General features: G+C 61.1%; 58 protein-coding genes and 1 pseudogene (1 of these 59 running past the window's edge). 38 read left to right on the top strand and 21 right to left on the bottom strand.

Annotation, left to right across the window (positions count from 1 at the left end; genetic code table 11):
- From AC1D06_RS09085 to AC1D06_RS09105, 5 genes and pseudogenes are all read right to left on the bottom strand, one after another.
- The coding region (locus AC1D06_RS09085; RefSeq protein ID WP_477985971.1) for an electron transfer flavoprotein subunit beta/FixA family protein at nt 1–332 on the bottom strand (332 nt) is incomplete at its 3' end.
- 204 nt (nt 333–536) lie between these two features.
- Complete coding sequence (locus AC1D06_RS09090) at nt 537–1,304, bottom strand: rhomboid family intramembrane serine protease (protein ID WP_477985972.1); 768 nt, start codon at nt 1,302–1,304, stop codon at nt 537–539.
- A gap of 14 nt (nt 1,305–1,318) precedes the next feature.
- Complete coding sequence (locus AC1D06_RS09095; protein ID WP_477875932.1) at nt 1,319–1,897, bottom strand: cob(I)yrinic acid a,c-diamide adenosyltransferase; 579 nt, start codon at nt 1,895–1,897, stop codon at nt 1,319–1,321.
- Between the two features lie 71 nt (nt 1,898–1,968).
- Nucleotides 1,969–2,163: pseudogene (locus AC1D06_RS09100) on the bottom strand (twin transmembrane helix small protein); the annotation flags it as partial.
- 30 nt (nt 2,164–2,193) lie between these two features.
- On the bottom strand, nt 2,194–3,027 hold the full coding sequence (locus AC1D06_RS09105; RefSeq protein WP_477985973.1) for an SDR family oxidoreductase: 834 nt from the start codon (nt 3,025–3,027) through the stop codon (nt 2,194–2,196).
- A 77-nt stretch (nt 3,028–3,104) separates the two neighbouring features.
- On the opposite strand from AC1D06_RS09105, the gene AC1D06_RS09110 reads away from it, so the two are divergent.
- Nucleotides 3,105–4,046 (top strand): YihY/virulence factor BrkB family protein, encoded by a 942-nt coding sequence (locus tag AC1D06_RS09110; protein ID WP_477875934.1) that lies wholly within the window; start codon nt 3,105–3,107, stop codon nt 4,044–4,046.
- Here AC1D06_RS09110 and AC1D06_RS09115 read toward each other — a convergent pair.
- Genes AC1D06_RS09115 through AC1D06_RS09125 form a run of 3 tightly spaced genes read right to left on the bottom strand, consistent with a single transcriptional unit; the run spans nt 3,960 to nt 6,723 of the window.
- Nucleotides 3,960–5,033, bottom strand: a complete 1,074-nt coding sequence (locus AC1D06_RS09115; protein WP_477985974.1) for a glutamate--tRNA ligase family protein — start codon at nt 5,031–5,033, stop codon at nt 3,960–3,962. The two genes, AC1D06_RS09110 and AC1D06_RS09115, sit on opposite strands and share 87 nt — an antisense overlap.
- A 1-nt stretch (nt 5,034) precedes the next feature.
- Nucleotides 5,035–5,907 (bottom strand): aromatic amino acid exporter YddG, encoded by an 873-nt coding sequence (gene yddG / locus AC1D06_RS09120; protein ID WP_477986071.1) that lies wholly within the window; start codon nt 5,905–5,907, stop codon nt 5,035–5,037.
- 45 nt (nt 5,908–5,952) lie between these two features.
- Nucleotides 5,953–6,723 carry a DUF3108 domain-containing protein gene (locus AC1D06_RS09125; protein ID WP_477875936.1) on the bottom strand — a complete coding sequence of 257 codons (771 nt, stop codon included), beginning with the start codon at nt 6,721–6,723 and terminating at the stop codon, nt 5,953–5,955.
- Between the two features lie 227 nt (nt 6,724–6,950).
- Between AC1D06_RS09125 and rpmB the strand changes: the two genes are divergently transcribed.
- A complete protein-coding gene (gene rpmB, locus AC1D06_RS09130; RefSeq protein ID WP_477875937.1) occupies nt 6,951–7,235 on the top strand; it encodes a 50S ribosomal protein L28 in 285 nt (94 codons plus the stop codon).
- 161 nt (nt 7,236–7,396) lie between these two features.
- Entirely contained in the window at nt 7,397–8,032 is a 636-nt protein-coding gene (locus tag AC1D06_RS09135) for a VUT family protein (RefSeq protein ID WP_477875938.1), read from the top strand.
- Between the two features lie 204 nt (nt 8,033–8,236).
- Here AC1D06_RS09135 and AC1D06_RS09140 read toward each other — a convergent pair whose 3' ends face one another.
- The 4 genes from AC1D06_RS09140 to AC1D06_RS09155 form a co-directional block, all read right to left on the bottom strand.
- Nucleotides 8,237–9,052 (bottom strand): ABC transporter permease, encoded by an 816-nt coding sequence (locus tag AC1D06_RS09140; protein ID WP_477875939.1) that lies wholly within the window; start codon nt 9,050–9,052, stop codon nt 8,237–8,239.
- Nucleotides 9,049–9,783: an ABC transporter permease gene (locus tag AC1D06_RS09145; protein ID WP_477875940.1), complete on the bottom strand. Its 735-nt coding sequence runs from the start codon at nt 9,781–9,783 to the stop codon at nt 9,049–9,051. Before AC1D06_RS09145 ends, AC1D06_RS09140 begins: the two co-directional genes overlap by 4 nt.
- A gap of 63 nt (nt 9,784–9,846) precedes the next feature.
- Nucleotides 9,847–10,623: a transporter substrate-binding domain-containing protein gene (locus tag AC1D06_RS09150; RefSeq protein WP_477875941.1), complete on the bottom strand. Its 777-nt coding sequence runs from the start codon at nt 10,621–10,623 to the stop codon at nt 9,847–9,849.
- A gap of 89 nt (nt 10,624–10,712) precedes the next feature.
- Complete coding sequence (locus AC1D06_RS09155) at nt 10,713–11,486, bottom strand: ABC transporter ATP-binding protein (protein WP_477985975.1); 774 nt, start codon at nt 11,484–11,486, stop codon at nt 10,713–10,715.
- A gap of 228 nt (nt 11,487–11,714) precedes the next feature.
- On the opposite strand from AC1D06_RS09155, the gene AC1D06_RS09160 reads away from it, so the two are divergent.
- From AC1D06_RS09160 to AC1D06_RS09170, 3 genes are read left to right on the top strand one after another with little or no spacing between them, the layout of a single operon-like run.
- Nucleotides 11,715–12,590, top strand: coding sequence for a dimethylarginine dimethylaminohydrolase family protein (locus AC1D06_RS09160; protein ID WP_477985976.1), 876 nt, complete (start codon nt 11,715–11,717; stop codon nt 12,588–12,590).
- A complete protein-coding gene (locus AC1D06_RS09165) occupies nt 12,590–13,213 on the top strand; it encodes a TetR family transcriptional regulator C-terminal domain-containing protein (protein ID WP_477875944.1) in 624 nt (207 codons plus the stop codon). The genes AC1D06_RS09160 and AC1D06_RS09165 overlap by 1 nt, the downstream gene beginning before the upstream one ends.
- Nucleotides 13,214–13,230: 17 nt before the next feature.
- Nucleotides 13,231–14,421 carry a pyridoxal phosphate-dependent aminotransferase gene (locus tag AC1D06_RS09170; protein ID WP_477985977.1) on the top strand — a complete coding sequence of 397 codons (1,191 nt, stop codon included), beginning with the start codon at nt 13,231–13,233 and terminating at the stop codon, nt 14,419–14,421.
- 44 nt (nt 14,422–14,465) lie between these two features.
- On the opposite strand, the gene AC1D06_RS09175 is transcribed toward AC1D06_RS09170, so the two are convergent.
- The 3 genes from AC1D06_RS09175 to AC1D06_RS09185 all read right to left on the bottom strand — a co-directional run bounded on the left by AC1D06_RS09175 (nt 14,466) and on the right by AC1D06_RS09185 (nt 16,104).
- Nucleotides 14,466–14,786 carry a HigA family addiction module antitoxin gene (locus tag AC1D06_RS09175; protein WP_477985978.1) on the bottom strand — a complete coding sequence of 107 codons (321 nt, stop codon included), beginning with the start codon at nt 14,784–14,786 and terminating at the stop codon, nt 14,466–14,468.
- Between the two features lie 10 nt (nt 14,787–14,796).
- Nucleotides 14,797–15,081 (bottom strand): type II toxin-antitoxin system RelE/ParE family toxin, encoded by a 285-nt coding sequence (locus tag AC1D06_RS09180; protein WP_477875947.1) that lies wholly within the window; start codon nt 15,079–15,081, stop codon nt 14,797–14,799.
- Between the two features lie 69 nt (nt 15,082–15,150).
- Nucleotides 15,151–16,104, bottom strand: coding sequence for a LysR family transcriptional regulator (locus AC1D06_RS09185; RefSeq protein WP_477985979.1), 954 nt, complete (start codon nt 16,102–16,104; stop codon nt 15,151–15,153).
- A gap of 106 nt (nt 16,105–16,210) precedes the next feature.
- On the opposite strand from AC1D06_RS09185, the gene AC1D06_RS09190 reads away from it, so the two are divergent.
- From AC1D06_RS09190 to AC1D06_RS09210, 5 genes are all read left to right on the top strand, one after another.
- Nucleotides 16,211–17,053, top strand: a complete 843-nt coding sequence (locus AC1D06_RS09190; protein WP_477985980.1) for an oxidoreductase — start codon at nt 16,211–16,213, stop codon at nt 17,051–17,053.
- A gap of 168 nt (nt 17,054–17,221) precedes the next feature.
- A complete protein-coding gene (locus tag AC1D06_RS09195; protein ID WP_477985981.1) occupies nt 17,222–20,074 on the top strand; it encodes a [protein-PII] uridylyltransferase in 2,853 nt (950 codons plus the stop codon).
- The gene (gene murJ / locus AC1D06_RS09200; protein WP_477985982.1) at nt 20,071–21,666 is read left to right on the top strand and encodes a murein biosynthesis integral membrane protein MurJ; all 1,596 of its coding nucleotides are present in this window, start codon (nt 20,071–20,073) and stop codon (nt 21,664–21,666) included. Before AC1D06_RS09195 ends, murJ begins: the two co-directional genes overlap by 4 nt.
- Entirely contained in the window at nt 21,666–22,070 is a 405-nt protein-coding gene (locus AC1D06_RS09205; RefSeq protein WP_477875952.1) for a VOC family protein, read from the top strand. The genes murJ and AC1D06_RS09205 overlap by 1 nt, the downstream gene beginning before the upstream one ends.
- A 78-nt stretch (nt 22,071–22,148) precedes the next feature.
- Entirely contained in the window at nt 22,149–22,805 is a 657-nt protein-coding gene (locus AC1D06_RS09210; RefSeq protein ID WP_477985983.1) for a TetR/AcrR family transcriptional regulator, read from the top strand.
- On the opposite strand, the gene AC1D06_RS09215 is transcribed toward AC1D06_RS09210, so the two are convergent.
- Nucleotides 22,792–23,721, bottom strand: coding sequence for an AraC family transcriptional regulator (locus AC1D06_RS09215; RefSeq protein WP_477985984.1), 930 nt, complete (start codon nt 23,719–23,721; stop codon nt 22,792–22,794). The two genes, AC1D06_RS09210 and AC1D06_RS09215, sit on opposite strands and share 14 nt — an antisense overlap.
- 133 nt (nt 23,722–23,854) lie before the next feature.
- On the opposite strand from AC1D06_RS09215, the gene AC1D06_RS09220 reads away from it, so the two are divergent.
- From AC1D06_RS09220 to AC1D06_RS09275, 12 genes are all read left to right on the top strand, one after another.
- Complete coding sequence (locus tag AC1D06_RS09220; protein ID WP_477985985.1) at nt 23,855–24,745, top strand: SDR family oxidoreductase; 891 nt, start codon at nt 23,855–23,857, stop codon at nt 24,743–24,745.
- 180 nt (nt 24,746–24,925) lie between these two features.
- Nucleotides 24,926–25,990, top strand: a complete 1,065-nt coding sequence (trpS, locus tag AC1D06_RS09225; protein WP_477875956.1) for a tryptophan--tRNA ligase — start codon at nt 24,926–24,928, stop codon at nt 25,988–25,990.
- A gap of 72 nt (nt 25,991–26,062) precedes the next feature.
- The gene (locus AC1D06_RS09230; protein WP_477875957.1) at nt 26,063–26,554 is read left to right on the top strand and encodes a universal stress protein; all 492 of its coding nucleotides are present in this window, start codon (nt 26,063–26,065) and stop codon (nt 26,552–26,554) included.
- Between the two features lie 137 nt (nt 26,555–26,691).
- Nucleotides 26,692–27,255 carry a NifU family protein gene (locus AC1D06_RS09235; protein ID WP_477985986.1) on the top strand — a complete coding sequence of 188 codons (564 nt, stop codon included), beginning with the start codon at nt 26,692–26,694 and terminating at the stop codon, nt 27,253–27,255.
- A 13-nt stretch (nt 27,256–27,268) separates the two neighbouring features.
- Nucleotides 27,269–27,916: a tRNA (adenosine(37)-N6)-threonylcarbamoyltransferase complex dimerization subunit type 1 TsaB gene (gene tsaB / locus AC1D06_RS09240; protein WP_477985987.1), complete on the top strand. Its 648-nt coding sequence runs from the start codon at nt 27,269–27,271 to the stop codon at nt 27,914–27,916.
- A 78-nt stretch (nt 27,917–27,994) separates the two neighbouring features.
- Entirely contained in the window at nt 27,995–28,498 is a 504-nt protein-coding gene (locus tag AC1D06_RS09245) for a GNAT family N-acetyltransferase (protein WP_477875961.1), read from the top strand.
- A gap of 33 nt (nt 28,499–28,531) precedes the next feature.
- On the top strand, nt 28,532–28,960 hold the full coding sequence (locus AC1D06_RS09250; protein WP_477875962.1) for a Fur family transcriptional regulator: 429 nt from the start codon (nt 28,532–28,534) through the stop codon (nt 28,958–28,960).
- A complete protein-coding gene (gene olsA / locus AC1D06_RS09255; protein WP_477985988.1) occupies nt 28,957–29,766 on the top strand; it encodes a lyso-ornithine lipid O-acyltransferase in 810 nt (269 codons plus the stop codon). The genes AC1D06_RS09250 and olsA overlap by 4 nt, the downstream gene beginning before the upstream one ends.
- A 37-nt stretch (nt 29,767–29,803) precedes the next feature.
- Nucleotides 29,804–31,186 carry a tRNA (N6-isopentenyl adenosine(37)-C2)-methylthiotransferase MiaB gene (gene miaB / locus AC1D06_RS09260; RefSeq protein WP_477985989.1) on the top strand — a complete coding sequence of 461 codons (1,383 nt, stop codon included), beginning with the start codon at nt 29,804–29,806 and terminating at the stop codon, nt 31,184–31,186.
- A gap of 55 nt (nt 31,187–31,241) precedes the next feature.
- Complete coding sequence (locus tag AC1D06_RS09265) at nt 31,242–32,273, top strand: PhoH family protein (RefSeq protein ID WP_477875965.1); 1,032 nt, start codon at nt 31,242–31,244, stop codon at nt 32,271–32,273.
- The gene (gene ybeY / locus AC1D06_RS09270) at nt 32,273–32,794 is read left to right on the top strand and encodes an rRNA maturation RNase YbeY (RefSeq protein WP_477985990.1); all 522 of its coding nucleotides are present in this window, start codon (nt 32,273–32,275) and stop codon (nt 32,792–32,794) included. The genes AC1D06_RS09265 and ybeY overlap by 1 nt, the downstream gene beginning before the upstream one ends.
- Nucleotides 32,795–32,798: 4 nt before the next feature.
- Nucleotides 32,799–33,968, top strand: a complete 1,170-nt coding sequence (locus AC1D06_RS09275; RefSeq protein WP_477985991.1) for a hemolysin family protein — start codon at nt 32,799–32,801, stop codon at nt 33,966–33,968.
- Nucleotides 33,969–33,979: 11 nt separating this feature from the next.
- On the opposite strand, the gene AC1D06_RS09280 is transcribed toward AC1D06_RS09275, so the two are convergent.
- The gene (locus AC1D06_RS09280) at nt 33,980–34,387 is read right to left on the bottom strand and encodes a hypothetical protein (RefSeq protein ID WP_477875968.1); all 408 of its coding nucleotides are present in this window, start codon (nt 34,385–34,387) and stop codon (nt 33,980–33,982) included.
- Between the two features lie 253 nt (nt 34,388–34,640).
- Here AC1D06_RS09280 and AC1D06_RS09285 point away from each other — a divergent pair, with 253 nt between their 5' ends.
- The 8 genes from AC1D06_RS09285 to argE all read left to right on the top strand — a co-directional run bounded on the left by AC1D06_RS09285 (nt 34,641) and on the right by argE (nt 44,720).
- Nucleotides 34,641–35,006 (top strand): response regulator, encoded by a 366-nt coding sequence (locus AC1D06_RS09285; protein WP_477985992.1) that lies wholly within the window; start codon nt 34,641–34,643, stop codon nt 35,004–35,006.
- A 289-nt stretch (nt 35,007–35,295) separates the two neighbouring features.
- On the top strand, nt 35,296–37,080 hold the full coding sequence (locus AC1D06_RS09290) for a PhoX family protein (protein ID WP_477985993.1): 1,785 nt from the start codon (nt 35,296–35,298) through the stop codon (nt 37,078–37,080).
- A 14-nt stretch (nt 37,081–37,094) separates the two neighbouring features.
- The gene (locus AC1D06_RS09295; protein WP_477985994.1) at nt 37,095–38,765 is read left to right on the top strand and encodes a hypothetical protein; all 1,671 of its coding nucleotides are present in this window, start codon (nt 37,095–37,097) and stop codon (nt 38,763–38,765) included.
- Between the two features lie 216 nt (nt 38,766–38,981).
- Entirely contained in the window at nt 38,982–39,749 is a 768-nt protein-coding gene (locus tag AC1D06_RS09300; RefSeq protein WP_477986072.1) for an SDR family NAD(P)-dependent oxidoreductase, read from the top strand.
- 21 nt (nt 39,750–39,770) lie between these two features.
- Nucleotides 39,771–41,087: a histidinol dehydrogenase gene (gene hisD, locus AC1D06_RS09305; RefSeq protein WP_477985995.1), complete on the top strand. Its 1,317-nt coding sequence runs from the start codon at nt 39,771–39,773 to the stop codon at nt 41,085–41,087.
- A gap of 9 nt (nt 41,088–41,096) precedes the next feature.
- Entirely contained in the window at nt 41,097–42,113 is a 1,017-nt protein-coding gene (locus AC1D06_RS09310; protein ID WP_477985996.1) for a zinc-dependent alcohol dehydrogenase, read from the top strand.
- 38 nt (nt 42,114–42,151) lie between these two features.
- Nucleotides 42,152–43,390 carry a hypothetical protein gene (locus AC1D06_RS09315; RefSeq protein WP_477986073.1) on the top strand — a complete coding sequence of 413 codons (1,239 nt, stop codon included), beginning with the start codon at nt 42,152–42,154 and terminating at the stop codon, nt 43,388–43,390.
- 178 nt (nt 43,391–43,568) lie between these two features.
- The gene (gene argE / locus AC1D06_RS09320; RefSeq protein ID WP_477875972.1) at nt 43,569–44,720 is read left to right on the top strand and encodes an acetylornithine deacetylase; all 1,152 of its coding nucleotides are present in this window, start codon (nt 43,569–43,571) and stop codon (nt 44,718–44,720) included.
- Nucleotides 44,721–44,730: 10 nt separating this feature from the next.
- Here argE and AC1D06_RS09325 read toward each other — a convergent pair whose 3' ends face one another.
- Together AC1D06_RS09325 and AC1D06_RS09330 are read right to left on the bottom strand one after the other, a co-directional pair.
- The gene (locus tag AC1D06_RS09325) at nt 44,731–45,216 is read right to left on the bottom strand and encodes a YchJ family protein (protein ID WP_477875973.1); all 486 of its coding nucleotides are present in this window, start codon (nt 45,214–45,216) and stop codon (nt 44,731–44,733) included.
- Between the two features lie 81 nt (nt 45,217–45,297).
- Entirely contained in the window at nt 45,298–46,527 is a 1,230-nt protein-coding gene (locus tag AC1D06_RS09330) for a flavin-containing monooxygenase (protein WP_477875974.1), read from the bottom strand.
- Nucleotides 46,528–46,775: 248 nt separating this feature from the next.
- Between AC1D06_RS09330 and AC1D06_RS09335 the strand changes: the two genes are divergently transcribed.
- The 6 genes from AC1D06_RS09335 to AC1D06_RS09360 all read left to right on the top strand — a co-directional run bounded on the left by AC1D06_RS09335 (nt 46,776) and on the right by AC1D06_RS09360 (nt 53,781).
- Nucleotides 46,776–47,720, top strand: coding sequence for a LysR family transcriptional regulator (locus AC1D06_RS09335; RefSeq protein WP_477985997.1), 945 nt, complete (start codon nt 46,776–46,778; stop codon nt 47,718–47,720).
- 214 nt (nt 47,721–47,934) lie between these two features.
- A complete protein-coding gene (locus AC1D06_RS09340; RefSeq protein ID WP_477875976.1) occupies nt 47,935–48,918 on the top strand; it encodes an ABC transporter substrate-binding protein in 984 nt (327 codons plus the stop codon).
- A gap of 70 nt (nt 48,919–48,988) precedes the next feature.
- Complete coding sequence (locus tag AC1D06_RS09345; RefSeq protein WP_477985998.1) at nt 48,989–49,789, top strand: ABC transporter permease; 801 nt, start codon at nt 48,989–48,991, stop codon at nt 49,787–49,789.
- A gap of 9 nt (nt 49,790–49,798) precedes the next feature.
- On the top strand, nt 49,799–50,596 hold the full coding sequence (locus AC1D06_RS09350) for an ABC transporter ATP-binding protein (RefSeq protein ID WP_477875978.1): 798 nt from the start codon (nt 49,799–49,801) through the stop codon (nt 50,594–50,596).
- A 35-nt stretch (nt 50,597–50,631) separates the two neighbouring features.
- Entirely contained in the window at nt 50,632–52,251 is a 1,620-nt protein-coding gene (locus AC1D06_RS09355) for a GMC family oxidoreductase (RefSeq protein WP_477985999.1), read from the top strand.
- Nucleotides 52,252–52,254: 3 nt separating this feature from the next.
- Nucleotides 52,255–53,781: an amidase gene (locus tag AC1D06_RS09360; protein WP_477986000.1), complete on the top strand. Its 1,527-nt coding sequence runs from the start codon at nt 52,255–52,257 to the stop codon at nt 53,779–53,781.
- Between the two features lie 37 nt (nt 53,782–53,818).
- Here AC1D06_RS09360 and AC1D06_RS09365 read toward each other — a convergent pair whose 3' ends face one another.
- Complete coding sequence (locus AC1D06_RS09365) at nt 53,819–54,847, bottom strand: helix-turn-helix domain-containing protein (protein WP_477986001.1); 1,029 nt, start codon at nt 54,845–54,847, stop codon at nt 53,819–53,821.
- 154 nt (nt 54,848–55,001) lie between these two features.
- Between AC1D06_RS09365 and AC1D06_RS09370 the strand changes: the two genes are divergently transcribed.
- On the top strand, nt 55,002–56,057 hold the full coding sequence (locus AC1D06_RS09370) for an alpha/beta hydrolase family protein (RefSeq protein ID WP_477986002.1): 1,056 nt from the start codon (nt 55,002–55,004) through the stop codon (nt 56,055–56,057).
- 120 nt (nt 56,058–56,177) lie between these two features.
- On the opposite strand, the gene AC1D06_RS09375 is transcribed toward AC1D06_RS09370, so the two are convergent.
- Nucleotides 56,178–56,342, bottom strand: partial view of an OsmC family protein gene (locus tag AC1D06_RS09375; RefSeq protein WP_477986003.1) — the final stretch only. It continues 297 nt past the right edge of the window; the window shows 165 of its 462 coding nt (coding positions 298–462); its start codon lies off the right edge, out of view; its stop codon occupies nt 56,178–56,180.

The following is a 56,342-nucleotide window of genomic DNA, read 5'->3' on the forward strand; positions in this document are numbered from 1 at the left end:
GGCTGTTCCGCCTCGACCACGCCCTTGACCAGCTTGGCGACGGCGAGCGGCTCGACGATCTCCTGATCGGTTTCCACCAGGATCGCCCGATCGGCGCCCATGGCCAGCGCCGTGCGCAGCGTTTCCTCCGCCTTGGCCGGACCGACCGACACCACCACGACTTCGTCCGCCTTGCCGGCTTCCTTCAGGCGCAGTGCTTCCTCGACCGAAATCTCGTCGAACGGGTTCATCGACATCTTCACATTGGCAAGCTCGACGCCCGAACCATCCGCCTTCACCCGGATCTTCACGTTGTAGTCAACGACACGCTTCACGGTTACGAGAATTTTCATCGACGGTCCTTCCTGTTCCTCATTGGCGGCGAAAATGCGCCATTTCGGGCCCTTGCCGATTGTCTGTCGGCGGCACTTTCAAGCCAGATTTTCCCCATTTTTACGGCTTTCGGCTGGAAAACCGGCCTCCGCTCAATGTCGCAACGGGAATATAGAGCCGCTATCGGGGCGTCAATACGGGCACGAATCCTCAAATCGATTTTATCAGCGGCCCCAGCGTGACGGCTCTTGGGCTGCCTCGAGGGGACGTTCGTCGGGACGCAATCGGACGCCGCGCGGCGTCACCACCGTCCGGTCGAACAGTGGCACGTCGCGGCGTTTGAGCAGCGGCGTCAGGATCAGTCCGGCAATGATGCCGCCGACATGGGCAGCAAACGAGACATTGCCGACGCGATCGACGGCGAGCATGTAGATCTGCTGGCCAATCCAGAAGATCAGCGGAATGAAGGCCGGCAATGGCAAGGGGATGCGCCACAGGATCAGCACCCAGACCCGCACCTTCGGATGCAGAAAGAAATAGGAGGCGACGACACCGGAAATCGCACCGGACGCGCCAATCAGCGGGCCTTGCGAATGCGGCAGGAGCAGACCGTGGAACCAGGCGGCCGCCGCCGCGCAGGCCAGATAAAACACGAGGAAGCGGACATGCCCCATGGCGTCCTCGACATTGTCGCCGAACACCCAGAGGAAAATCATATTGATGGCGATATGCCAGAAATCGCCATGCAGGAAGGCATAGGTGATGAAGGTGAAATCTTCAGGAACGATGGCGACGGCCGGGTCGAGGCGGACATTGTCGTGAAAGAGCGCCGGTATATAGCCGAAGCTCCCAGGCGCCGTCGACGCGAAGTGGTCGGTCACCAGAACCCGGGTGAAGAGCCAGACCAGGATATTGATCGCGATCAAGCCGATCGTGACATATTGCAGGCGGATATGTTTCAGCGCATTGACGTCATAGAGCGGTATGAACATGCGCCGAAAATCTCCTATCTGTTCTTGCCCGGCACCCAGAGAATATCCGCCAATCCATTGTCATTGGCATGACGGGCGGCGACGAACAAGAAGTCCGACAGCCGGTTGGCATATTTCAGGGCCTCAGGGCTGACCACCTCGCCTTCGACATCGGCCAAAGCCACCATCAACCGCTCCGCCCGCCGTGTCACGGTGCGCGCCAGATGCAGATGCGCCGACAGCGCCGAGCCGCCCGGTAGGATGAAGGAGTTGAGCGGTTTGAGATGGACGTTCAGCCGGTCGATCTCCTGTTCGAGCCGATCGACCTGGCCGGAGATGATTCTGAGCGGCTCCCAGGCGACAGCTTCCCCGGTGTCCGGCGTCGCGAGATCGGCGCCGAGATCGAAGAGATCGTTCTGGATGCGGGTCAGCATGGCGCCGAGCTCGGCATGGGCGCCGATATGCAACTGAGCCAGCCCGATCGCGGCATTGGCCTCGTCAATGGCGCCGAAAGCCTCGACCCTCAGATCACTCTTCTTGCGGCGCGGGCCGGCCGCAAGCCCGGTCGTACCGTCATCGCCCGTGCGGGTATAGATCTTGTTGAGCTTGACCATGCCGTTCAGACCTGTGCGACGGATTGGACATGCGCCGTCGCCGGCATGTCGATTTCCGAAGTCTTCTGCGAGCGGCCGCCACCCGTCAGCCACAGCGTCGCCATGATCAGAGCGATCGCGATCGCCTGCAGCAGAATGCGCAGCTGCATCAGCTTGTTGGAGGTCATCGGACTGCCGCCCCTGAGCATGTTGAAGAGGCCGCGCACAAGAACGACCGCCACCAGGAACATGACGACGATGGCGGCAAAATACGTGAAGGTACCCATGATTCAATATCCGGTTTGATCCCGGCCTGCTCATCCCATCCTGGCGAGGATCTTGTAGAAAAGGCCCGCTGGCAGCAGCCGCTTGAGGAGAACGCCGCGCCGGGCCGGTTTGGTGATCACATAATGCGGCTTTGGCCGCGGTGACGTCAAGGCATGCCGGAGTGCGGCATAGACGGCTTCCGGTCCGAGCTTGCCTTTGGCCTGGCCGGATTCACCCTTGAGCCGGCGAATCTGCCGCTTGTATATGGCCCGGTGCACGGAGCCTTCGATGTCGATATGCTGTTCGGCGGCGGCCAGTGCATTGGCCATGAATTCCGAATGGATCGGACCGGGCTCGATCAGGCTGACATGAATGCCCGAACCATAGAGCTCCATCGCCATGGTCAGCGTCAGGCCTTCGAGCGCGAATTTCGAGGCATTATAGGCACCACGCCAGGGATAGGGGACGAGGCCGAGGATGGAGGAGCAATTGACGATCCGCCCGCGGCCCTGGCGGCGCATGATCGGGATCACCTGCCGGGTCAGTTCATGCCAGCCAAAGAAGTTGGTCTCGAATTGCAGCCGCAGCACGTCCGTGGTCAGGTCTTCGACGGCGCCAGGCTGACCATAGGCGCCGTTGTTGTAGAGCGCGTCGAGCCTGCTACCGGTGCGCTCCAGGACCGCTATGACCAGCGCGTTGATCGTCTCCGGCTTCGTGTAGTCCATGAGGAAGGCCTCGATGCCCTCCGATTCGAGGCTCAGCTTCTGCTCCTCGCGGCGCACTGTGGCAAAAACCCGCCAACCATCGGCCTTCAACACTCTTGCGGCATAAGCACCGATTCCTGACGAGGCGCCGGTGAYGATGATGCTTGGCTTTTCATTCATTTCGATAGGATTCCTCGACAAGGCAACGTTTGTTTCCCATATTCGCACCAGCCACGATACAAAAGCCTGGAGGTTGGATGCTGACATTCGTCCGCATGGTCTGGAAAGTCGCCTTCGATGCTTTCTGGCATTTTTCCGACGACGATGGCTGGGCGATGGCGAGTCATGTGGCGCTTTCGGCGCTTCTGGCTATCTTTCCGTTCCTGATCTTCGGCACGACGCTCGCGACCTTTCTCGGGGCGGACCAGTTTTCCTCGACCGCGGTGCACCTGATCTTCGACAATCTGCCGCAAATCATCGCCGAGCCGATCGCCAAGGAAGTGGTGCAGGTGCTGACGGTGCCGCGCGGCGGCCTGTTGACGGTCTCGGTTCTGGCGGCTTTCTATTTCTCGTCCAACGGCGTCGAGGCATTGAGAATCTCGCTCAATCGCGCCTATCGCGTCTATGATCCGCGCCGCTGGTATATCACCCGTCCGATCAGCCTTTGCTATGTGCTCGCCGCCGTGCTGGCGCTGGTGGCGCTGTCGACCTTCCTGGTCGCGGCACCGCTGGCGGTGCGCTTCGCGGGCAAGTGGATTCCCTGGGCCAAGGATTTCATGATCGTCGTCAACAGCTGGAGCCTCTGGGGCGCCGGGATCACGGTGCTGATCGTGCTGTTCGTCGCCCATCTCTGGCTGCCTTATAGCAGGCGCAGCTTCCTCGATGTGCTGCCCGGCGTCCTGCTCACCATTTTTGCCTGGCTCGCGGGTGGCTACCTCTTCGCCGATTATCTCAGCACATTCAACAACTATGCCGCGACCTATGCTGGGCTGGCATCGATCATGATCGCGCTGGCTTTTCTCTATATGGCGGCGGCGATTTTCATGCTCGGCGCGGAGATCAATGCAGCGCTGATGAAATACCGCGTCCGCCACCTGATCGGCCGGTACCTGTCACGCCGGCAGGTCATCGAGGCCGATCCGGCGCCGGATGTCGAACGGGCTGAGACCCGCCTGCCGGAGGACACGCAGGCCGGTTGAGCCGAGACTTTTGGAGAGCTTTTCGCCTGACGCGTCGAGCAGCAAGGCGTGGTGGTGGTAGATCGGGGCAGGCAGGCCGAAAAGGGTTTGCAGCAGGCGATGCACTGGCGTGGCGTGGTAGAGGTCACGGCCGCGAACGATGTGGGTTATGCCCTGTAGCGCGTCGTCGAGGACGACGGAGAGGTGATAGCTGGAGGGCGCGTCCCAGCGCCAGAGCACGACGTCGCCCCAGATGGAGGGGTCGGCGGGGATGGTTTCTGGGAGACCGGAGGAGGTTTCGGTCCAGGCGAGAGCTTGTGTTGCCGCGTCTACCCCCCTCTGGCCTGCCGGCCATCTCCCCCTCAAGGGGGGAGATTGACTCGTGGCTCGCTCTCCACCCTCCGCCGGCGTTGGGTCATTGAAAACCACTTGAGGAGAGAGAGGCCGGGGTGGTCGCCCCATCCAATCTCCCCCCTTGAGGGGGAGATGGCCGGCAGGCCAGAGGGGGGTAGCCGCAATCTCCGACAGCGCCCTCTCAATATCCAGCCGCCACATATGCCGCTCGCCCGCCGCAATCCGCCTCGCAGCCAATTCCGGATCGAGCCCTCGCTCCTCCGTCGGATAAATCGGCGTCCCATCCGGATCACGCGGCCAGACGCCACCTCCGGCCTCGAACACCGTCACTCTCGCCTTCACCTCTGCCCGCGACAGAAAGGCGGGATAGACCAGCCCTCGCCCATTCAACGTCTCCAGCGCCGCGCGATAGTCCGCCACATGTTCGGATTGCCGCCGTACCGGCTTCTCCCAAGTGAGGCCCAGCCAGCGCAGGTCCTCGTAAATGGCAGCCTCGTATTCCGGCCGGCAGCGGGCCGGGTCGATATCCTCGATCCTCAGCAGGAATCGGCCGCCAGACGCTTTTGCCATGTCGAAATTCAGCAGCGCCGACAGCGCATGGCCGAGATGCAGCTCTCCGTTCGGGCTCGGCGCGAAGCGGAAGACCGGGGCCATGTCAGGCCGGCTGCTTCTTGAAGAAATTGCCGGAGACGGCGAGGAGTGCGCCGAGCGAAACCAGCAGGCAGGCGATCAGGATCCGCCACGAGGGTTCGGCAAAGTGGGCAAGCACGAGCGCCAAGGTCGAGAGCACCGGTGCGGCATAGCTCGCCACGCCAAGAATCTGGATATTGCCTTTCTTGACGCCATAGTCCCAGGCATAGAAGGCCAGACCGACCGGAAACAGGCCAAGGCCGATCACGGCGAGCCATTCCGATGTCGCCTGCGGCCAGACCGTCGTTTCCAGCGCCATATGGCAAAGCGCCGACAGGATTGATGTCGCCAGGCAAAAACCGGTGACGGCATCGGTCGGCACGTCGCCAAAGCGACGGCTGACCAGCGAATAGGTCGACCAGATGAAAGCGCAAACAAGGGCGGCGAGATAACCGATCGTATACCGGTTATCGAAATTCAGGCCGTTGCGCGACACGATCAGGAAGGTGCCGGCGAAGCCGATCAGGGCGCCAAGGATATGCACGAGCCGTAGCCGCTCGCCCGGCAGCATGGCCGAGCCGAGCACGATCAGCAGGGGCCAGAGATAGGAAATCAGTCCCGCTTCGACCTCCGGTGCACTGCGCAAGGCGGTGAAATAAAAGAAGTGATAGCCGAACAGGCCGATCACGCCCGTTGCCCAGGCGGCAGGCGGCTGCTTCAGAAGTTTCAGCCGCTCAGGCCTGAGGATGAAGGTGAAAATGCCCGGCAGCGAGCCAATGGCGAAACAGATCGCCGCAAGCTGAAAGGGCGGCATCTTGCCCGACGCGGCGGTGAACAGGGCCAGAAGCGCCCACATCAGAATTGCCGAGAAACCCGATAGTGTCGCGCGCAGCATCAGCAAAACCTTCGAGATCATCTTCCGGCATTGGATGCGCCCGGGCGGCTAGCCGTCGAAACGCGTCGCCGTGACCGTCAGCGTGCCGTATCGCGTCGGGACCGAGAAGAATACTGGCGCATATACATTGAGAAGAGCCGACTTCGCAAACCAGATTTCCATGCTCGACAGCTTGCGGATATATTCGACGTCGCTGCGGCCCTTGCGATAGCCGGATTTCGGTTCGTAGCGGACCGAACAGACGATCGCGTCGCCGGCAAACCCCTTGATCTTGAACTGGTCCTCGCGCTTGCGCGACAGTTTCAGGCTGAGCCGCGATTCACCGTCATAGATCTTGATCTCGGACTGGCACGGATCCACCTTCAAAGGCACGACCAGACCGGCGATCGGGTCGGTGACCGCCTTCAGGTCGTCCGGGCTGACATCGATCCAATTCTTGCGCTTCCTCATCTCCGGCTCGGCGACCGAAGATGTGACATTGCCTTCGTCGAAATGGGTCTCGAAGCTGCGCGCCTTGCGGCCATATTTGTAGCGGAAGGAGAATTGCTGCGGATCGAACGTGCCATTCTTGACGATGCCGTAGGACGACATTTCCGCCTTGGCGTCGGAAATGATGCCGCCAATGCCGGTGGAGGCGATCTGAGCATCGATGGAATAGGTCTTGCCGCTCTTGCGCGCCTGGAAAAACGCATTGGCGAGCGGCAGGCCCGAAAGGGCGATCTCGTAATTGGTGTGGTTCAGCACTTCCTCAGCGCCGACAGCAGGGCCGAAAAGGCCGAGCAAGGCGGCAACAGAAAATGTGAGAAGACGCTTGAACATTCAGGAGCCCTGATGGTGACAGCCACGGAGTAGAAAGCTAATGTGGTTTTTCTTGGCAAGTGGCAAAAGGCCACGCCCCGAGAAAATTCGACTGCAGGCCAAGTTTGGCTTGACAGTCCAAGCAGCGGTCTTTAAGGAACCGCAACTTCCAAAACAGGCCAGCGGAGCGCAGGCCCGACTTTCGGGTGCGTCATCCTGTTGCCAGTGCGAATAGAATAGGTGTTAAAATGTCCCGTTGCTGCGAACTGACCGGCAAGGCCGTCCTTACCGGGAACAATGTCAGCCATGCCAACAACAAGACCAAGCGTCGGTTCCTGCCGAACCTGTGCAACGTCACGCTGATCTCGGACGCGCTGGGCCAGCGTTTCCGTCTTCGCGTTTCGGCGCATGCGCTGCGCTCGGTCGAGCATCGCGGTGGCCTCGACGCTTTCCTGGCCAAGGCTGATGAGTCCGATCTTTCGGTCCGCGCCCGTCTGTTGAAGCGTCAGATCGTCAAGAAGCTCGCAGCCTGATCAAGGCTTCGATCTCACGGATGAAGGCTTGAACGGCTCCGTTCAGGCCTTTTTTCTGTGTCCAGTGCATGTCTCCCGAAAATGAAAACGGTTTCGGAGACATGCGAAAACAAACAAAGATATCGTCAACTCCAACTGGTGGCATCACCCAGGATAAAAAAATGCGGGCGCAACGCTATACATTCATTTATGTGATCCTGATGACGCTTGTCGTCGTCGCTTCCAACGTGCTGGTTCAGTTTCCGGTCCAGGGCACGTTGTTCGGCATCAATCTTGCCGATCTGCTGACCTATGGTGCCTTCACCTATCCGATCGCCTTCCTGGTCACCGATCTCACCAATCGCCAGTTCGGGCCGAAATATGCACGCATCGTGGTGATCTGCGGCTTCATCGTCGGCGTCACCTTCTCCTGGTTCGTTGCCGAGCCGCGCATCGCCATGGCTTCTGGCTCGGCCTTCTTCTTCGGCCAGATGCTCGACATCTCGGTGTTCAACCGGCTGCGCCGGCAGGCCTGGTGGCGGGCGCCGCTGGTCGGCTCGGTGATCGGCTCGATGCTCGATACGGTGATGTTCTTCTCCTTCGCCTTCGCACCGGCTTTCTCGTTCCTCGGCCCGAACAACGATTTCGCCATCGGCTGGGCGCCGTTGCTCGGCGTGTTGCACGCCGAAGCGCCGCGCTGGGTGTCCTGGGCGCTCGGGGATTTCTCGGTGAAGATGATCGTGGCGTTCGTCATGCTGATGCCCTACGGGGCGCTGATGAGCGTGCTCAAGCCGATGCCGGGTGTGCAGAAGGCGTAAGTTAGGAGCCTGGAGCTTACCCACTCTGCCCTGCYGGGCATCTCCCCCACAAGGGGGAGAATGGATGGGGCGCCCTCTCGCTCGTATCTTTACCGTTGCATTCGCAGCAGCGTTTGTTTGGGGCTGTGGGCGCACCGCGAGCCACTCTCCCCCTTGTGGGGGAGATGCCCAGCAGGGCAGAGGGGGGTGCCACGCCCCCAAGGTCTACATCTTGACCGGTATCTTGTTCTCGAAATACCGGAACACCGCGACCAATATGCCTGTCAGCGTCATATAGACCAGGGCCAGCAGCAGGAGCGGTTCATAGGTGAGGAACGTATCCTGGCGGATCTTCGACACCACGCCATAAAGATCCACGACCGTGATCGTCGCCACCAGCGGCGTCGACTTCAGCTGCAGCACGGTCTCGCCGTTCAAGGTCGGCAGTGCCCGCTGCACGGCGCGCGGCAGCCAGACGCGACGGAAGAGCGTCCAGGGGGTCATGCCATAGGCGCGGGCGGCCTCCAGTTCGCCGCGGGGCACGCCGGCGAAGGCGCCGCGCATTACCTCGCCCTCATAGCCGGCGAAGGAGATCGTCAGGGCGGCGAAGCCATAGGGCCAAGCTTCCCTGAGATAGGGCCAGAGCAGCCACTGCCTGTGACCCGGATAGAGCGAGAAAACCGAACCGAGGCCATAGTAAAGCAGCCATAGCTGCAAGAGCAGCGGCGTGCCTCGGATAATCGAGCAGAAACTTGTGCAGAGCGCTTTTATCCACCATGGACCGGCAACCATGCCCATGCCCAGCAGGACGGCCAAAATAAAACCGACGATCGCCGACGAAAACAGCATGGCAAGAGACCGGCCGATGCCAGCCACGATCATGCCTTCATAGTTCGGAAGCCAGTCCCAGCGCAGGGTGGTGACCGCGAGAACCACCAGTGCCAGTACGATCAGGATCATCACGATCCGATGCGGCTTGAACAGGCTGCCCTTGAATTCCGGCACCGGCTCCGCCGGAGGTATGATGACCTCTTCGCTCATCGGGCCGCTCCCGCTATTCCGCGCCGCGATCGCCGCTCCGACAGTCGCAGGGCCGCATTTGATACGAGGAACACCGCGAAATAGAGCGCGCCGGCAGCCAGATAGTAACTCATGTAAGCCTTCGTCGCACCGGCAGCCTGACGCGTCGCGAGCGTCAGTTCGGTAAAGCCGACAACCGCCAACAAGGACGTGTCCTTGGTGGCCACCATCCAGAGGTTTCCAAGCCCAGGCAATGCATAGGGCAACATCGCCGGCAGCGTAATGCGGCGGAAAATCATGAACGATGGCATGCCATAGGCACGCGCAGCCTCGATCTGGCCAGCCGGGATCGACTTGATGGCACCTCTGAGCACTTCCGTCGAATAGGCGCCCTGCACGACACCGAGCACGAGAATGCCTGCAAACAGTCCGCTGATGTCGATCCGTGCATAGCCAAGCAGAACCAGAACCTGGTTCACCGCATCCGTGCCGGCATAATAGAGCAGCAGGATCAGCACCAGTTCCGGTACGGCGCGCACGAGGGTCGTATAGACCTCCCAGAGGTCGCGGGCCACCTCACCGCCGTAAAGCTTGCCCGTCGCGCCGAACATGCCGATGATCAGACCAAGAGAGTATGACCCGACAGCGATCTCCATCGAGGCCAGCAGGCCTTTCAGCATCTGCCCGCCCCAGCCGTTCAGGTCGAAAGCCGAAAGGCTGGCATCGGATAAGGTCAGAAACGATTGATACATCGGCGCCGGTTTCTAAAAATGGCCTGGAGGCGCATGGCGAAGCCGCCATGCGCCGCTCATGGATTACTTGCCGTAGATGTCGAAGTTGAAATATTTCTTCGAGAACGTGTCATAGGTGCCGTCGGCGCGGATCGCCTTGATCGCGTCGTTGAGCTTGGCCTTCAGCGCGGTGTCTTCCTTGCGGACGCCGATGCCGACGCCGGCGCCGAGAACGGCCGGATCATCGGCAACATCGCCCTTATAGTCGCAGCACTTGCCGGCATCGGACTTCAGGAAGGCGTCGAGCGCGATGGCGTCGGCCTGGATCGCATCGATGCGGCCGGCGGCGAGGTCTTGGTTGGCCTCGTCCTGCGTCTGGTATTCCTTGATTTCCTGGGCCTTGGTGAAGTGCTTGTGGGCATAGTCGGCGTGGACGGTGGAAACCTGAACACCGATCACCTTGCCGGCCAGACCGTCCGGCGTGGAGGCGATCTTGTCGTCCTTGTTGCCGATGATGCCGGTGGGCGTGTTGTAATATTTGTCGGAGAAATCGATGGTCTTTTCGCGTTCGGCGGTGATCGACATCGAGCCGATGATCATATCGATCTTGTGGCTGGTCAGCGCCGGGATGATGCCGTCCCAGGCGACCGGGGTGATCACGCAATCGAGCTTGGCCTGCTTGCAGATGGCCTCCTGGAACTCGACTTCCCAGCCGACCCACTTGCCCGAAGCGTCGAGCGAGGTGAACGGCGGATAGGGCTCGGCGGCGAAGCCGACCTTCACCGTTTCCGCCTGCGCTGCGACGGCGCCAGTCAGGCCGAGCGCGAGTGCCGCGGCAGCGATCTTCAATCCCAATTTCATATGATTCTCCCTTATTATCAAAGGTGTGTGTGGCGGTTTTTGCACCTGTCTTCGTCCCTAAACCGGTTCCGATTTTCGGGAGACATGCGCTAGTGCACCGAAGAGATGAACTTCTTCAGTGCTTCGGATTTGGGTGCGCCGAACACCTGATCCGGCGGGCCCTGTTCTTCGATCAGGCCATTGCGGAGAAACACCACATGGCTGGCGACATTGCGCGCGAACTTCATCTCGTGGGTGACGAGGATCATCGTGCGTTTTTCCTTGGCGAGGTCGCCGATGACGGCGAGCACTTCGCCGACGAGCTCCGGATCGAGCGCCGATGTCGGTTCATCGAACAGCATGGCCAGCGGCTCGATCGCAAGTGCGCGGGCAATGGCCACACGCTGCTGCTGGCCGCCCGACAGGAAGGCAGGATAGATGTCGCGCTTCTCGTGCAGCCCGACGCGGCGCAGGATCGTCTCGGCCGTGGCCGCGGCCTTGTCCCTGGGCACCCCGAGGACATGAACCGGCACCTCGATGACGTTCTGGAACACCGTCATGTGCTGCCAGAGATTGAAGCTCTGGAACACCATCCCAAGCTGGGTCCGGATGCGCCGCACCTGTTTGTGATTGGCCGGCGTCAACCCGCCACGCCCGTCACTCTTCATGTCGATGGTTTCGCCATGAATGGTGATCGTGCCGGCGCTTGGTTGCTCCAGCAAGTTGATACAGCGCAGAAAGGTGGATTTACCGGAACCGGAGCCGCCGATGATAGCGATGACATCGCCCTGTTTGGCCGAGAGGGATACACCCTTCAGCACTTCCAGCGGTCCGAATTTTTTATGCAGGTTTACGATCTCGATGGCTTGCGCCGAGTCTGTCATGATACCGCCAATACCAGGCTGCTTTTACGCGCCCGCTTTTCTTGAAGCCGTTGCGAGAGACACAACGGCTCATGTTCCCCAGTTATTCGTTATTCCGTGTCGGCAACTGGCCACCGACCGGCTATTAAAAATCAGTAAAGCACTTGTTTTGCAATTATTCAAGTGTATAATCTATAAAAGTTCTAGCTGCCGGATTTTGCTCCGGAAATGCCCAAAATGGAGTTCTGAATGCGTGCCTATGGTTCCCAGGCGATGTCCAGCCGCCTGTCTCGTGTCCTCATGCGTAGGCCTGGCAAGAGCCTGCTCGCCGCTGATGCCCACGAATGGCACTACGGCCCGACCTTCGATGCACAAAAAGCCATAGCGCAATATGCGCATTTCGCCGCGCTGGTGGAGAAATCCGGCGCCGAGATCACCTGGATCGAGGATGAGGGCGATGGATTGGCCGACGCCATGTTCACCCAGGATCCTTCCTTTGTCACCGAAGGCGGTGCGGTCATCCTGCGCATGGGCAAGAAGCTTCGCCTGGCGGAAGGAGACCTGCATGAAGCGGCCTATCGCAAGGCTGATGTGCCGATTCTCGGCCGGCTGACGGCGCCCGGCACGGTCGAAAGCGGCGACTGCGTCTGGATCGACAAAAAGACGCTTGCGATCGGCCGCGGCGTGCGCAGCAACCAGGCTGGCATCGACCAGGTGGCCGAAATCCTGAAGCCGCTCGGCGTTACCGTGCTCGGCTTCGACCTGCCGCTCTGGCAGGGCGAGGAAGCCTGCCTGCATCTGATGAGCGTCATTTCGCCGCTGGCCGATGACCTGGCGCTGGTGCATGGGTCTTTGCTGCCGGCCTCGTTCTACCTGTTGCTGAGGGAACGCGGCATCACCATGATCGTTGCGCCCGAGGAAGAATTCGCCGCGAGCAATGGCCTGAACCTCAACGTGCTGCCGACCTCGCCGAAGAAGGTGATCATGGTCGAAGGTTTTCCGAAGACGAAAGCCGCCATGGAAGCGGCCGGCTGCGAGGTCGAGACATTTGTGGCCGATGCGCTGTGCATCGCCTGCGAAGGCGGGCCGACCTGCCTCACCCGACCGATCCTCCGGGAGGGCTGATGACGCGGCGGTCGTTCCATCACGAGAGCGAGGATGTGCGGCGGCAGGACCTGATTGCCGCCACGCTCGACTGCATCGCCGAATATGGCATCCAGGGTGCGACCGTCCGCCAGATCGCCGACCGGGCCGGCGTCACGCCGGGCCTGATCCGGCACTATTTCGTCAGCAAGGAACTGATGTTCCAGGCGGCCTATCGCGAAGTCGTGTTCACGATGTTCGAGAGCGCCAGCAAGGCTGCCGACGAGAAGATCCACGATGCAGCGGCGCGGCTGAAGATCTTCGTGCTGGCCAATTTCCAGGAACCGGTCATCGACCAGCGGATGCTGTCGCTCTGGGCGACCTTCATCTCGCAGACCGGCGTCGACCCGGCGCTCGCCGCCATCCACCGCGAAGGTTACCTCTCCTATCGCGACACGCTGGAACAATTGCTCGGCGACGCGATGAAATCCGCGGACCGAGCCGTTATCGACGGCGAGCAGCGGTCGCTGGCGATCGCCATCAACGGCTTGATCGACGGACTGTGGCTGGAAGGCTGCATGGCCGGCGAGATGTTTGCCGACGGAGAACTTGGACGGATCGCACTTGCCTCCGTCGAGAAACTGACCGGGCTCGCGCTCGGCTGAGAACGAAAGGAACGACAATGCGCTACGCTTCGATCACCAACCGTCTGACGGGTCTCGGTTCCGGCAAATGGGCCGTGCATGTCGAGGCGCGCGACATGGTCCATTCGGGCATCCCGGTCATCGAACTGACGATCGGCGAGCCCGACCTGGCACCGGACAAGCGGCTGCTCGACGAATGCGCACGCTCCATGTATGCCGGCCGCACCCGCTATTCCAACGGCCGCGGCGAACCGTTGATCGTCAAAGCGCTGGTGGACAAATACCGGAAGCGCCGGCCCGATGTCACCGAACGCAACATTCTTTGCTTCCCGGGCACCCAGACTGCGCTTTTCGCCGTCATGATGGGCCTTGTCGAGGCGGGTGATACCGTGCTGACCGGCGATCCGCTCTATGCGACCTATGAAGGTGTCGTCGCCTCGACGGGAGCGAAGCTCATTCCGGTGCCGCTGCATCCGCAAAAACGCTTCCATCTGCAGGTCGCCGACCTCGAAGCGGCGATCACACCGGAATGCCGGGTATTGCTGCTCAATAATCCGCACAATCCCTCCGGCGCGGTGCTGTCGAAGGAGGAGATCGATGCCATCGGCGCGGTCTGCCGCAAGCATGACCTGTGGATCGTCTGCGACGAAGTCTATGAACAGCTGATCTTCGACAAATCGTTCTTCTCACCTTTCGACGATCCGGGCCTGGCCGAACGGGTGATCGCGGTGTCGTCGATCTCTAAATCGCATGCCGCACCGGGCTTCCGCAGCGGTTGGGCAGCAGGGCCGGTGGAATTCTGCGAACGATTGCTGCCGGTCTCCGAAACCATGCTGTTCGGCGGCCAACCCTTCATCGCCGACATGACGGCGATGGCGCTCAACGAACATTTCGATACCGCCGAGATCATGAAGGCCAATTATTTCCGCCGCGCAAAAATCGTCGCCGAGCATATCAAGGGCTCCAACACGATCGCGCCGCTGATGCCGGAAGGCGGCATGTTCATCCTGCTCGATGTTACCGGAACCGGGCTTTCCGGCGAGGAATTTGCCTGGAAGCTGTTGAAAGACAAGCATGTGGCCGTGATGCCCGGCTCGTCCTTCGGCGCCGAGGCGGTCGATTTCGTGCGGCTGTCGCTGACAGTGCCGGACGACGATCTCCGGATCGCCGTCGACCGGATCGCGGAACTTGGCGAACAGTTGACGCCGCCAGCGGCACGGCGGGCGTAAAGAGGGCAGTCGTCAGGCTCCCACCTCGAAAGCTTATAACCGTGTCACAACGAGGCTGGCCTAATCTCGGCCGGCATCGACTTGCGATCAAGGCGGGGCAACTGCTCGATCTTCTCACCGACTTCATTTTGCGCCAGGCGAAGTTCGTAAAGAAGCTGGAGATTAAGCCAGAATTCGGGGGTCGTGCCGAACCAGTGACCGAGGCGCAAGGCGGTGTCGGCCGTGATTCCCCGCTGCCCATTGATGATGCCGGTGATCCGGTTCACTGGCACATCCAGTTGACGTGCGGCCTCCGCCGCAGAAAGGCCCAGCTCATGCAGCTCTTCGGCGAGATGCTCGCCGGGATGAATAGGGGTGCGGGCCATGTGCATTCTCCTAGTGATAATCGACAATCTCTACATTCGTCGGGCCGGATGAATTCGCCGGCCATTCAAAGCAAATCCGCCATTGGTCATTGATGCGGATGCTATACTGCCCCGCCCTGTCGGCCTTCAACGCCTCAAGGCGATTTCCCGGCAATGCCGCGAGGTCACCCAAATTCTGCGCCGTCTCCAACCGATCAAGCCGTATTTCAGCTTGGCGCGCAAAACCCGAAAACTCTCGCACATGATCACCAAGGGCAAACCGCTCGGTGCGTTTATCGCGATAGCTCACAATCATGCAGTAAACTACCGAGATTTACGAGTTACGTAAAGCATAATTTATCTCCACAAAATTCATCGTAACAGCTTAAGAGCTCTTGGCCTCAAACTGGTTCTGGCTTGCCATCCACGTTCGATCCACTCTCGCTGTCAGCACTTCTTTCGCGACATCGATAAAGGCCCTGAGCTTCGGGGCCGTCGATGCTTTCCGTGGATAGTAGAGGAACAGGCCCGGCTCTTCGACGGCGTGTTCGGCGAGGACGACTTCGAGTCTGCCTACCTCGATCTCCTGCCGAGACAGCGGTTCCATTAAATAAGCGATTCCCACTCCGGCAAGGGCGAGTTCCTTGGCATAGGTCGCATCGGTGACAATCACCGTTCCCTTCGTTGCCACTTTGATATCTTTGCCGGCTTCCTCCAACTCCCAATCATAAAGCGCGCCCGAGGAAATCAGCCGGAAGCGGATGCAATTGTGATCCGAAAGATCGGCGATGCGTTTCGGCTCGCCCATGCGTGCCAGATAGGCCGGCGAGGCGACCATGATCATGCGGAAAGGCGGCGTCAGTCGCGTGGCGATCATGTCCTGCGCGATCATCTCGCCGAGCCGGACGCCGGCGTCGAAGCCGCTCGAAATGATGTCGATCGAGGCGTCTTCGCTGGCGATCTCGACAACGAGGTCCGGATGGCGGCGGCTCAGTTCTGCCAGCACCGGTGTGACGACGATGTCGAGCGCCGTGCGCGGGACGCTGAGCCTCAGATGCCCGGCGACAGTACCGGCATTCGACCGCAGCCGGTCGACCGCCTCGCCGATTTCGAGAAAAGCGTCGCCGACCGAGTCCATAAGGCTACGGCCGGCTTCCGTCAGTGCCACGCTGCGCGTCGTCCGGGCGAACAGGGGCTGACCAAGGCGCATCTCGATCTGGCGGATCGAGTGGCTGACGGCTGATGGACTCATGCCAAGTTCCGCAGCCGCGGCGGCAAAGCCACCACGGCGGGCGACGGAGAGAAAGACCGGAAAGTGAACGAGCAAATCTCTGTCCATTCATGAGCCATATCGCATAATCTATACGAATTGAACTGTCTTATCGTTGTCCGAACTTCCGCATAAGTTCCTCTCCAGCAGACAAGCTGAGCGAAGGAGACGACAAATGACTGCTCATATCCCTACATGGTTCATTACCGGCGCATCCTCGGGCTTCGGCCATGCCTTTGCCAACTACGCCCTGTCGAAAGGCTACAATGTCGGTGCCACGGCTCGCACGGTTGCGAAGCTTGGAGCATTGGAAGCCAAGGCGCCGGGCCGTGTTCTCGTTCACGAACTCGACGTGACGAAGCCGCACGACGCCAAGCAGGCGGTGGCCGCCGCCATTGAGCGTTTCGGCGGCATCGACGTGCTGGTCAACAATGCCGGCTATGCCATTGTCGGTGCGGCGGAGGAGACGCTCGAACATGAGTTGCGGGCGCTGATGGATACCAATTTCTTCGGCGCGGCCGCGGTCACGCAGGCTGCGCTGCCGCATATGCGGGCGAAGAAGAGCGGCGCGGTCGTGATGATTTCCAGCATGGGCGGCCAGATGTCCTTTGCCGGCGTCGGCGCCTACTCCGCCAGCAAATTCGCGCTCGAAGGCTATTCGGAGGCGCTGGTGCAGGAGGTTTCGAGCTTCGGTATCAAGGTACTGGTGGTCGAGCCGGGCGCCTTCCGCACCGCGCTGGTCAGCAGCTCGGAGCGATTCATGCCCGTGCACGACGATTATCGCGACGCGCTGTCCGGCGTGCGCAAAGCGATGCAAGAGATGGATGGCACCCAGGATGGCGACCCGCTGAAGGCGGCGGCGGCAATCGACAAAGCATTGGCGGCAGACAAGACACCGTTTCGGCTGCAGCTCGGCGGCGATGCGATCGATGCCATCCGCGACCACGCCAAGGCGTTGCTGGCCGACCTCGAAACCTGGGAAGCAGTCGGACGCGACACGCGCCTCGACCAGCATTGAGCAGCCTCTCCGCATCTCTTGTCTCGGGTCGGCGGGCGTCTTGCGACGCCCGCCGAATTTTTGGCCCAATCGCGTGGTGTTAAGCGCCGCGCAAACAATTTTCTGTATTTCGCTAAGGCTTCAGGCTATAGCCCCGGCATCCGGTGATTACCGGAGAGGAACTCTTTGATGCAGCAGAAGCAGGCCCTGGCGGAAAAGACCGAGACGGGCGATTCGGATATCCTCGACGTCGCGGCGTTCCAGGCCGGTGTTACGGCGATCGGCGCCAAATACAAGGCCGATCCGGAAGCGTCGCGCGCCGCCTTGCTCGCCTTTTTCCGCAGCACTAACCAGGAAGGTCGCGCAAAGGCGCACCAGATCCTCAACGAGGATGGGTCCGGCATGGGCTGCGCCCGGCGCATTTCCTGGCTGCAGGACCAGCTGCTGATGCAGGCCTTCGATTTCGCCACCCGCTATGTCTTCCCGTCAAGCTCGACCACGCTCTGCGTCACCGCCGTCGGCGGCTATGGCCGGGCGACGCTGGCGCCGGGCTCCGACATCGATCTGCTTTTCCTGCTGCCGGGCAAGCAGACCGCCTGGAGCCAGAAGGTGGTCGAGTTCATTCTCTACCTGCTCTGGGATATGGGCCAGAAGGTGGGACACGCGACGCGCACGGTCGAGGAATGCATCCGGCTTTCCAGGACCGACATCACCATCCGTACCGCGATCCTCGAAACCCGCTTTATCTGCGGCAATGTCGCGCTGAAGAAAGAACTCGAAACCCGCTTCGACAACGAGATTGTGCGCACCACCGCGGCCGAATTCGTTGCAGCAAAGCTTGCCGAGCGCGATGACCGGCACCAGAAATCCGGCAATACCCGCTATCTGGTCGAGCCGAACGTCAAGGAAGGCAAGGGCGGTATCCGCGACCTGCACACGCTGTTCTGGATTGCCAAATATTTCTATCGCGTCCACGACACAGCCGATCTCGTCCAGCTTGGCGTGCTGTCACGGACGGAATATCGGCTGTTCGAAAAGGCTGAGGATTTCCTCTGGGCGGTGCGCTGCCACATGCATTTCATCACCGGCAAGCCGGAGGACAGGCTGTCCTTCGACCTGCAATCGGATGTCGCCACCGCTCTCGGCTATAAGCCCCGACCTGGCCTGTCGGCCGTCGAACGCTTCATGAAGCATTATTTCCTCGTCGCCAAGGATGTCGGCGACCTGACGCGCATTCTTTGCGCCGCCTTGGAAGACGAGCAGGTGAAGGAACCGCATGGTCTGAGCGGCGTCTTCAGCCGCTTCGCCCATCGCCGCCGCAAGATCGCCGGTACACAGGATTTCGTCGAGGACAAGGGCCGTATCGATCTCAGCCGGCCCGACGTGTTCCAGCGTGACCCGGTGAACCTGATCCGCCTCTTCCACATCGCCGATCTGAACGGGTTGGAATTCCATCCGAACGCGCTCAAGCACGTCACCCGCTCGCTCGGGCTGATCAATGATACGCTGCGCAACAACGAGGAGGCCAATCGGCAGTTCCTCGCCATCCTGACGTCGCGGCGTGACCCGGAACTCATTCTCAGACGAATGAACGAAGCAGGCGTGCTCGGCCGTTTCATTCCGGAATTCGGTAAGATCGTCGCGATGATGCAGTTCTCGATGTATCATCACTATACGGTCGACGAACATCTGATCCGCGCCGTCGGCATTCTTTCCAGCATCGAAAAGGGCGAAGGCGCGGAAACGCATCCGCTGATCTCCGGCCTGATCAAGGGTATCGAAGATCGCGAGGCGCTCTATGTCGCCGTGCTCCTGCACGACATCGCCAAGGGCCGCCCGGAAGATCATTCGACCGCGGGCGCGAAAGTCGCGCGAAAACTCTGCCCGCGGTTCGGCATGACGCCGAAACAGACCGAAATGGTCGCCTGGCTGATCGAAGAACATCTTGTTATGTCGATGATGGCGCAGACGCGCGACCTCAACGACTGGAAGACGATCGCCGATTTCACCAGCAAGGTGCAATCGCTCGAACGGCTGAAAATGCTGCTGATCTTGACGGTCGCCGATATCCGCGCCGTCGGCCCCGGCGTCTGGAACGGCTGGAAAGGCCAGCTCTTGCGGATTCTCTATTATGAGGCGGAACTGGTGCTTGCTGGCGGCTTTTCCGAAAGCCCGCGCACCGAGCGCGCCCATATCGCCCGCGACCGGCTCGCCGACGCGCTGTCGGACTGGCCGGACAGCGAGCGCAACGCCTATGTGCGCATGCACTATCAGCCTTATCTGCTGTCGGTGCCGCTCGAAGACCAGATCCGGCATACCACGTTCATTCGCGATGCCGACCGCGAGGACAAGGCGCTCGCCACTATGGTGCGCACGGACAGTTTCCACGCGATCACGGAAATCACGGTGTTCGCGCCCGACCATCCGCGCTTGCTGGCGGTCATAGCCGGCTGCTGCGCCGCAGCGGGCGCCAACATCGCCAATGCGCAGATTTTCACCACCGCCTTTGGCCGGGCGCTCGACACGATCCATATCAGCCGGCAGTTCAAGGAAGATGCCGACGAATTGCGCCGCGCCGGCACGATTTCGAAAACGATCGAAGACGTGCTGTCCGGCAAACGCCGGCTGCCCGAAGTGATCGCCACGCGCACCAAGAACCGCAAGCAGGACAAGACCTTCGTCATCGCGCCGAGCGTGACGATCTCGAACATGCTGTCCAATAGGTTCTCCGTCATCGAGATCGAATGCCTCGACCGTCCGGGCCTGCTTTCCGATGTCACCTCGATGCTGGCCGACCTGTCGCTCGACATCACCTCGGCGCGCATCACCACATTCGGCGAGAAGGTGATCGACACCTTCTACGTCACCGACCTGACCGGCGAAAAGATCACCACCGATAATCGCCAGTCGCTGATCGCGGCACGGCTCAAGACCGTGATCGGCGACGGCAGCGACGACGGCGAGGCGCGGGTGGCGCCGGGCGTGGTGGCGCCGCTGTCTCCGAAGGGCCGGCTTGTGAAGAAACCGGCAGAGAACGAATGAGCCTCGTCAAGAAATTCATGACCGTCGGCGGTGCGACGCTGGGTAGCCGCGCTTTCGGCTTCGCCCGCGAAACACTGATGGCGGCAGCGCTCGGCACCGGGCCGATGGCCGACGCTTTCTACGCTGCCTTCCGCTTCCCCAATCTCTTCCGGCGCCTGTTTGCCGAAGGCGCGTTCAATGCCGCCTTCGTGCCGCTGTTTGCCAAGGAGATCGAGGGGGGCGGCAAAGAAGCTGCGAAGCGCTTCTCCGAAGAGGTGTTCGGCGTCCTCTTCACCATTCTGCTGCTGATCACCATCGTCATGGAACTGGCGATGCCGCTGATCGTGCGCACCATCATCGCGCCCGGCTTCGATTCGGCCAGCGAGAAATACGCCGTGACGGTGAAGCTCGCTGTCGTCATGTTCCCCTACCTGATGTGCATGTCGCTGACGGCAATGCTGTCGGGCATGCTCAATTCGCTGCATCACTATTTTGCTGCCGCCGTGGCGCCGATCTTCCTCAACGTGCTGATGATCGGCGCCCTTGGCTATGCGCTCTATACGCATGCCGACCCGTTGACGACCGCCTGGTATCTTTCCTGGGGCGTGTTGGGAGCGGGCCTTTTGCAGATGGGGGTGCTCTATGTCGGCGTGCTGCATGCCGGCATGACCATCGGCTTCCGGCGGCCGCGAATGACGCCGAATGTCAAGCGGCTGCTGGTGCTGGCTTTCCCCGCCGCGGTCACCGGCGGCATCACCCAGATCAACCAGATCATCGGCCAGATGATCGCCTCGACCAAGGAAGGCGCGATCGCCGCGCTGCAATATGCCGATCGTATCTACCAGCTGCCGCTCGGTGTCGTCGGCGTCGCTGTCGGCGTCGTGCTGCTGCCGGAACTGTCGCGGTCGCTTCGGGCCGGCTACCAGCGCGAAGCTTCCAACATCCAGAACCGCTCGATCGAATTCGTGCTGTTCCTGACGCTGCCGGCGGCCGTGGGCATCTGGATGCTGTCTGATGACATCATCCGCGTCGTCTACGAACACGGCGCTTTCAATCCGGAGATGACGACGCGCGTCTCGGCCATTCTCGCCATCTATGGCCTTGGCCTGCCCGGCTTCGTGATGATCAGGGCGCTTAATCCCGGTTTCTTCGCCCGTGAAGATACGAAGACGCCGATGCGCTTCACCACCTTCGCCGTGGTCTGCAATTGCATCGTCGCCGTGTCGCTCTTCCCCTTCTTCGCCGAGCGGGGCATCGCCACCGCCGAAGTGACCTCCGCCTGGATCTCGACCATCCTGCTCGGCACGACGCTGATCCGGCGCGGCCATCTGCATTTCGACAGAGCCTTTGTCAGCCGCATTATCCGGCTGGCGATTTCCGCCCTGATCATGGCCGTGGCCGTACACTATGCCGCTGCCTATGCCGACCAGTTCATCACCCGGCGTGCCGGTATTCTGCACGAGGTCGTCGGCGTGTTCGCGCTGATCGGGTTTGCCATGGTCGTCTATTTCGTTACGGCCTTCGCCATTGGCGGCGCCAGCGTCGGCATGCTTCGCCGTAACATCAAGCGCGGCGGCGGCACACCCGCACCGGCCACCGGCGGAGACGACTGATGCGCTCACTGTTCCTCGTCACTCTTGTCGTGCCGGATTATGACACGGCCATCGCCTGGTATCGCGACGTTCTCGGTTTTGCGCTCGCGGTCGATGATCCGCTCGGTGACGGCAAGCGCTGGGTGGTGATGAAGCCTGATCCGGTGGCCGGCGCCGGCATCCTGCTCGCCCGTGCCGGTGACGACGAAGAGACGAAGGCCATCGGCAACCAGACGGGCGGTCGTGTCAGCTTCTTCCTCCAAACCGACGACTTTGCCCGCGACCATGCGCTCTATCGCTCGCGCGGCGTCGAATTCATCGAGGAACCGCGGCATGAGGATTACGGCACCGTTGCCGTGTTCAAGGATGTGTTCGGCAATTTCTGGGACCTGATCGAGCACAGGCGACAGGCATCGTCCAACTGATAAAACCCTTGTGATCTTGCGAAAATCGCGATTTCCAAGCTCCGGTTTTCATGCCAAACCGGACATATGGAAAAGCGATTGCTGAACAAGGACCACGCAACGGCAACCCGTCGCAATCTTCCGGCCGAGGAACGGCGGCGCTTGCTGCTCGATGCAGCGATCGATATTTTCTCAGAAAAAGGTCTCGGCATCACCGTGCAGGAGCTGGCTGACCGCGTGAAAGTCACGCAGCCGCTGGTACACCGTTATTTCCCGACCAAGGCGGACCTGATCGCCGCTATCCGCGATTCGATCCAGAATGCCCATTGGGACCCGCAATGGCGGCTCATCCTGACCGACCGGACGCGTCCGCTCGCCGACAGGATCGTCGGCTTCTACGAGCAATATCTGCCACAAATCTATGTCGACCGATGGTATCGCGGTTTCTGGTATGCCGCCCTCGACGATCCGTCTTTCGCACAAGCCTATCTCAGCCATGTGGAGAGCGAACTTTTCACCGCGCTGATCGGCGAAGTGCGGGCGCAATTCGGCTATCCGGGCTTCGACGAGATTGCGATTTTCGAGCGCGAGTTGGAACTGGTCTGGGGCATGCATTCGACCAATATCTTCGTCGGCATCCGCCGCTATGTCTATCACACGAAGGTGTCCGGCGACCTGCCGATGATCGTCAAAGACCAGATGCGTGCCTATCTGGCGATCGCACCGCAGGTGCTGTCGGAACTCATGCCGCGATAGTATTGGGCGTGGCGCGACCATATTGCCGTGGCGAGCAGCCCATCCGCTTCTTGAACGCGGTGCTGAAGGCGCTTTCCGATTCATAGCCGAGCGACAGCGCAATGGTCGAGACCGGCTCGCTGCCATTGGTCAATCGATCGCCGGCAAGCAGCATCCGCCAGTTCATCAGATATTCCATCGGCGGTTTGCCGACCTTTTCCTTGAATTTCAGCGCATAGGTCGAGCGCGACATGCAGGCGCGTTCGGCGAGCGCCTCGAGTGTCCAGCGATGGGCGGGATCGTCGTGCATGGCCTTGATCGTCGCGCCGATCTGCTTGTCCGCAAGCGCGAAGAGCCAGCCGACGCCACCCTTCTCGCCTTCGGCCAGATGCATGCGGAGTGCCTGCACCAGCATCATATGCGCGAGATGCTCGACGACGAGGAAACCGCCGGGCTGCTGTTCGCGCAATTCCTGCATCATCCGCTCCATCGACCAGCGCAGCGCAGACTGACCCGGCTGGTCGTTGTGGATATGGACGATGGGCGGCAGCACCCTCAGCAGGATATCGGCGTTTTCGCCCCCAACGGCAAAGCGGCTGCTGATCAGCGAAAAATCACCGCCGCCGTTATAGGTGACGACACCGTCACGTCGCGCCAATGAAAATACGGCTGCCGCCTCGACGGTCGGGACGGACAAATCCGAAGCCATACAGAACGGCCGTCCGCTGGGCAGAATGAAGCAATCTCCGGCTGTCAGCAGAACCGGCTCAGGCACGTTTTCCACTGAGAGCCAGCATTGTCCCGACACGATAGCGCCGGTTTTGATGCTCTTCTGTTGATCTGGAAACTGCACCGACCATGGGCCTGCAGCGTCGAAGACGGCAGAAAGGTAATTTCTGGGCTTCAGCAAGGATAGGACGTCTGAAAGGGGATCCATAAGCTTCTCCGGACGATCTCGAAGATAATCGAGACGCTACAGCATAGATCRTATCGGCTCAATCGCTTATCAACTCCGCAGCGGCCGGATGAAGCGGCCCATCCATTCCAATGCGAGAGAAGGAGAAGTCGTGATGCGAGTCTTCGTCACGGGTGCCAGCGGTTTTGTCGGTTCGGCGGTGGTCCAGGAGCTTCTGGGCGCGGGTCATGAGGTCTTGGGCATGGTACGGTCGGATGCGGCGGCCGAAAAACTGGCCGCCGCCGGTGCCAAGGTGCATCGGGGTGAACTCACAGATCTCGACAGCTTGCGGAGCGGCGCGAAGGATGCCGATGGCGTGATCCACACCGCGTTCATCCATGATTTTTCGAAATTCAAGGAAAATTGCGAGATCGACAGCGCTGCGATCGACGCGCTGGGCGATGCATTGGCCGGCTCGGGCCGGCCGCTGATCGTGACCTCGGGGACAGGGCTCCTGACACCTGGTCAATTGGTGACCGAGGACACGCTGGCCCCGCCTCCGAATGCCATCCCGCGCGTCTCGGAACAGACGGTCTTCGCCCAGTCCGCGAAAGGCGTCAAAGCCATGGCCGTCCGCCTGCCGCCCTCGGTGCATGGCGTCGGCGACCACGGCTTCGTACCCCTGCTGATCGGCATAGCCCGTGAGAAAGGTGCTGCCGCCTATATCGACGAAGGAGAGAATGTCTGGCCGGGCGTGCATCGCCTCGACGCGGCGAAAGTCTATCGGCTGGCGCTGGAGAAGGGCACGGCGGATAGCCGCTATCATGCGGTCGAGGGAGAGGGCGTACCGTTCAGGCAGATCGCCGAAGTCATCGGCCGCAGGCTGGGTGTGCCGGTGCTGGGCAAGTCGAAAGAGGAGGCTGCCGACTATTTCGGTTGGTTCACCCACTTCGCGATGATCGACAATCGTGCTTCGAGCGAAAAGACCCGCCAGGTGCTCGGCTGGCAGCCGACCCAGCCGGGCCTGCTCGCCGACATCGACCAACCGGCATATTTCCAGGTTTGATCGGTCCAAATAGGCGTTTGAATATCAAAAATTGGAGGTCGGCAAACGCCGGCCTCCTGCATTTTCTTTCTCCCGCAATATCCTCTTGATCCCGTCTTCGCTGACGTGCATAAGCCCGCGCGTTAGCAACATGGGCCGTTGGCCCTGGGGCCCTCCACCAGCCTAACCGAGGACATTCCTATGGGTGAATTCAAGAAACTCGTCTTTTCCGGCGTGCAGCCGACCGGCAACCTGCATCTCGGCAATTATCTCGGCGCCATCCGCAAGTTCGTGGCGCTGCAGGACGGCAATGACTGCATCTATTGCGTCGTCGACCTGCACTCGCTGACCGCACAGCTCGTGCACGACGACCTGCGCGGCCAAATCCGCGCCATCGCCGCCGCCTTCATCGCCTCCGGCATCGATCCGGAAAAGCATATCGTCTTCAACCAGTCGGCCGTGCCGCAGCATGCCGAGCTCGCCTGGGTGTTCAATTGCGTCGCCCGCATCGGCTGGATGTATCGCATGACGCAGTTCAAGGACAAGGCCGGCAAGGACCGCGAGAATGCCTCGCTCGGCCTGCTCGCCTATCCCAGCCTGATGGCGGCTGACATTCTCGTCTATCGCGGCACCCATGTGCCCGTCGGCGACGACCAGAAGCAGCACCTTGAGCTCGCCCGCGACATCGCCATGAAGTTCAATCTCGACTATCAGGATCATATCCGCAAGGCCGGCCTCGGCACGGATATCGTCGTCGGCGAGGAGAAGATCCATGCCTATTTCCCGATGGTCGAGCCACTGATCGACGGTCCGGCGCCCCGCGTCATGAGCCTGCGCGACGGCACCAAAAAAATGTCGAAATCCGATCCGTCGGACCTGTCGCGCATCAACCTGCTCGACGATCCCGAGGAGATTTCGAAGAAGATCCGCAAGGCCAAGACCGACCCCGACGGCTTGCCATCAGAGATCGAAGGCCTCGCCGGGCGTCCGGAAGCCGAAAACCTCGTCGGCATCTATGCTGCGCTCGCCGACAAGACCAAGGCCGACGTGCTCGGCGAATTCGGCGGCCAGCAGTTCTCGGTGTTCAAGCCGGCGCTGGTTGATCTCGCCGTCAGCGTTCTCGCGCCGATCACCGCCGAAATGCGGCGGCTGATGGACGACACGAGCCATATCGACGCCATTCTCAAGAAGGGCGGCGAGCGGGCTGGCGAGCGGGCTGAAGTCGTGATGAACGAAGTCAAAGACATCATCGGATTTCTCCGCTAAGAATCGGATGACAACTCCGCCGCAGCACGATGCGGCGGAGTGAATTCCGGGTTTACGGGAGACATCCGGCACATGGTTTCCAAAAGACAGTCACGGCTCGAAGGCCACCGCCGCAAATTCATGGCGGTGATCGACAACACGCCGGAATGTGCCCGCGCCGTGCGCTACGCCGCCATGCGCGCCAAGAATTCCGGCGGCGGCGTGGTTTTGATCTATGTGATCGCCGATGCCGACTTCAACCAGTGGATCGGCGTCGGCGAAATCATGCGCGCCGAGGCCCGCGAGGAGGCCGAAACGGTGACCTCCAAGGTCGCCCAGCAGGTGCGCGAGGCAGTCGGCATCGAGCCGGAACTCGTCATCCGCGAGGGTAAGGCGACCGAGCAGATCATGCAATTGATCGAGGAGGATCGCGATATCGCCATCCTCGTGCTCGCCGCCAGCGCCGCCAAGGAAGGCCCAGGCCCGCTCGTCTCCTCTGTGGCGGGACGCGGCACTGCCTTCCCGATCCCGGTCACCATCGTGCCGGAAACACTGACGGATGAAGAGATCGACGCGCTGGCGTGACAATATCGTGCTGTCGAAGCCGAAATCTTGACGCCGATTCACCTCTTTTACTCTTGCGACCTCCAGCCAAACAGCCTATTTGTTTTTGAACAATTCTAAATCCGACGGCCTTGACCCGCCTGGACATGGAGAGACCGATGTTCATTCAGACCGAATCCACGCCGAATCCGCAGACGCTGAAATTTTTGCCCGGCAAGGTCGTGCTGGAAAACGGCACCGCCGATTTCCGTTCCGCTGACGATGCCGAAGAGTCGCCGCTGGCCGAACGGCTGTTCGCCATCCGCGGTGTCACCGGCGTGTTCTTCGGCTATGATTTCGTCACCGTCACCAAGGACGATACCGACTGGCAGCACCTCAAGCCGGCGATCCTCGGTTCGATCATGGAACATTATATGTCCGGCGCCCCGATCATGGGCGGGTTGTCGGGCAAGACGGCAGCAGAGAGTGAAGACGAGTTCTTCGATCCGGCGGATGAAACCGTGGTCGCCACGATCAAGGAACTCCTGGAATCACGCGTGCGTCCGGCCGTCGCCCAGGATGGCGGCGACATCACCTTCAAGGGTTACAAGGACGGCAAGGTGTTCCTCAACATGAAGGGCGCCTGCTCCGGTTGCCCGTCGTCGACGGCGACACTGAGGCACGGCGTGCAGAATCTGTTGCACCATTTCATTCCGGAAGTGCGGGAAGTCGAGGCCGTCTGATCGACGGAATTTTATGCGCCTGCTGGTGATCGACACGTCCGGGCCGGAATGCGCGGCCGGCATTTTTGATGCCGGCGCAGCACACATGCTTGCGCTCCAGTCCGAGACGATCGGCAAGGGTCATGCGGAAATCCTGCCGGGAATGATCGAGGCTGCGGCACGTGAGGCCGGGCTGCCGCTCAAGGCACTAGACCGCATTGCGGTGACGATCGGCCCGGGTTCGTTCACCGGCATTCGCGTCGGCGTGGCGATGGCGCGCGGGCTCGCTCTGCCGCTCGGCATTCTGGCGGTCGGCGTCACGACGCTGTCGGTTGTCGCAGAGCCGATGCTGGGCCGGGAAAAGCCGGTGCTGGCGCTGATCGATGCCCGGCGCGAGGAACTCTACGCGCAGCTTTTCGCCGGCGACGGCTCGGCGCGCGGTGAGCCGCAAGCCTTGCATTATGATGAAGTGCTGAGGCTGGCTGCAGAAACAGACGCAATGCTGGCGGGATCGGGCGCTTTGATCCTGAGCGGTGCAGCCTCGCCGCAGATCGACATGATCCCGCTCGATATCGTCGCCAGGATCGGCGCGCGGCTTGCGGCTGACGTCAAAGCCAGCCCGCTCTATATCCGCGGCGCTGATGCGAAGCCGCAAACAGGTTTCGCAGTGCAACACGCATAAGTTCTGAGGAATCATAGAGATTCTTCAATCTTTTGCGGTCATAGTGAAGGAACTGCATTCTTTTTGACGGAAACGCCCATGAATCCGGTCTCGTTGCTTGAAAGCTTCTTCACCCGCAAGGTGGAATTCGATGTTTTCGCCGCGGATGCCTCGGATTGCCGGGATTTCTCGCAACTTCACGGCGAACGCTTCTATCGCGGCTGGGGTGATGGAGAATTTCACTCCCTGCTCGGCCAGTCCAACGTCTTCGGTTTCAGCGCCCGAATCACCTCCGGCGTGCCGGGTCTGGGCGGATTCGTTCTGGCGCGCGAAGCGGCCGGGGAGGCGGAAATCCTGACGATTGTCGTCTCCGACAAATATCCGCGGCAGGGCCTCGGCTGGCGGCTGATGCTTGCTGCAATGCGGGAGATTCGCGCCCGCGGCGGCGAGACCCTTTTTCTCGAAGTCGACGAGGGCAATGACGCTGCGATCGGCCTCTACCGCAAGCTTGGTTTCAAGCAGGTGGCCGAGCGTAAGGGCTATTATAACGACGGTCGGGGTCGGAAATCCACGGCGCTTGTCATGCGGCTTGATCTCCGCTAGTCCCTCATCGAACGAAGTTTAGGGAATGCCGAGATGGCGGACATCACGCGGACGCTTGAGGAAATTTGTGCTGAACGCGGGCTGCGGATGACCGACCAACGCCGTGTGATTGCCCGCATCCTGCAGCAGTCGACGGACCATCCCGATGTTGAAGAACTCCACAAACGCTCGTCCGACGTTGATCCGCGGATTTCCATCGCCACCGTCTATCGCACGGTCAAACTGTTCGAGGATGCCGGCATTATCGAGCGGCATGATTTCCGCGAGGGCAGGTCGCGTTACGAGACCGTGCCGGACGAGCACCATGACCATCTCATCGATTTGAAGAGCGGCCGGGTGATCGAATTCCACTCCGCCGAAATCGAAGCGCTGCAGGAAAAGATCGCCCGCGAACACGGCTTCAAACTGGTCGACCACCGGTTGGAACTCTATGGCATTCCGCTTGCTAAGGACGAAAAGTGATCGCCAGGATTCGCATCATCCTTGCGATCACGTTGCTGGTCGTCGTCAGCGTGATCCTGTTTCCGATTCATCTGCTGTTCCTGTGGCTAAAGCATCCTTGGCGCGTGCGCATGCCGCGCTACTGGCACCGCATCGCGCTCAAGCTGATCGGTGTCAGGGTGACGACGCGCGGCGTGCTCGAACGGCGCCGGCYGCTGATGCTGGTCGCCAACCATTCCTCCTGGCTCGATATCCTGGTGCTGGCTTCGGTGGCCGATGTTGCCTTCGTCGCCAAGATCGAGGTGCGCGACTGGCCAGTCTTCGGCATCCTGGCGCGGCTGCAGCGCTCGGTTTTTGTCGTGCGCGAGCAGAAGCGCAAGAGCCAGGAGCAGGCCAACGAGATCGCCGACCGGATGAATGCCGGCGAGATCGTCGTGCTCTTCCCGGAAGGCACGACGTCGGACGGCAACCGCCTCTTCCCGACAAAATCAACGCTGTTTGCCGCGGCGACATCGGCGGTTGCCAGTTCGATAGAAGGCCGGGTCTTCGTCCAGCCTGTGGCCGTTGCCTATACCAGAATTCACGGAATGCCGATGGGCCATTACCACAGGCCGGTTACCGCCTGGCCGGGCGATGTGCCGCTGATGCCGCATCTGATCGGCGTGCTGGAGACCGGCGCTCTCGACGTGGAGGTCAGCTTCGGCAAACCCATCGAGGTGACGACGGCGACCAACCGTAAGATGCTTGCCCAGACCGCCGACGACGAGATCCGCGACATGCTCGAACGATCGCTACACCCCACGCCTCGAGCAAGCTCTGAAGATTAGACTTCATTTGCCGGCCTACATGATCTAAAGAGCCGCAATGGACCAGATCGTTGCAGAAAACATCAGCCAGACGCGGGCGAATACCAAGAAGGTGTTCGTCAAGACTTATGGCTGCCAGATGAATGTCTATGACAGCCAGCGCATGACCGATGCGCTGTCGGAGAGCGGCTATCAACCGACCGACACGGTCGAGGACGCCGATCTGGTGCTGATCAACACCTGCCACATCCGCGAGAAGGCGGCGGAAAAGGTTTATTCCCAGCTCGGCCGATTGCGCAAGCTCAAGGAAGAGCGGGCATTGCAGGGCAAAGAGATGATGGTCGGCGTCGCAGGCTGCGTGGCGCAGGCCGAAGGCGCCGAAATCGCCCGCCGCGCACCGGTGGTCGATGTCATCATCGGACCGACCACCTATCACCGCCTGCCGGACGCTATCGCGCGGGCTCGCAATGGCGAGCGGGTGATCGAAACGGACTATGCCGTCGAGGACAAGTTCGAATATCTGCCGCAGATCAATCGCGAGAAGACGCTCGCCCGCGGTGTGTCGGCTTTCCTGACGGTGCAGGAAGGCTGTGACAAATTCTGCACTTTCTGCGTCGTGCCCTATACACGCGGCTCGGAAGTGTCGCGGCCATTGACGCAGTTGGTCGAGGAAGCCAAGAAGCTTGTCGATGCCGGCGTGCGCGAGGTGACGCTGCTCGGCCAGAACGTCAATGCCTGGCACGGCCACGGGCCGAAGGGCGAGGCCTGGGGCCTCGGTGACCTGCTCTATCACCTGGCTGATATGCCCGGCATCGAGCGGCTGCGCTACACGACCAGTCATCCGCGCGACATGGATGAGCGGCTGATCCATGCGCATCGCGACCTCCGAAAGCTGATGCCCTATCTGCACCTACCGGTGCAATCCGGCTCGGATCGTATCCTCAAGGCAATGAACCGTCGTCATACGGCGGCCGAATACATCGCGCTGATCGACAAAATCCGTGCTGTGCGGCCGGATATCGCGCTGTCGGGTGATTTCATCGCCGGTTTCCCCGGCGAGACCGATGCGGATTTCGAGGCTACGCTGAAGCTGGTCGAGACGATCGGCTATGCCTCCGCCTTCTCGTTCAAATATTCGGCCCGTCCCGGTACGCCTGGCGCCGAGATGAAAGACCATGTGCCGGAACAGGTCAAATCCGAGCGGCTCGAACGGCTGCAGGCGCTGCTGATGGCACAACAGACTGCCTTCCAGCAGTCACTGGTCGGCCAGACGGTCGAAGTGCTTGTTGAAAAACCCGGCCGATTCGACAATCAGATGGTTGGCCGTAGCCCATGGCTGCTTCCTGTGATAATTGATGCAAAAGATACAAGAATTGGTGCCATAATCATGGCACGAATCACGAAGGCCGGATCCAACAGTTTGCACGCGGAGATCGCATGAACACCTATGGATGGCCTATTGAAAGGAGCAAGACGGTTTGAGCAGACCCGAATTGATGTCTTCTACCGAGCGCCAGCCAATCCGGACTCCGGCAGACGCCAATCACTTCGTTCTGACCTTCGATAACAACCGTCTCGCCAGCGAGCTGTTCGGCCAGTACGATCAAAACCTCAAGCTCATAGCCGAACGGCTCAGCGTGGATGCGCGGCCGCGCGGCAATACGGTGTCGCTGACCGGCGAGCTCAATGCCATCAACATGGCTCGGAAGACCCTCGACCATCTCTATGACCGGCTACAGAAGGGCGGCACGATCGAGCCGTCCGATGTCGAAGGTGCGATCCGTATGGCGCAGGCGACCGACGACCAGCTCGTCTTCCCGGCGCTGGAGAAAAAGGCAAAGCTCACGATGAGCCAGATTTCCACCCGCAAGAAGACGATCGTGGCGCGGACGCCGAACCAGGACGTCTATATGCGGGCGCTAGAGCGTTCCGAACTGGTCTTCGGCGTTGGCCCGGCCGGTACCGGCAAGACCTATCTCGCTGTCGCGCATGCCGCACAGCTTCTCGAACGTGGCGCCGTCGACCGCATCGTGCTGTCGCGGCCGGCGGTCGAGGCCGGCGAGCGGCTGGGCTTCCTACCCGGCGACATGAAGGAAAAGGTCGATCCCTATCTGCGTCCGCTCTATGACGCGCTTTATGACATGATGCCGGGCGACAAGGTCGAACGCGCCATCACCGCAGGCGTCATCGAGATCGCACCGCTGGCTTTCATGCGCGGCCGCACGCTTGCCAACGCCGCCATCATCCTTGATGAAGCACAGAACACCACGTCGATGCAGATGAAGATGTTCCTCACGCGTCTCGGCGAGAATGCGCGCATGATCGTCACCGGCGATCCGAGCCAGGTCGACCTGCCGCGCGGGGTGAAATCCGGCCTGGTCGAGGCGCTGCAGATCCTCAATGGCGTCGAGGGCATTTCCGTCGTTCGCTTCAAGGATGCCGACGTTGTGCGTCATCCGTTGGTCGCCAAGATCGTTCGCGCCTATGATGCCGAGGGTGCACTCGGCAATGGTGGCTACGAATCCTGATGTCTGAGACGTCCAGACTGGATCTCCAGCTCGCCGTCGAGGCGGGCAAATGGCCGCCGGAAGACGAGTTGCAATCTTTCTCTGCGCGTGTGCTGGAAAGGGCCGCCGACTTCCTCGCCGACGAAGTCAAGCAGCCCTTTCCCAAGACGCCGGTTGAAATTTCGCTGGTCTTCACCAGCGACGAGGATATAAAGGCGATCAACGCGGAATGGCGGGGACAGGACAAGCCGACGAATGTGCTGTCTTTCCCGGCTTTTCCGCTGGAGCCCGGCGGCAAGCCGGGTCCGATGCTGGGTGACATCATCCTTGCCGAGGAAACTTTACGACGCGAAGCCCTTGACCTCGGCAAGCCGTTTGACGATCATCTGACACATCTTCTGGTGCATGGCTTCCTGCACCTGTTTGGTTACGACCATATGGACGACGAGGAAGCAGCGGTCATGGAAGGCTTGGAAATCCGCATACTGGCGGAACTCGGCCTCGACGATCCCTACGGGGACGATGACCAGATAACAGTTTGAGGCGATGAGCGACTTTTCCACACGGCCGAGCGAGACGGCACATCATTCTCCGGCCCATAACGGCGCCGACGACGGCAGCACGTCTACCAAAGGCGACAGTACCACCGGGCCCAGATCGTCGATCTGGGCAAAGGTGTCGCGGCTGCTGCGTCCCCATTCCGCCTCGACCTTGCGGGAAGACCTTGCCGATGTGCTCGCCACCGAGGAAAGCGCGGGCAGCGATTTTTCTCCGATCGAACGGGCGCTGCTCGGCAATCTCCTGCGTTTCCGCGAAGTGCGTGTCGAGGATGTCATGGTGCCGCGCGCCGAGATCGAGGCCGTCGACCAGGATACGACCATCGCCGAACTGGCGCTGCTGTTCAACGAGACCGGCCGTTCGCGCATGCCCGTCTATGCCGAGACACTCGACGATCCCAAGGGCATGGTGCATATCCGCGACCTCATGGGATACATGATCAAGGAAGGCCGCAACCGCCGCCGTTCAACGCCCAAGGCCGCGGCGCCTGCGACCGTGACAGACGGCACCGTGCCGTTGCCGGCACCGAAGCCGAGCAAGGCGAAGCCCTTCGACCTCTCCCGCGTCAATCCGGATGTGACGATCGCCGAAGCCGGCGTTATCCGCCCCGTTCTGTTCGTGCCGCCGTCCATGCTTGCCTCCGAACTGATGGCCAAGATGCAGGCGGAGCGGACGCAGATGGCGCTCGTCATCGACGAATATGGCGGCACCGATGGCCTTGCCTCGCTCGAAGACATCGTCGAAATGCTGGTCGGCGACATCGAAGACGAGCACGACGACGAAGAGGCGATGTTCACCCGCCAGCCCGACGACATCTGGGTCGCCGATGCGCGCGTCGAACTCGAGGAGATCGCCAAGGCGATCGGCCCGGATTTCGACGTTTCCGGCCAGATGAACGAAGTCGATACGCTGGGCGGTCTGATCTTCGCCGAACTCGGCCGCATCCCGGCGCGCGGCGAAGTGGTCCAGGCCGTGCCCGGCTTCGAATTCCATGTGCTCGACGCCGATCCACGCCGGATCAAGAAGGTGAGGATCACCCGCAAGCGCACGCCGGTCCGCCGCCGCACGCCGAAGGAAGAGGGCGAGAGCGAAGCCGAAGTCGGCTCGGAATCTGAGGCCGCAGCTGTGCCGGCTTCAGAAAAGGGCTCGGATATTTGAGCCCCTGAGCCTCACGCCCGGATATCGAGCACGCGATTGCGATGCTTCGGATGCGTCGAATAGACGAAGATGCGGTCCAGGTCGCGGTCCGGCATCATGCTCAGGAAGCGCACCTCGATCGTATTATTGGCGTTGACGCGCATCAGCGTGCAGCCGACGCGGTTGACCTTGGCATCGGGGACGTCGAGATAGAACTGCTTCGGCAGGCTGAACTTGGTGTTGATGGCAAGGATGGCGCCGCTCTTCGAAATGGCGATCAGGTCGCAGCGGCGGGCTGCAAGATTCTTCACCGCATTTTCAGTATATTCGATGCGCGCCGCATTCATCGTCTCTTCCATGGCAAACCGCTTTTCGCGGTCGTACATGAAGGACTCTTCCTTGCTCAGATAGTTCGGCTTGGGTGAGGTTCCGGGTTCCATGGTTGTCCCTCCAAATTCACGCAAACCATGGTAGGAAGAGAAGGCTAAAAATGAATTGACGCGATGCGTTTTTGAAACATGTCAAGTTGACTGCCGTCTTTCAGGCTTAACAAACCGCTAGTCTGCCGGCCGCAATGATACAGAGGCGGGTCGCCGCGAGGTAATAAAACAATTTACTGGACTTAATGACCGGCCTCAGTGTTTATCTCCACGTCCGCGGCTGATTTTGAGACGCGAAAACAGGAATTTGTGAATGACGACCGCTTTGGATCAACTCAAAGGCAAGCATGTTCTGGTCGTCGAGGACGAGTTCCTGATCGCCGAAACAATGTGCCTCGACCTTGAAAATGCCGGCGCAATCGTCGTCGGTCCGGTGCCGACGGTAGCACGCGCATTGTCGCTGCTGCAATCGCGCCAGGTCGATGCAGCGCTTTTGGACATCAAGCTCAATGAAGAGACATCGATATCGATCGTCAACGATCTTTCCAGGCGCGCCATTCCCTATGTCTTCGTTTCGAATATAAACCCTTCAGAATTGCCGCCGCGCTTTCGCGAGGCGCTTGTCGGCAAGCCTGCCGAAATAACCGTCATTGCCCGAGCGCTTTTCCGGGGCGAATAGTCTTATCGGCGGCGCATATCCAGCCTGGTACCCGTTCGAACGCCCGACCTTTTTCCCGCCCGCACCCGTTCGGCTTTGAACGGGATGCATGATTGCCGTAGCGGCTCGAAGGCCGCGACGACCGGCAGGTAGCCGCACGCGCGGTCGTGATTGATTGTTGAATATGACGAATTTGCTATAAGCGTGCTGTGTCCGTCACATCGCTGTCAGGTGACCAGCCTAACCTGTCACAAGCTTGCGTTTTATCAAGCAGTACTGAACCTTCAGCAACCGTCAGGGATCCACGACGATGATCAGAACCATGTTGCTCGCCACGACGGCAGCCATCGCGCTGTCCGCTAGCCATGCCAACAGCTTCGCCGCCGAATCGATGACCTTCACTGGCATCGAAGCGCCGGTCACGGACAAGGAGAAGCGCGAAGTCCGCGCCACCGCCGCGGTCACGGTCGACGGCAAAGCCGCCAGGATCGGCTTCACGCCGCTCGTCCGTTCCGGCGACAAGATTGGCGACGGCACGTTCGGCCTCATTCTCGATCAGTCCGGCAAGCCGATCCTAGGCAATGACGGGGCGCCGATGATTTCCAACGCCACGGACTTCTCCTCCATCCTGCAGAAGGACGGCAAACTCTACGTCGTTTCGCATTTCGAGACGCGGCCGGCGGCAATCTATGTCACGGAGGTCGCCAAGGATGGCGACAGCGGCGAGCTCAAGGCGGTCAAGACATCGCCGGTCGATTTTGCCGAATTCGGCGGTCTCTGGGTTCCCTGCGCAGGTTCCGTCACGCCCTGGGGCACGCATCTCGGCAGCGAGGAATATGAGCCGGACGCCGAAGTGATCGAAACGACCGCCACGCTTTCCAAGCTCGACAATTATGCCAAGCCGATGGCGCTTTATTTCGGCTATGACGCGATGAGCGCGTCCGCCGACATGGACGGCTTCCGCAAAGTCTTCAACCCCTACCGCTACGGCTTCATCACCGAAATCTCCGTTGATGATTCCGGCAAGGGCACGGCTGTGAAGCACTATGCCATGGGCCGCTTCTCGCATGAACTCGGCTATGTCATGCCTGACCGGAAGACGGTCTACATGACCGATGACGGCACCAATGTCGGCCTGTTCCGCTTCGTCGCCGACGAGGCAGGCAAGCTTGATTTGGGCCATCTCTATGCCGCCAAGTGGGAGCAGACGAGCGCCGAGAACGGCGGTGCCGCCAATCTCATCTGGGTCGATCTTGGCGGCGGCAAATCGGCCGATGTCAAGGCGCTCATCGACAAGGACACCAAGTTCTCCGATATTTTTGCAACCGCCAAGATGGGTGATGATGGCCAATGTCCTGCAGGCTTCACCGGTTCTTCAGCCAATGGCGTCAAGGAATGCCTGAAGGTCAAGGACGGCATGGAGTTCGCCGCCTCGCGCCTCGAAACCCGACGCTATGCCGCGATCAAGGGCGCCACGACAGAAATCCGCAAGGAGGAGGGCGTCACCTACGATCCGGACCACCATCGTCTCTATATCTCGATCAGCGAGATCGCCAACGGCATGGAAGACATGTCCAAGAAGGGCAAGGCGGCCAAGAATTTCGACCTGCCGTCGGCCAACCACATCAAGGTGGCCTATAATGAATGCGGTGGGGTCTATTCGCTCGATCTCGACAAGGATTTCGTCGCCACCAACATGAAGGCGATGATCACCGGCAAGCCGACGAAATATCCGGACAGCAGCCCGTTCGCCGGCAATACCTGCGACATGGACGGTCTCGCCAACCCTGACAACCTCACCTATGTGCCGGGGCACAACACGCTGATCATCGGCGAAGATACCGAAAGCGGCCACCAGAACGATGCCATCTGGTCGATGGACCTCGACACCAAGAAGCTGACCCGCATCGAGACGACCCCCTACGGCTCGGAAACGACCTCGGTCTATATCTATCCGAACGTCCAGGGTCATGCCTATCTGATGAATGTCGTCCAACATCCGTATGGCGAATCGGACGAGGACAAACTCCGTTCGCCGGCCGATTCCAAGGCCTATATGGGCTATATCGGCCCGATGCCGGCGCTCGCGGATTGATCCGGAGACAGGTCTTGACAATGACGCGCGCACATTTGCGGGCGGTGCTTGCGGCAGCCATTTCGTCCATGGCTGCCGCAGGATTTGCCGTTGCCGCCAGTCCGGGCGAACTCACGGATCTGCGTTCGGAGAATCCGGCTAACCCTTTCGCCTACATCCCGCCGCAATGCTATACGCGGACCGAAACCAGCGGTCTGGTGCACAATCCCTGCTATGCCTGCCATATCAAGTCTGCGGAGCCGAATTATGCAGACGATAGCGATCTGCAGACCCATTACGATTTCTCCGATCCGGCACTGGCCAACCATTGGCCGAACTTGTTCGTGGACCGCCGGGCGGCGATCGCAGTGATCCCCGACAGCGATATCCTCGCCTATGTCCGCACCGACAATTACCATGATGGCATGGGCCGGCCGGAACTCGCCGGACGCCTGGAGCATCCGCCGGCGGGCTGGGACGTCAACGGCGATGGCGCATGGTCCGGCTACCGTCCCGACGTCTATTTTTCATTCGACAGCCAAGGTTTCGACATCGCGCCGGACGGAAGGCGAACCGGCTGGCGCGCCTATGGCTACCTGCCCCTGCCGGGCTCCTTTCTGCCCGCCAATGGATCGGCCGACGACGTCATGATCCGCCTGCCGCAAACATTTCGCGAGCGCGAGGACGGCGCGACCGACTGGGCGGTCTACGACGTCAACCTCGCCGTCATAGAGGCACTGGTCAAGCGCGCCGATGTCGGGATCAGTCAGGTCGACGAGCGGGCTCTCGGTGTTGACCTCGACCGCGACGGCAGGCTGGCCATCGCCCACCGGGTCGTCTACGCCTTCGATCCGCGCCATGGTGTCACTATGTCCTATGTCGGTCGGGCGCGTCTGGAACTGGCGGCCGGCAAGGTGCATCTGGCGGCCGGCCTGTTTCCGGAGGGCACCGAATTCATCCACAGCCTGCGCTATCTCGATGTCGCCGCAGACGGTTCCGTCAGGCCTGCCGCCCGCCTCAAGGAATTGCGCTATGCCCGCAAGACCGGCTGGCGGACATATTCATCCCTGCTCGAACAGGCGATGAACGAGCTGCGCGAAGAACACGACAATCCGGACAGTCCGGAAACCTTCCATGGTGATGTGGAATCCGGCATCGCCACCGGCACCGGCTGGCGCTATCAGGGCTTTATCGAAGATGCGGGCGGCACGCTGCGCCCGCAGACGTTTGAGGAAAGCCTGACCTGTGCAGGCTGCCATGCCGGCATCGGCCGCCCGACGGATACGATCTTCTCCTACGCGCGCAAGCTGGACCAGCCGCGCCGGGGTTGGTTCCACTGGAACCAGGGTTTTGCCTTGGGCGATCAGCCGGACCGGCCGGCGGTCAATTCCGGCGGAGAATATGCCACCTATCTCAAGCGCAACCACGGCTCAGACGAGTTCCGCGCCAATACCGAGGCGATCGCGCACTTCTTTCCGGACGGCAAGGCGGACGACCAGGCAATCGCCGCGCTGGCAAAGCATATCGGCGCATTCACCGACCCGTCGGCGACGCGCGCGCTCATGCTCGACAAGGCTTATCGCCTCGTCGTCGGCGAGCAGAGCTACGCCAAGGGCCGCAATCCGGTCATCGCCCCGCTCGACCGGGCGGTCTGGCGCGCGGTGCCGGAGAATACGGCGACCGGTGTCGTGGAGCCGGTAGAGTAGGGGCGTCGACCGATACTGTCTGGAACGCTTGGATGCCGGACGCTGACCGAGGACCGGTCGCCTGCTTGGCGGGGTGAAGAGGGCAGCGTCTCCAAGCGAGCAATGCGTCGCCTTGGAAAATCCGACGTTCCGCCTCGCCAAATCCATCTGGACAGTTTTTGCCGGAGGTGATCCTATGCCGCCCGATGCGAATGCGAGAGGCTTGGATTGCAAAATATTCCCGCACTTTTCGATCTTTCCGGCCGTAAGGCGATCGTCACCGGCGCCAGCCGCGGCCTGGGGCAGGCGATTGCCGAGGCACTGGCGGGCGCCGGGGCCGATGTTGCGATCACCGCGCGCGACGTCGAGTCTCTGAGGGAGACCGCCCGCCGGATAAAAGCGCTCGGTCGCTCGGTTCATCCGTTTGAACTCGACGTGCGCGATGTCGAAGCCTGCGGCAGCGTGATTGCCGAAGCGGCCGATGCACTGGGCGGGCTCGATATTCTCGTCAACAATGCCGGCCATGAGGATGTGCGGCCGTCGCTCGATGTCGACGAGCTGCTCTGGGACAAGATCGTCGATACCAATCTCAAGGGCGCCTTCTTCGCTGCCCAGGCAGCCGCGCGCTGCATGCGCGATCTCGGCACGGGCGGTGCGATCGTCAATCTCTGCTCGCTCACCTCCTATGTCGGCGTGCCGACCGCCGTACCCTATGGCTCCTCCAAATCCGGCCTGATGGGCATGACCCACGCGCTGGCCACCGAGTGGGCCGGCCTCGGCATTCGTGTCAACGCCATTGCGCCCGGCTATTTCCGCACCGCCATGACCGATATGTTCTACAAGGACGAGGACTGGCAGCAGGCGATGCTGGCGAAAATCCCGCAACGCCGCTTCGGAGCGATGGAGGATGTCGCGGGCGCTGTCGTCTTCCTCGCCAGTGATGCCTCGGCCTACATCACCGGCACCTGTATCCCCATCGACGGCGGCTATCTCGCCTCGATCTGACCCAGTCCCAAGGAAATTCCGATGTCCGACGTCTCCTTCCATGATCTCTCCACGCTCGACGAAGCCGGCCGCGCTGACTTGCTGAAACGCTCTGAAACCGACCTTTCCGGTTTCATCGACAAGGTGAAGCCGATCATCGAGGCGGTGCGGACGGAGGGCGACGCAGCGCTGGTGCGTTTCGCACGCGATCTCGACAAAGCCGATGTCAATATCGGCAGCCTGAGGGCAAGCGAAGCGGAATTCGATGCAGCATTTGACAAGGTCGACCCGGAGGTGATCGAAGCCATCCGCTTCGGCATCGACAATATCCGCCGCTTCCACGAGGAACAGAGACCGGAGCCGATGTGGCTCAAAGAAATGCGGCCCGGCGCCTATGCCGGCGACCGCTTCACGCCGATCAAATCGGTGGCGCTCTATATCCCGCGCGGCAAGGGCGCCTTCCCGTCGGTGACGATGATGACGGCGGTGCCGGCAGTCGTCGCCGGCGTGCCGGAACTGGCGATCGTGACGCCGCCGGTGCCGGACGGTTCCGTCGATGCCGCGACGCTGGTCGCAGCAAGGCTTGCGGGCGTCGAGACCGTCTACAAGGTTGGTGGCGCACAGGCCGTCGCCGCCGTCGCCTATGGCACGGAGACGATCAAGCCGGCGATGAAGATCGTCGGCCCAGGCAGCCCCTGGGTGGTCGCCGCCAAGCGGCTGCTGTCCGGCGTCATCGATCCCGGCCTGCCTGCCGGTCCGTCGGAAGCGATCATCTTCGCCGACGACACGGTCAAGGGCGGGCTTGCGGCGCTTGACCTCCTGATCGAAGCGGAACACGGGCCGGATTCGTCGGCCTATCTCGTCACCCACAGCCGCCGTGTGGTGGAAGAAGCGCTGGCAGCGCTACCGGAGCATTGGGGCCGGATGACGGAGCAGCGCGTCGCCTACTCGACGGCGGTACTGACGGGCAAATGCGGCGGGGTGATCCTGACGCAGTCGGTCGAGGAAAGCTATCGCTTCGTCAACGACTATGCGCCGGAACATCTGGAAATTCTCTCGACCGATCCCTTCACCCATCTCGGCCATATAACCGAAGCGGCGGAAGTTCTCATGGGGCCGTATACGCCTGTCTCGATCGGCAATTTCGGCCTCGGGCCGAATTGCGTGCTGCCAACCAGCCGCTGGGCGCGCACCTACGGGCCACTTTCGGTCACCGATTTCGTCAAGCGCTCGTCCGTCGGCTATGTTACTGCGTCGGCCTATCCGGAATTCGCCAAGCACGCCTGGACTTTGGCGCGCTATGAAGGCTTTTCCTCGCATGAACATGCGGTCTCCGATGTCCGCAAAAAGTATCTCTGAGGGTTTGGGATGAAGGCGGCGCGGCTCTATGCGGCAGGCGATCTCCGGGTCGAAACCATCGATCCTCCCGGTGCGCTTGCGCCCGGCTCTCTGCGCATCGCCGTGGCTGCTGCCGGCATCTGCGGCTCCGACTTGCATAATTTCCGCACCGGCCAGTGGATCAGCCGCTCGCCCTCGGTTGCAGGCCACGAGTTTGCCGGCATCGTCACCGAAGTCGCCGCGGATGTCTCCGGCTTTGCGATTGGGGACACCGTCGTTGCCGACAGCCGCTTCTGGTGCGGCGAATGCCCGGCATGCCTGAGCGGGAGGCGCAATGTCTGCCTGCATCTCGGTTTCGTCGGCGAGGTCTGCGATGGCGGCTTTGCCGAGGAGACGGCATTGCCGGCGCGGCTGGTGGTCAGGCATGATCCTGTGCTGGATCCGCGTGTCGCAGCCATGGCCGAACCCCTGGCCGTGGCGTTGCATGCCGTGCGTAGACAAGCCGTGCCATCCGGTGAGCCGGTCCTGATCGTCGGCTGCGGGCCGATCGGCGGTCTTGCAGCCTTGCTTCTTTCACGACTGCATGATGGTCCTTTGCTGGTCGCCGATCGAAACGCGGCGCGCGCCAGGCGCGTCGCGGACGTCACCGGCGCTGCTGCCGTGGACCTGGAGCCGGACGCGATTGCGGCATCACTCGATGGGAAGGCATTGCGCCATGCCCTCGATGCCACCGGCAATATCGCTGTCCTGAAGACAGTGTTCGATCTCCTGGCCGGCAGCGGTTCGCTGGCGCTGGTCGGCATCACGCATGGCCATGTGGATCTTGACCCCAACCTGTTGGTCGAACGCGAAATCGCGCTGATCGGCTGCCATGCCTTTGCCGATGAGCTTCCGGAGGTGGTGGCGATGCTGCCCGATCTCGCCGATGCTCTCCTGCGGTTGATCGACCGCGAAATCGATATCGATGAGGTGCCGGAAGCCTATCGCCGACTTCTCGCGGGTGAAGCGACAGGCCTGAAGACCATCATCCGCGTCGGTGATCGATGAGCACCAGCCGCACCGCCGAAATCCGACGGCTGGCCCGCATGGACGAGGCCAGGGCCGTCCTGCTGTTGGCGGACCTTCTGCGTGAACTTTTCGATCTCGACGCATGCGCGATTGCCATCAACCACGACCAATACAGCCTCAATTCGCTGAATGGATTTTTCGAGGCCGATGGGCAGCACTTCTTCTTCAAATTCCACCAGGAAGAGGGTGAGGAGGCGATGTCCGGCGAATATTACCGTGCCGACATCCTCGCCCGTGCCGGCCTGCCGGTGGATCAACCGGTATATATGTCGGCGCTGCCCGGCGAGCAGATCCTAATCTATCGCCGTCGCAGCGATCCCCGTTTTTCAGACGTGCTCCGGACGCTCGACCTTGTGCCGGATGACAAAGCCGAAGCGCTCGCAGTCGCGGCAGAACGCAATCTTTCTGAAAARCTGCTGGCGGTCTATCGCCGCACGCTGCACCCGATCACGCCTCGGCAGGCCGCCGCGGAACCTGTCCATCGGCTGTTCTACGAACGGCTGGTGGATTTGCCGGAGGGTACCTATCCGGGCCGGCGCTATCGGAATTTCTATGTCGGACAGCAATTTGCGTTTCCCGGCGTGACACTGGGTTGGAACGAATTTTCCAATGCCCGCATCGTGGTCAATGGCATCCGCTATCGACACACGATCGGCGAGCTCTTCGACCGCGCCGCCAGGCTGCTGCTACCGGAGCAATTGTTCCATGCCGGCGGGGTCGTGGCGCATGGCGATGCGCACAATGCCAATGTCTGGTATTCGGCCGAGGGCGATCACGCCGCACTTTGCTATTTCGATCCGGCCTTTGCCGGAGAGCACATGCCCAGCCTGCTGGCCGAGGTGAAGACGACCTTCCACAATATCTTTGCCCATCCCTTCTGGCTCTATGACCCGACCGAAGCTGCTATGCGCTTCAAAGGCGAGGCGCGCTACGAAGCCGGCATGCTTCATCTCGATACCGACTGGGCACTCAGCCCGGTCCGCCATGCCCTGCTCGATGTGAAGGCGCAGTGTCTGTGGCGGCCTCTGCTGGCCGAATTGAAAACGAGGGACATGCTTCCGGCCGATTGGCGTGACGTGGTTCGCTCGGCGCTTTTCCTCTGCCCGACGCTGGTAATGAATTTGCGCGCCGGCGTCGCTACTCACGATCCCGTCTCGTCGCTGATCGCCTTTGCCGTCGCCACCATGGTCGGCAGCGAGCCGGAAGATGGCGGCGACATCGTCAGCGATTTCCTCGATTCCATCACGCCGGCCTGATCTGTTTCGGCTTTTCGGCATCAAGGAGAGCGATCATGGATGAGATGCCCACTCGGGCACGCGACGGGCGCAGACCGCGCTACGCGGAAGAGCTTGACGGTCCGCCCGTGACGGGCGATGAGGTATCGTTCCGGGCAAGATCGCTGAACTTCCGCCGCTGGACTGAACTGGAGAGCGCATGGACCAGGCCCTGACCCTTCTCGACCGGCTGATCGCCTTCCCAACCGTCAGCCGCGACGGCAATATCGACCTGATCCGCTATGTCGCCGACCTTTTGACGGCTGAAGGCATCCCGTCGCGGCTCTTTCCGCATGAGAGTGGCGACCGCGCCTCGCTCTTTGCCACGATCGGGCCCGAAGGTTCGGGCGGGGTGGTGCTGTCAGGTCATACCGATGTCGTCCCCGTCGAAGGCCAGGCCTGGACCAGCGATCCGTTCCGCATGATCCGTCGCGATGACCGGCTTTTCGGCCGTGGCACCGCCGACATGAAGGGGTTTATCGCCTGCGCCATCGAGGCCTTCGTCGCCGCGAAGAGCCGGGCGCTCACCCGGCCGCTGCATCTGGCGCTGTCCTATGACGAGGAAATCGGCTGCGTCGGCGTCCGCCCGATGCTGACGGAACTGGCAGCCGCAGGCATCCGGCCGGAATGGGTGCTGATCGGCGAGCCGACCTCCATGGCGGTGGCGACCGGCCACAAGGGCAAGACCGGGATGAAGGCGATCTGCTGTGGCCACGCCGCCCATTCGGCGCTGGCGCCCACCGGCCTCAACGCCATTCATCTCGCTGCGGATTTCCTGACTGAAATTCGCGCCATGCAGGCCGATCTCGAAGCGACGGGACGACGTGATCCGGACTATGACGTGCCCTATACGACACTGCATGCCGGCGTGATCAAGGGTGGCACGGCGCTCAACATCGTACCGGACAATTGCGAAATGCTGTTTGAAATCCGCAACATCGCCGGCGACGACCCCAAGAAAATCCTCGACGAATTCTTCGAGCGCGCCGGCCGTATCGCCGGCAAGGCGCGCAACCAGTTTCCCGAGGCCGATATCAGGATCGAGATTTTCAACGAATATCCGGGTCTCGGCACGGATACGACGGGTGCGGTGACCAAGGAGGCGATTGCGCTTTCCGGTCAGTCGAACCGCATCAAGGTCGCGTTCGGCACCGAAGGCGGATTGTTCCAGGAGGCGCTGCAGACCACGGCTATCGTCTGTGGCCCCGGCAGCATGGACCAGGGCCATAAGCCGGATGAATTCGTTTCCGTCCCGCAGCTCGAAGCCTGCCGGACAATGCTATCGCAGCTGACGGACAGGCTGGCCGGATGAATGCAGGCGCTCAGCCTGCGCCGTGGCATTTCTTGTATTTCTTGCCCGATCCGCAGGGACAGGGATCGTTGCGGCCGACCTGCGCAATGGCGGGCTTTTGCACACGGACCGCGACGTCGCCTTTGACATAGCGCCAGGCACCCATGATCCGGCGGAATTGGGATGTTTCCGACAATGTGAAGATGCGAGTGTTCTGGCGATAGCGCGCCGTGAATGTCACCGTGCCGGCATCATCGCCCTCGCCGCCGGCCTCCGTTGCTTCGATTGTCAACCCGACCCACTCGGTGCCGGGCATCGACTTGGCCGCTTCCTCGCGATTGAAGGCAAGGGCTGCCTCGCCGGCGCAGGTCCGCTCGATATAGTCGAGATTTCCCTGCGCATAGGCGGTGTAGCGCGATCGCATCAGCGCCTCGGCCGTCGGTGCAGGCCTGCCGGCCAGCAGAGGGCCGCAGCACGCCATGAAATCTTTCCCCGATCCGCAGGGACACAAGGTCATCAACCGCACCTCTTCAAGCTGAGATTTCGCTTTTAGAGATGCCGGCCGCCAGTGTCCAGAAAGATACCCTATAGCACCCGGTCAGCGGGGGCGGGTAGCGATGTGCTCGGCAACGTATTTTGCGTCGTGCCACGCGCCCCAGATGAAGGGCGATGCCCTCCGCGACAGCCAGGCCAGACCGAGGAAGTAGAGGCCGGGCACTTTCGAAACGCCGTTACGATGCGCAGGCCGGCCTTTCTCATCAAAAGCGTCGAGCTTGAGCCAGCTGAAGTCGAGCCGGTATCCCGTCGCCCAGATGATCGAGGTAATATCCGCTTTGGCGAGATCGAGCTCCAGGATCGGATCGATGGCGCATTGAGGCAGCGCGCCGATAACATGGGCCTCAGGCTCTTCCGGCAAATCCAGGCCTTCGCGGGCGGCATAGGCATCGGCGGCAGACAGGACCGAGAGATAGTCCGCGTCCCCTCCGGCGATATTCTTGGCCAGATCCACGGCAAAACGCATCTTGCTGTCTTGATATGCCTCGGCACGGCCGACCAGGGTAATCCCGCTGGCGGCGAGCTTGCGGAAATCAACGGTGTGCCCGCCATGCGCACCGCTCACGGCGATTGTCACATGCTCCAGCGCTGGATCGTTGGTCTTGACGTCCCAGAGCCCCAGGGCGCCGAGCCACCAGACGAAATCACGCCCGCGATAACGCCGCGGAGGCCGGTTGTGTGGACCGACCGACAGATAGACCGTCCGACCTGACCTCACCAGTTCATCGGCGATCTGTACCCCGGAAGAGCCGGCGCCGATCACCAGGCAGGCGCCCGCAGGCAATTGCCCGGGATTGCGATAGGCGGAAGAATGCAGCTGGACGATGCCGCTGTCAGCCGGCAAGATCGCTGGGATCACCGGCTTTTGAAACGGTCCGGTGGCCGCTATGACATTCTTTGCTTCGATGGTGCCCTGATTGGTTTCAACGCGAAAACCCGAACCGTCGCCGATTTCATGAAGTGCCGTGACCTCCACGCCGCAGCGGATCGGCACAGCCATCTTTTCCGCATAGGCGACAAAATAGTCGACGATCTGGTCACGCGCGGCAAAGCTGTCGGGATCAAGCCCATCAAAGGCCATGGTCGGAAATCTATCATGCCAGGCCGGGCCGTTCGCCACCAGCGAATCCCAGCGTTCGCTGCGCCAGCGTTCGGCAATACGGTGCCGCTCGATCACCAGATGCGGGACCTTGTTGTTGGTCAGATGTTCGCTGGCCGCCAGCCCTGCCTGGCCGCCACCGACCACGAGCGTGTCGACTTTTTCAACCGTCATGCACCGGCTCCTTTTTTGAGACATCCAACCGCAAAGCAGCGGGGCCAACCGCAGACCAGCAGGGCAAAAAATTGTTAGTCGACACCGCTGGTTCGAGAAATAATGATTTATTTCAGTCTTGCTTTGGATATTTCGAGGTAGGGGTGGCGAAAGGCATGATGGCCTTCGTCCGGCGCCTTCCTATTGACTACGCACGGCCGACGACTCACTACTGACCCTCGTCATTTGCCACCAACCATTCGGCCGCCATGCGCTTCACCCTCCGCCAACTCGAATATTTCATTGCCGCCGGCGAGACCGGCAGCATCACCCAGGCGTCGGAGCGCATCAATATTTCGCAGCCGTCGATCTCGACGGCCATCTCGCAGCTCGAACAGGAGCTGGATGTCCAGCTTTTCGTCCGCCACCATGCGCAGGGCCTGTCGCTGACGCCGGCCGGGCGGATCATGCTGATCGAGGCCAAGYGGCTGATCGAGCAGGCGGAATCGCTCTATGCCGTGGCATCCGAGGCCAGTGACGAAGTGCGCGGCCAGCTCAATGTCGGCTGCCTGACGACGCTGGCGCCGATGATCCTGCCGGAACTGGCGCTGTCGTTCAAATCCGGCTTCCCGAATGCTTCCATCCGCCCGCATGCCGACCATCAGGAAACGCTGCTCTCCGGTCTGCACAAGGCAATGATCGATGTCGCCATCTCCTATGACCTGCAGATCCCGACCGATATCGAATTCACGCCGTTGGTGGATCTGCCGGTACATGCCGTGGTCGGCGAGAGCCATCCGCTGGCGCGCAATTCGGCGGTGACGCTGGAGGAATTGGTGAAGGAACCGCTGATCCTGCTCGACTTGCCGCTTAGCGCCGAATACTTTTTGGCAATCTTCATGAAGGAAGGCCTGCAACCCAACATCGCCTTCCGCATCGCCCATCCCGACGTGATCCGCACCATGGTCGCCAATGGCTATGGCTACACGCTGGCCAATGTCACACCGCGTTCCGACGTCGCACTGGATGGCCGCCGGGTGGTGCGCGTGCGCCTTTCCGGCGAGCACCGGCCGATGACGATCGGGCTTGCGACGTTGAAGCAGATCAAGAAATCACGGCTGCTGACGGCTTTTGCCGGCCATGCACGGTCCTTCATCTCGGAGGCCTATATCCCCGGCATGGTGGCACCTGCCATGGGCCAGAAGAAGCGTTGAGCTGATCGATTTTGCGGAACTTGGGTCAAGCCGACCTGATGCTTCGGAATTTCCTAATCAGGATTACTAAAAATTCTTGTTTTGACCGGCCGGGATTAGTGCTTTGTTGCGACATCCGGCGAAGTTCGACGGCGACCTGATGTTGACTGGGAGGCAGATCGGGCAGACGCCAGCTTTGACACGGCAAGCCTTAGGCAAAACAGAGGGAACGTACATGACCAATCTCGCTTCGCGTCTCGCCAAGCTCGCTCTTGCGGCTGGCGTCGCTCTCACCGCCTTCTCGGCCGCGCATGCCGGCACGATGAAGCTCGGCATGACCACCTGGGTCGGTTACGGCCCGCTCTTCCTCGCCCGCGATCTCGGCTACTTCAAGGAAAAGGGCCTCGATATCGACCTGCAGATCGTCGAGGACAATGCGATCGCGGAAGCCGCGGTCGCCGCCGGCCAGATGGACGGAGATGCCGGCACGATCGACGAAATCCTGAAATACCGCTCGCCGGAATTCTGCTTCAAGTCCGTCTATGCGCTCGACGACAGCCATGGCGGCGACGGCATGCTGGCCCCGTCTACGGCCAATTCCCTCAAGGATCTCAAGGGCCTGGAAGTCGGTATCAACGAAGGCTCCACCTCGCAGTTCTGGTTCGACATCCTCTTGAAGCAGAACGGCATGTCCGAAAAGGACGTCAAGATCACCAACATGACCGCCGACGATGCCGCCGCGGCCTTCATGGCCGACCGCATCCCCGTCGCCGTCACCTGGGAACCGCACCTGACGCTGGCCAAGAAGGCCAACAAGGGCAAAGTGCTGATGGATTCTTCTAAGACGCCGGGCATCATCGTCGACGTCGTGTCGTTGCGCTGCGACTATATCAAGAACAATCCGAAAGATGTCGAGGCGCTGGTCTATGGCCTCTACAAGGCCAATGAATATATCAAAACCAACCAGGACGACGCCTACAAGATCATGGCCAAGGGCGTCGGCGGCTGGCTGACCGACCCGAAGGATTTCGCTTCCTCGGCTGCCGGCGTGAATTTTTATGGCGAACCGCGCAACAAGGAATTCTTCAAGGACGGCGCCAACGGCGAATCTGGCAAGCTCGTCGTGCTTGGCAAGGAAGTCTGGGGTGCGCTTTCCAAGCTGAAGATGGACGTCAAGTATGACGACGTCGTCGATACGAGCTATCTCGGCCTGAAGTGACACCTCCGTTTACCGGGACGGTCCGCCGTCCCGGTCCCCGACAGTCCGTGGGCAAACGGAGCGCCTCCCTGTGAGTAAAAAACCGTTTTCAAAAGACATTGCGACGCCGTTTCGAGAGATTCCGCGGGGCCTGACAATCGGCCTGCCGATCGTGATCTGGATCGTCGTGATCGCCGTCTGGTTCCTTGTGACCTATTCCGGCTTGGTTCCAAGCATCTTCCTGCCACGTCCGGACATCGTGGTGGAAAGAACATTCGCCATGGCTTCGGATGGTTCCCTCTGGGAACATGTCAGCGCTAGCATCGAAGTCGTGATGATCGGGTTCGTCATATCCAGCATTATCGCTGTGCCGCTTGGCCTGTTCATGGGAACATACCGTGTGGTGCAAGCCACGCTTGATCCCCTGGTGAATTTCATCCGCTACCTGCCGGTCACGTCGCTTATCCCGCTCTTCATTCTCTGGATCGGCATCGGCATCTGGGAACGGATCGCGGTCATCTTCTTCGGCACATTCTTCCAGCAGGTAGTGATGTTCGCCGATGCGGGACGCTCGGTCCCACGCGATCTGGTCAACGCGGCCTATACGCTGGGTACACGACGCAAGGATACGGTGTTTCACATTGTCCTGCCGGCCACACTGCCCAATATCCTCGACATTCTCAGGGTGACCATGGGTTGGGCCTGGACCTACGTGGTCGCAGCGGAACTGGTCGCAGCGAGTGCCGGCCTCGGCTATATCTCGATGAAGGCATTGCGCGGCTTCCAGGTCGACGTCATCTTCATGGCCGTTGCTTCGATCGGCATTCTCGGCGTCGCCACCGACCAGGTTTTCCGGCTTATACGCCGCCTCGCCGCTCCGTGGGCGAACTAGGAATAGACGATGGCTGCCACGAAATTGGATCATAACAGTTCCGACATCTCCGTCGATCAAGTCGAACTGCGCTACGGCGCCGGTAAAGGATCGGTGCTCGCGCTGAGCGGACTGTCGCTGCATGTCGAGAAGAACGAATTCTGCGTCATCGTCGGCCCCTCCGGCTGCGGCAAATCGAGCCTGCTCTACCTGATTGCCGGGCTCGAAGACCGCACCGGCGGCGCGATCCGCGTCGGCCCCAGGCCGATCAGCGAACCGGGTGCCGACCGGGGCATGGTGTTCCAGTCCTACACGCTGTTTCCCTGGCTGACCGTGTCGCAGAACGTCGAATACGGCCCCAAGCGCAAAGGGTTGCCGGCGCGCGAGCGCAGGGAGATCGTCGATCACTATCTCGCCGAGGTCGGCCTGTCGAAATTCTCCAATCATTATCCGTCGCAGCTTTCCGGCGGCATGAAGCAGCGCGTAGCGATCGCCCGCGCGCTGGCAAACGACCCGGAAGTGCTGCTGATGGACGAGCCGTTCGGTGCGCTCGACAGCCAGACACGGCATTCGATGCAGACGCTCTTGCTGAGAGTCTGGGAACATTCGATGAAGACGGTGCTGTTCGTCACCCATGACATCGAGGAAGCCATCCTGCTTGGCGACCGGGTGCTGGTCATGTCCGGCCGCCCGGGACTGATCAAGAAGGAGATCAAGGTGAATTTCGCCCGGCCGCGCAGCTTTGACCTGGTGCTGGAGCCGGAATTCATCGCCATGAAGCGTGAGATCCTCGGTCTGCTCAAAAACGACGAGGACGACGTTCACTGACGGGCAGCCGCCCGGCGACATCCGTGGAGAGTGCCATGAGTGAACTTGCGTTCGACTATATCGTCATCGGCGCGGGCTCTGCCGGCTGCGCTGTTGTCAACCGCCTCAGCGGCGATCCGGGCAAGACTGTCTGCCTGATCGAGGGTGGCGGCAGCGATGCCAGCCTGCGTGTCAGGGTGCCGGCCGGCATCCTGTCGCTTTACGGCAGCAAGCGCTACGATTATTCCTTTGTCGGCGTGCCGCAGCCGCAGCTCAACAATCGCCGCATTCCCGTCAATCGCGGCAAGGGGCTGGGCGGATCGAGCATCATCAATTCGATGATCTATATTCGCGGTGCCCGCGAGGACTATGACGAATGGGCCGCGCTCGGCTGCGCCGGCTGGTCCTATGCCGACGTGCTGCCGGTATTCAAAAGTTTCGAGCATAATCTGCTGGGGCAAGACCCCGCTTATCACGGCGTCTCCGGCGAACTGCTGGTCGACAATCCGCGTGACCCGAACGAAGTATCGAATGTGTTCGTCGAAGCCGGCAAACATGTCGGCTTGCCTGACAATCGCGATTTCAACGCCGAAAGCCAGTATGGCGTCGGTATCTACAACGTCACCCAGGACAGGGGCCAGCGCTTCTCGGCCCATACCGCCTTCGTCAAGCCGGTGCTAGGCCGCGGGAACCTGACGACGCTCACCGAGACCGAAGTGTTGTCGCTGATTCTTGACGGCCGCAAAGTCACCGGCGTGCGCGTGCGCCGCAACGGCGCGGAAGAAGTGATCGGCTGCCGCGGCGAGGTCGTCCTGTCAGCGGGCGCTATCGGTTCGCCGCACGTGCTACTCGCCTCGGGCATTGGCCCAGCCGGCGAGCTTTCCAGCAATGGCGTCGCGCCACAGGTCGACCTGCCGGGCGTCGGTAAGAACCTGCGCGACCATGTCGACGGCATGATCACCGTGCGTTCGTCGAGCCGCCGCACGCTCGGGCTCTCGGCGCAAAACCTGCCGGCGATGCTTGCGGCGCCTCTCAAATATTTCGGCGCCCGCCGCGGCATGCTGACCACCAACTATGTCGAGGCCGGCGGTTTCGCCAGGACGAAATATGCCGGCGACGGTCCGGCGGATATCCAGTTCCATTTCGTGCCTGGCTATCGCAGCCATCGCGGCCGGCTGATCGAATATGGACACGGCTACGCGGTGCATACCTGCGTGCTGCGGCCGAAAAGCATCGGCGAGATCCGGCTCAAGCGGAGTAATGTGCTGGAGATAGACCACCGGTTCTTCTCGGAGGAGCAGGATGCGCTGACGCTGGTCGAAGGCATCAAGTTCGCCCGTTCGATCTTTGCCGACAAGGCTTTCGACGACCTGCGCGGCCCGGAAATGCTGCCGGGACCGAATGTGCGAAGCGATGACGACATCCTCGCCTATCTGCGCGCCGAGGCGCTGACCGTCTTCCATCCCGTCGGCACCTGCAAGATGGGCACGGATGTGATGGCGGTGACCGATCCGTCGACACTGCTTGTGCGCGGCCTGCAGAACCTGCGCGTCGCCGATGCCTCGATCATGCCGACGCTGATCGGCGGCAATACCAATGCGCCGTCGATGATGATTGGCCTGCGCGCCGCCGGCATGGTGCTGGGCAAACCCGTCGCCGTGAATGAGGCGGCCTGATCCATGCCTATCGATCTCGACCGGCTCACAGTAGACGCGGCGCAAGCCGACTTCGCTTCCGGCACACTCACCGCCGAGGACCTGACTCGCGCCTGCCTTGCCCGCATCGCCGAGCGCAATCCGCATCTCAACGCCATCATCTTTCTCAACGACCATGCGCTCGACGAAGCGCGCGAGATCGACCGCCGCCTGGCCGCAGGCGAAACACTCGGCCCGCTCGCCGGCATTCCCTTCGTCGCCAAGGACACGATGAATGTTGCCGGCTTCCCCACCACCGGCGGCTGGCGGCTCCTGTCGAGCAAGGCCGGCGGCATCGACCTGATCCCGGAGCAGGATAGCGATGTCGTGGCGCGGATGCGCACCGCCGGCGCCGTGCTGCTCGGCAAGACCAATGTGCCGGTACTGTCGGCCACTGGCACCCATGCCGACGACAGTTGGGCTGGCCCGACCTTGAATGCGATCAACAATGCGCTGGTACCGGGCGGTTCAAGTGCTGGTTCGGCCTCAGCGGTCGCGAGCGGCATGGTGGTGATCGGCCTTGCCGAGGAAACCGGCGGCTCGATCCAGAACCCGGCTGCGGCGCATGGCCTGGTGGGCGTCAAGCCGACCTTCGGCCTGGTTTCCAATGCCGGCGTCATGCCGCTCGGCGCCTCGACGCTCGATGTGATGGGACCGATCGCGCGGACGGTGCGCGACGCGGCGATCGCACTCGATGTGCTCGCCGGCTATTCATCCAACGATCAGAAGACTGTCGCAGGCGTCGGCACGAAGCCGGCCGGCGGCTATGCGGCCCAGCTCGACCGGCATCTCCTTGCCGGCAAGCGACTTGGCCTTTACGGCCCCGGCTGGCGCAAGGTTTCCGGCAGCTGGCGCGGTCAGCCGCTGGCACCCGGTGTTGCCGATGCTTATGAGAGAATGCAGGTTCTGCTGAAAGCCTGGGGTGTCGAACTCGTTGCAGACCCTTTTGCCCGCAATGGCTTTGCCGATCTCGCCAGGATCACACCAGGTGGCGACGAGTATGACATACGCGGCATGGAGAGCCTGCCCTATGACCTCGGCGTCTGGCTGGCATCGCTCGGGCCGAAGGCTGCGATCAAAAATTTTGCAGAATTCTGCCAAGCGACCAAGGCCGAGGATCCTTTCGCGCCGTCCGGCGTGTTGAATTATTTATCCGGATTCGACGAACTCCAGGCCTGCATGGCCAACCCGTCAAAACCACCGCCACTGACAAGCTTCTATGAGGCTCGGCAAGCCCATCTCGCCATATTCAACTCGGTGATGGATCGCCACGCGCTCGACGCCCTGATTTTTCCGCAGGCCGCCGATCCGCTGCCCGAGCGCGGCGCCGGCATCAGCATACGCGAGACAACCGTCGCAGAGATCAATATCGCCGGTCTGCCGGGCGTAACCGTGCCTGCAGGACATCTGGCGACGGGCGAGCCGTTCAGCTTGATCTTCGTCAGCCGGCTGTGGAGCGAGGCCATGCTGCTGGGCTTGGCGCATGATTTCGAGCGGTCGCTGAAAACCTGACCGGCTCGCGCGTCGCCGAGTTCCTGTCGCCCGATGATCAGGCCATACGATTTTTCTCGAGCCATTCGGTTGGACTAAGAGATGTCACCCTTCGAAATTCCCGGTTGAAGTTCGATTTGGTCTGAAAGCCGGATTCAAACATGGCGGCAGTGACCGAGCTGCTCGTCTGCAGCAGCCGGCACGCTTCGGCGATGCGGAAATCGTTGATATATTGCGAGACATTTTTGCCGGCGAGCCTGTTGACTGCACCGGATATCTGCCTGGCTGGGATGCCGGAGCGTCGTGCCAGCCGAGCGAGCGTCAGGTTGTCGTCGAGAAATAACTTCTGCTCGTTCAGCAGGAGATCCAAGCTGTCCAGCACCCCACGATCCCGCCCGGTCTCCGAAAGAGAAAGGTCGCCTTGCGTGGCAGGTTCCGGAAGCGCCTTCGCCTGCGCGGCCACGATCGCTGTCAGGCCGAGGAGGAGCAATCCAAGCAGGTTCGCATTGCTGACGATAAGGATGGCGTTGTGTCCTCGGCTCCACGCGAAATCGAGATAAACCGCGAGATCGAACGAAGCCGACAGGCATAGTGATACAGCGGCAATGATAAGCGCCCGATGTGCGGCAATGGCGCTTTCAAACCTGGCCTCATCCAGGCCGTCGGGTCCCCACCGGCCAAGCCTGAGCAGGGCGACGGCGTAACCGATGAACACAGCCATCAGCGTAACGTCGATGAATTGTGGCATCACGACGAGCAGGGCGATGATGATGAAGGGTGGAAGGGTGTGCACCCAAATGGCAACCTGTCGATCCGGCCCACCCTGATGGATCAGCTTGCGGAAGCTGGCCAGGACAAGCGGAGGAAGGCAGGCAGCGAGAACGGGAAGGACATAATGCAGTTCCACAAAGCCATAACCCCATCGCAAGCCAACGGCGACCGATTGCAACACGGTCAGGCCGATGAGCACAAGGAACGGACGATTTTCTTTCTGCAGATCGGAGTTTCGCAGCAGCGCTCCGAGCAGGATTAGAAGCAGAAGGGCAACGACGAAAGGCAGGGGGACAAAAATCACGGGCGCACACACGGTTGGGGGTCGGCACCACGATGGCCGCGATCACGATCGAGAACGACCTAGATCATGATTCAGGTCGAGTTCCCACACCGTTCTTCCTCAGATGAACGCCGGAAAGCAGCCGCAAACGCGGCTGATCGTTTCGGTCACATTATTGAGGGAAACAATGAAGCTTTTGATGAAAGTCAGGACCATATTGGGGGCCATGGCGCTTTCCATGTTGATTGCGCAACAGACTGCCAGCGCCGGCGAAAATGTGGGTGTGCATCAGATCGCGGCTCCGTCGAAAGAGCGGGGCGTCGATCTCGACGTGACAGTTTGGTACCCGGCTAAACCAGGTGGAAAGTCCGTCACGCTTGGTGAGAGCGTGTTTTTCAAGGGGACTCCTGCCATGCGCGATGCCCCGATAGCAGATGGAAAATTCCCGCTCGTTCTGCTCTCTCACGGTGCAGGCTTGGCGGGAAACGCGCAGGCGCTAAGCTGGATTGCAATACCATTGGCGAAACAGGGCTTCATTGTCGCGGCGCCCACCCATCCCGGAAATGGCGGTGCACACCGATCTGCTGCGGAAACGATGAAGCTTTGGCTGAGGCCTACGGATATCACCGAGACCCTGAATGCGATGGAAAGCGCCTCTTTCTTTCAGGAGGACCTGGATTCCGACGAAGTTGGTGTTCTCGGGCTTTCCATGGGCGGCAGCACCGCGCTGATGATCGCGGGCGCTCGCATAGACCCACAACGTTTGGCAAGCTATTGCGACACGGACGCGCGCAATGCATCTCTTTGTGCATGGGTCAGGCAAAGTGGGGTTGATCTGCATGCAATGGATTTTCGATCAGCCGGCCGTGACTACAGGGATAAGCGCATCCGGTTTGCCATGGCAATCGATCCCGCGCCTGTCGACGTCTTTGAGTTCAAGGATTTTTCCGAGATTTCGATTCCCGTCGACGTGGTGAATCTCGGCCAGCTGGGGAAAATCCCCCTGACTGTGGACGCTTCGAAGATTGTGAAAGTCATCCCACAGGCCGCATATTCTACGATCGAAGATGCAAGCCATTTCAGTATGTTCGCCGAGTGCAAGCCAGGTGCGGCCGAGATGGCCGAATCCGGAAAGATCGGTGATCCGATTTGTATGGATGGCGGAGGCCGGACTCGGCATGAAATCCACGCCCAACTGAGCAATATGGTCCTTGCTGCCTTCAACCGCGCGTTTGGTCGCTAGACTGCCGGAGTCCGGTCAAACCCATTGCGTTTTGGACAGTGACACGCCGTCGGCTCGGTGTCGGACTTCGCCCTTTCTGCACGCGGTCCCAAGCCGGCCGACCTCATGGCTTACCGCGTCCTATTCGCGCGGTTCGCAGCGAATATCGGTGCGGACGGAATTGGCGATGAAGCATTCCTCGTGCGCCAGGTGATGCAGTTCCGAGGTGGTTTCCGTGTCCGGCGCACTGCCTTCCCAGGCAATGCGCGGCCGGAGCGTCACTTCACTGACCCAGAAGCGGCCATT

Source organism: Rhizobium sp. P2_G2, assembly GCF_056403555.1.

Excerpts from the sequence above, each read along its gene's own strand:
- AC1D06_RS09195 (WP_477985981.1), top strand. The coding sequence starts at position 17,222 with ATGCAGCAGAAGCAGGCCCTGGCGGAAAAGACCGAGACGGGCGATTCG.
- AC1D06_RS09275 (WP_477985991.1), top strand. The coding sequence starts at position 32,799 with ATGAGCGACTTTTCCACACGGCCGAGCGAGACGGCACATCATTCTCCG.
- miaB (WP_477985989.1), top strand. The coding sequence starts at position 29,804 with ATGGACCAGATCGTTGCAGAAAACATCAGCCAGACGCGGGCGAATACC.
- AC1D06_RS09250 (WP_477875962.1), top strand. The coding sequence starts at position 28,532 with ATGGCGGACATCACGCGGACGCTTGAGGAAATTTGTGCTGAACGCGGG.
- AC1D06_RS09180 (WP_477875947.1), bottom strand. The coding sequence starts at position 15,081 with ATGATTGTGAGCTATCGCGATAAACGCACCGAGCGGTTTGCCCTTGGT.
- AC1D06_RS09165 (WP_477875944.1), top strand. The coding sequence starts at position 12,590 with ATGACGCGGCGGTCGTTCCATCACGAGAGCGAGGATGTGCGGCGGCAG.
- argE (WP_477875972.1), top strand. The coding sequence starts at position 43,569 with ATGGACCAGGCCCTGACCCTTCTCGACCGGCTGATCGCCTTCCCAACC.
- AC1D06_RS09235 (WP_477985986.1), top strand. The coding sequence starts at position 26,692 with ATGTTCATTCAGACCGAATCCACGCCGAATCCGCAGACGCTGAAATTT.
- rpmB (WP_477875937.1), top strand. The coding sequence starts at position 6,951 with ATGTCCCGTTGCTGCGAACTGACCGGCAAGGCCGTCCTTACCGGGAAC.
- murJ (WP_477985982.1), top strand. The coding sequence starts at position 20,071 with ATGAGCCTCGTCAAGAAATTCATGACCGTCGGCGGTGCGACGCTGGGT.
- AC1D06_RS09115 (WP_477985974.1), bottom strand. The coding sequence starts at position 5,033 with ATGGCCCCGGTCTTCCGCTTCGCGCCGAGCCCGAACGGAGAGCTGCAT.
- AC1D06_RS09230 (WP_477875957.1), top strand. The coding sequence starts at position 26,063 with ATGGTTTCCAAAAGACAGTCACGGCTCGAAGGCCACCGCCGCAAATTC.
- AC1D06_RS09190 (WP_477985980.1), top strand. The coding sequence starts at position 16,211 with ATGACTGCTCATATCCCTACATGGTTCATTACCGGCGCATCCTCGGGC.
- AC1D06_RS09155 (WP_477985975.1), bottom strand. The coding sequence starts at position 11,486 with ATGACAGACTCGGCGCAAGCCATCGAGATCGTAAACCTGCATAAAAAA.
- AC1D06_RS09360 (WP_477986000.1), top strand. The coding sequence starts at position 52,255 with ATGCCTATCGATCTCGACCGGCTCACAGTAGACGCGGCGCAAGCCGAC.
- AC1D06_RS09150 (WP_477875941.1), bottom strand. The coding sequence starts at position 10,623 with ATGAAATTGGGATTGAAGATCGCTGCCGCGGCACTCGCGCTCGGCCTG.
- tsaB (WP_477985987.1), top strand. The coding sequence starts at position 27,269 with ATGCGCCTGCTGGTGATCGACACGTCCGGGCCGGAATGCGCGGCCGGC.
- AC1D06_RS09090 (WP_477985972.1), bottom strand. The coding sequence starts at position 1,304 with ATGTTCATACCGCTCTATGACGTCAATGCGCTGAAACATATCCGCCTG.
- AC1D06_RS09245 (WP_477875961.1), top strand. The coding sequence starts at position 27,995 with ATGAATCCGGTCTCGTTGCTTGAAAGCTTCTTCACCCGCAAGGTGGAA.
- AC1D06_RS09135 (WP_477875938.1), top strand. The coding sequence starts at position 7,397 with ATGCGGGCGCAACGCTATACATTCATTTATGTGATCCTGATGACGCTT.
- AC1D06_RS09095 (WP_477875932.1), bottom strand. The coding sequence starts at position 1,897 with ATGGTCAAGCTCAACAAGATCTATACCCGCACGGGCGATGACGGTACG.
- AC1D06_RS09185 (WP_477985979.1), bottom strand. The coding sequence starts at position 16,104 with ATGGACAGAGATTTGCTCGTTCACTTTCCGGTCTTTCTCTCCGTCGCC.
- trpS (WP_477875956.1), top strand. The coding sequence starts at position 24,926 with ATGGGTGAATTCAAGAAACTCGTCTTTTCCGGCGTGCAGCCGACCGGC.
- AC1D06_RS09160 (WP_477985976.1), top strand. The coding sequence starts at position 11,715 with ATGCGTGCCTATGGTTCCCAGGCGATGTCCAGCCGCCTGTCTCGTGTC.
- AC1D06_RS09370 (WP_477986002.1), top strand. The coding sequence starts at position 55,002 with ATGAAGCTTTTGATGAAAGTCAGGACCATATTGGGGGCCATGGCGCTT.
- AC1D06_RS09290 (WP_477985993.1), top strand. The coding sequence starts at position 35,296 with ATGATCAGAACCATGTTGCTCGCCACGACGGCAGCCATCGCGCTGTCC.
- AC1D06_RS09125 (WP_477875936.1), bottom strand. The coding sequence starts at position 6,723 with ATGTTCAAGCGTCTTCTCACATTTTCTGTTGCCGCCTTGCTCGGCCTT.
- AC1D06_RS09220 (WP_477985985.1), top strand. The coding sequence starts at position 23,855 with ATGCGAGTCTTCGTCACGGGTGCCAGCGGTTTTGTCGGTTCGGCGGTG.
- AC1D06_RS09145 (WP_477875940.1), bottom strand. The coding sequence starts at position 9,783 with ATGTATCAATCGTTTCTGACCTTATCCGATGCCAGCCTTTCGGCTTTC.
- AC1D06_RS09205 (WP_477875952.1), top strand. The coding sequence starts at position 21,666 with ATGCGCTCACTGTTCCTCGTCACTCTTGTCGTGCCGGATTATGACACG.
- AC1D06_RS09355 (WP_477985999.1), top strand. The coding sequence starts at position 50,632 with ATGAGTGAACTTGCGTTCGACTATATCGTCATCGGCGCGGGCTCTGCC.
- AC1D06_RS09110 (WP_477875934.1), top strand. The coding sequence starts at position 3,105 with ATGCTGACATTCGTCCGCATGGTCTGGAAAGTCGCCTTCGATGCTTTC.
- AC1D06_RS09265 (WP_477875965.1), top strand. The coding sequence starts at position 31,242 with ATGTCTTCTACCGAGCGCCAGCCAATCCGGACTCCGGCAGACGCCAAT.
- AC1D06_RS09280 (WP_477875968.1), bottom strand. The coding sequence starts at position 34,387 with ATGGAACCCGGAACCTCACCCAAGCCGAACTATCTGAGCAAGGAAGAG.
- AC1D06_RS09215 (WP_477985984.1), bottom strand. The coding sequence starts at position 23,721 with ATGGATCCCCTTTCAGACGTCCTATCCTTGCTGAAGCCCAGAAATTAC.
- AC1D06_RS09310 (WP_477985996.1), top strand. The coding sequence starts at position 41,097 with ATGAAGGCGGCGCGGCTCTATGCGGCAGGCGATCTCCGGGTCGAAACC.
- ybeY (WP_477985990.1), top strand. The coding sequence starts at position 32,273 with ATGTCTGAGACGTCCAGACTGGATCTCCAGCTCGCCGTCGAGGCGGGC.
- AC1D06_RS09170 (WP_477985977.1), top strand. The coding sequence starts at position 13,231 with ATGCGCTACGCTTCGATCACCAACCGTCTGACGGGTCTCGGTTCCGGC.
- AC1D06_RS09140 (WP_477875939.1), bottom strand. The coding sequence starts at position 9,052 with ATGAGCGAAGAGGTCATCATACCTCCGGCGGAGCCGGTGCCGGAATTC.
- AC1D06_RS09350 (WP_477875978.1), top strand. The coding sequence starts at position 49,799 with ATGGCTGCCACGAAATTGGATCATAACAGTTCCGACATCTCCGTCGAT.
- AC1D06_RS09325 (WP_477875973.1), bottom strand. The coding sequence starts at position 45,216 with ATGACCTTGTGTCCCTGCGGATCGGGGAAAGATTTCATGGCGTGCTGC.
- AC1D06_RS09340 (WP_477875976.1), top strand. The coding sequence starts at position 47,935 with ATGACCAATCTCGCTTCGCGTCTCGCCAAGCTCGCTCTTGCGGCTGGC.
- AC1D06_RS09175 (WP_477985978.1), bottom strand. The coding sequence starts at position 14,786 with ATGGCCCGCACCCCTATTCATCCCGGCGAGCATCTCGCCGAAGAGCTG.
- AC1D06_RS09330 (WP_477875974.1), bottom strand. The coding sequence starts at position 46,527 with ATGACGGTTGAAAAAGTCGACACGCTCGTGGTCGGTGGCGGCCAGGCA.
- hisD (WP_477985995.1), top strand. The coding sequence starts at position 39,771 with ATGTCCGACGTCTCCTTCCATGATCTCTCCACGCTCGACGAAGCCGGC.
- AC1D06_RS09285 (WP_477985992.1), top strand. The coding sequence starts at position 34,641 with ATGACGACCGCTTTGGATCAACTCAAAGGCAAGCATGTTCTGGTCGTC.